This is a genomic window from Stenotrophomonas sp. 05N37, assembly GCF_056397365.1.
Genome location: NZ_JBFTNG010000002.1, coordinates 392,372 through 448,816 on the forward strand (window position 1 = coordinate 392,372; position 56,445 = coordinate 448,816).

General features: G+C 65.4%; 50 protein-coding genes (2 of these 50 only partly in view). 21 read left to right on the plus strand and 29 right to left on the minus strand.

The genetic code is table 11. The features are described from left to right. On the plus strand, positions 1 to 803 hold the 3' portion of the coding sequence (locus tag AC1DGC_RS08385) for an AbiTii domain-containing protein (protein ID WP_478047645.1). Its footprint begins 85 nt before the window's first position; the window shows 803 of its 888 coding nt (coding positions 86-888); the start codon falls outside the window, past its left edge; it ends in the stop codon at positions 801 to 803. 106 nt (positions 804 to 909) lie between these two features. On the opposite strand, the gene AC1DGC_RS08390 is transcribed toward AC1DGC_RS08385, so the two are convergent. Then, complete coding sequence (locus AC1DGC_RS08390) at positions 910 to 1,947, minus strand: hypothetical protein (RefSeq protein ID WP_478047646.1); 1,038 nt, start codon at positions 1,945 to 1,947, stop codon at positions 910 to 912. 901 nt (positions 1,948 to 2,848) lie between these two features. Here AC1DGC_RS08390 and AC1DGC_RS08395 point away from each other — a divergent pair. Then, on the plus strand, positions 2,849 to 3,463 hold the full coding sequence (locus AC1DGC_RS08395) for a hypothetical protein (RefSeq protein WP_478047647.1): 615 nt from the start codon (positions 2,849 to 2,851) through the stop codon (positions 3,461 to 3,463). Between the two features lie 129 nt (positions 3,464 to 3,592). Here AC1DGC_RS08395 and AC1DGC_RS08400 read toward each other — a convergent pair whose 3' ends face one another. The 5 genes from AC1DGC_RS08400 to AC1DGC_RS08420 all read right to left on the minus strand — a co-directional run bounded on the left by AC1DGC_RS08400 (position 3,593) and on the right by AC1DGC_RS08420 (position 8,140). Then, on the minus strand, positions 3,593 to 4,366 hold the full coding sequence (locus tag AC1DGC_RS08400; RefSeq protein WP_478047648.1) for a hypothetical protein: 774 nt from the start codon (positions 4,364 to 4,366) through the stop codon (positions 3,593 to 3,595). Positions 4,367 to 4,451: 85 nt separating this feature from the next. After that, positions 4,452 to 5,417 (minus strand): hypothetical protein, encoded by a 966-nt coding sequence (locus AC1DGC_RS08405; RefSeq protein ID WP_478047649.1) that lies wholly within the window; start codon positions 5,415 to 5,417, stop codon positions 4,452 to 4,454. Between the two features lie 158 nt (positions 5,418 to 5,575). Continuing rightward, complete coding sequence (locus tag AC1DGC_RS08410) at positions 5,576 to 5,944, minus strand: H-NS histone family protein (RefSeq protein ID WP_478047650.1); 369 nt, start codon at positions 5,942 to 5,944, stop codon at positions 5,576 to 5,578. A gap of 121 nt (positions 5,945 to 6,065) precedes the next feature. Beyond that, positions 6,066 to 7,466 (minus strand): site-specific integrase, encoded by a 1,401-nt coding sequence (locus AC1DGC_RS08415; protein ID WP_478047651.1) that lies wholly within the window; start codon positions 7,464 to 7,466, stop codon positions 6,066 to 6,068. A 395-nt stretch (positions 7,467 to 7,861) separates the two neighbouring features. Beyond that, positions 7,862 to 8,140, minus strand: coding sequence for a hypothetical protein (locus AC1DGC_RS08420; protein ID WP_180873864.1), 279 nt, complete (start codon positions 8,138 to 8,140; stop codon positions 7,862 to 7,864). Between the two features lie 193 nt (positions 8,141 to 8,333). Here AC1DGC_RS08420 and AC1DGC_RS08425 point away from each other — a divergent pair, with 193 nt between their 5' ends. Next, a complete protein-coding gene (locus AC1DGC_RS08425) occupies positions 8,334 to 9,077 on the plus strand; it encodes an AbiU2 domain-containing protein (RefSeq protein ID WP_317215001.1) in 744 nt (247 codons plus the stop codon). A 151-nt stretch (positions 9,078 to 9,228) separates the two neighbouring features. Continuing rightward, positions 9,229 to 10,635 (plus strand): hypothetical protein, encoded by a 1,407-nt coding sequence (locus AC1DGC_RS08430; RefSeq protein WP_478047652.1) that lies wholly within the window; start codon positions 9,229 to 9,231, stop codon positions 10,633 to 10,635. Between the two features lie 64 nt (positions 10,636 to 10,699). Here AC1DGC_RS08430 and AC1DGC_RS08435 read toward each other — a convergent pair whose 3' ends face one another. Then, positions 10,700 to 11,023 (minus strand): hypothetical protein, encoded by a 324-nt coding sequence (locus AC1DGC_RS08435; protein ID WP_478047653.1) that lies wholly within the window; start codon positions 11,021 to 11,023, stop codon positions 10,700 to 10,702. Positions 11,024 to 11,285: 262 nt separating this feature from the next. On the opposite strand from AC1DGC_RS08435, the gene AC1DGC_RS08440 reads away from it, so the two are divergent. Beyond that, positions 11,286 to 12,866, plus strand: coding sequence for a MobA/MobL family protein (locus AC1DGC_RS08440; RefSeq protein ID WP_478047654.1), 1,581 nt, complete (start codon positions 11,286 to 11,288; stop codon positions 12,864 to 12,866). Between the two features lie 731 nt (positions 12,867 to 13,597). On the opposite strand, the gene AC1DGC_RS08445 is transcribed toward AC1DGC_RS08440, so the two are convergent. The 4 genes from AC1DGC_RS08445 to AC1DGC_RS08460 form a co-directional block, all read right to left on the minus strand. Beyond that, positions 13,598 to 14,083 carry an RIP homotypic interaction motif-containing protein gene (locus AC1DGC_RS08445; RefSeq protein ID WP_099562670.1) on the minus strand — a complete coding sequence of 162 codons (486 nt, stop codon included), beginning with the start codon at positions 14,081 to 14,083 and terminating at the stop codon, positions 13,598 to 13,600. A gap of 36 nt (positions 14,084 to 14,119) precedes the next feature. Then, entirely contained in the window at positions 14,120 to 15,349 is a 1,230-nt protein-coding gene (locus AC1DGC_RS08450; protein WP_478047655.1) for an argonaute/piwi family protein, read from the minus strand. 218 nt (positions 15,350 to 15,567) lie between these two features. Then, positions 15,568 to 17,433 carry an SIR2 family protein gene (locus AC1DGC_RS08455; protein WP_478047656.1) on the minus strand — a complete coding sequence of 622 codons (1,866 nt, stop codon included), beginning with the start codon at positions 17,431 to 17,433 and terminating at the stop codon, positions 15,568 to 15,570. A gap of 363 nt (positions 17,434 to 17,796) precedes the next feature. Next, a complete protein-coding gene (locus AC1DGC_RS08460) occupies positions 17,797 to 18,222 on the minus strand; it encodes a barstar family protein (RefSeq protein WP_394161424.1) in 426 nt (141 codons plus the stop codon). A 128-nt stretch (positions 18,223 to 18,350) separates the two neighbouring features. On the opposite strand from AC1DGC_RS08460, the gene AC1DGC_RS08465 reads away from it, so the two are divergent. The 4 genes from AC1DGC_RS08465 (at position 18,351) to AC1DGC_RS08480 (ending at position 20,979) form a co-directional block, all read left to right on the plus strand. Beyond that, positions 18,351 to 18,593: an alpha/beta fold hydrolase gene (locus AC1DGC_RS08465; protein ID WP_478047657.1), complete on the plus strand. Its 243-nt coding sequence runs from the start codon at positions 18,351 to 18,353 to the stop codon at positions 18,591 to 18,593. 160 nt (positions 18,594 to 18,753) lie between these two features. Continuing rightward, positions 18,754 to 19,017 carry a hypothetical protein gene (locus AC1DGC_RS08470; protein WP_478047658.1) on the plus strand — a complete coding sequence of 88 codons (264 nt, stop codon included), beginning with the start codon at positions 18,754 to 18,756 and terminating at the stop codon, positions 19,015 to 19,017. A gap of 118 nt (positions 19,018 to 19,135) precedes the next feature. Continuing rightward, a complete protein-coding gene (locus AC1DGC_RS08475) occupies positions 19,136 to 19,480 on the plus strand; it encodes a glycine zipper 2TM domain-containing protein (RefSeq protein WP_259204942.1) in 345 nt (114 codons plus the stop codon). Between the two features lie 122 nt (positions 19,481 to 19,602). After that, the gene (locus tag AC1DGC_RS08480; RefSeq protein ID WP_478047659.1) at positions 19,603 to 20,979 is read left to right on the plus strand and encodes a hypothetical protein; all 1,377 of its coding nucleotides are present in this window, start codon (positions 19,603 to 19,605) and stop codon (positions 20,977 to 20,979) included. A 6-nt stretch (positions 20,980 to 20,985) separates the two neighbouring features. On the opposite strand, the gene AC1DGC_RS08485 is transcribed toward AC1DGC_RS08480, so the two are convergent. From AC1DGC_RS08485 to fabR, 5 genes are all read right to left on the minus strand, one after another. After that, complete coding sequence (locus tag AC1DGC_RS08485) at positions 20,986 to 22,095, minus strand: ABC transporter permease (RefSeq protein ID WP_478047660.1); 1,110 nt, start codon at positions 22,093 to 22,095, stop codon at positions 20,986 to 20,988. Further along, positions 22,092 to 23,267 (minus strand): ABC transporter permease, encoded by a 1,176-nt coding sequence (locus AC1DGC_RS08490; protein WP_478047661.1) that lies wholly within the window; start codon positions 23,265 to 23,267, stop codon positions 22,092 to 22,094. The genes AC1DGC_RS08485 and AC1DGC_RS08490 overlap by 4 nt, the downstream gene beginning before the upstream one ends. Further along, positions 23,264 to 24,280 carry an HlyD family secretion protein gene (locus AC1DGC_RS08495; RefSeq protein WP_259203944.1) on the minus strand — a complete coding sequence of 339 codons (1,017 nt, stop codon included), beginning with the start codon at positions 24,278 to 24,280 and terminating at the stop codon, positions 23,264 to 23,266. Before AC1DGC_RS08495 ends, AC1DGC_RS08490 begins: the two co-directional genes overlap by 4 nt. Then, a complete protein-coding gene (locus tag AC1DGC_RS08500; RefSeq protein ID WP_394161411.1) occupies positions 24,273 to 25,601 on the minus strand; it encodes a TolC family protein in 1,329 nt (442 codons plus the stop codon). Before AC1DGC_RS08500 ends, AC1DGC_RS08495 begins: the two co-directional genes overlap by 8 nt. A 693-nt stretch (positions 25,602 to 26,294) precedes the next feature. Next, positions 26,295 to 26,960, minus strand: a complete 666-nt coding sequence (fabR, locus tag AC1DGC_RS08505; RefSeq protein WP_228886691.1) for an HTH-type transcriptional repressor FabR — start codon at positions 26,958 to 26,960, stop codon at positions 26,295 to 26,297. Between the two features lie 92 nt (positions 26,961 to 27,052). Between fabR and AC1DGC_RS08510 the strand changes: the two genes are divergently transcribed. Together AC1DGC_RS08510 and AC1DGC_RS08515 are read left to right on the plus strand one after the other, a co-directional pair. Next, positions 27,053 to 28,129, plus strand: coding sequence for a ferredoxin reductase (locus AC1DGC_RS08510; protein ID WP_449336015.1), 1,077 nt, complete (start codon positions 27,053 to 27,055; stop codon positions 28,127 to 28,129). A 2-nt stretch (positions 28,130 to 28,131) separates the two neighbouring features. Next, on the plus strand, positions 28,132 to 29,268 hold the full coding sequence (locus AC1DGC_RS08515) for a fatty acid desaturase family protein (RefSeq protein ID WP_259203950.1): 1,137 nt from the start codon (positions 28,132 to 28,134) through the stop codon (positions 29,266 to 29,268). Between the two features lie 17 nt (positions 29,269 to 29,285). On the opposite strand, the gene AC1DGC_RS08520 is transcribed toward AC1DGC_RS08515, so the two are convergent. Continuing rightward, positions 29,286 to 30,413 (minus strand): metallophosphoesterase, encoded by a 1,128-nt coding sequence (locus AC1DGC_RS08520; RefSeq protein ID WP_478047662.1) that lies wholly within the window; start codon positions 30,411 to 30,413, stop codon positions 29,286 to 29,288. Between the two features lie 251 nt (positions 30,414 to 30,664). Between AC1DGC_RS08520 and AC1DGC_RS08525 the strand changes: the two genes are divergently transcribed. From AC1DGC_RS08525 to AC1DGC_RS08535, 3 genes are all read left to right on the plus strand, one after another. After that, entirely contained in the window at positions 30,665 to 31,696 is a 1,032-nt protein-coding gene (locus AC1DGC_RS08525) for a cation diffusion facilitator family transporter (protein WP_478047663.1), read from the plus strand. A 76-nt stretch (positions 31,697 to 31,772) separates the two neighbouring features. Next, positions 31,773 to 32,522, plus strand: coding sequence for a 2,3-diphosphoglycerate-dependent phosphoglycerate mutase (gene gpmA, locus AC1DGC_RS08530; protein WP_259203954.1), 750 nt, complete (start codon positions 31,773 to 31,775; stop codon positions 32,520 to 32,522). Positions 32,523 to 32,903: 381 nt separating this feature from the next. Next, complete coding sequence (locus AC1DGC_RS08535) at positions 32,904 to 35,000, plus strand: M13 family metallopeptidase (RefSeq protein ID WP_394161401.1); 2,097 nt, start codon at positions 32,904 to 32,906, stop codon at positions 34,998 to 35,000. A 177-nt stretch (positions 35,001 to 35,177) separates the two neighbouring features. On the opposite strand, the gene AC1DGC_RS08540 is transcribed toward AC1DGC_RS08535, so the two are convergent. The 6 genes from AC1DGC_RS08540 to AC1DGC_RS08565 all read right to left on the minus strand — a co-directional run bounded on the left by AC1DGC_RS08540 (position 35,178) and on the right by AC1DGC_RS08565 (position 42,217). Next, positions 35,178 to 35,378 (minus strand): hypothetical protein, encoded by a 201-nt coding sequence (locus AC1DGC_RS08540; protein ID WP_259203956.1) that lies wholly within the window; start codon positions 35,376 to 35,378, stop codon positions 35,178 to 35,180. Between the two features lie 363 nt (positions 35,379 to 35,741). Continuing rightward, on the minus strand, positions 35,742 to 36,347 hold the full coding sequence (locus AC1DGC_RS08545) for an HD-GYP domain-containing protein (protein ID WP_394161399.1): 606 nt from the start codon (positions 36,345 to 36,347) through the stop codon (positions 35,742 to 35,744). 50 nt (positions 36,348 to 36,397) lie between these two features. Further along, complete coding sequence (locus tag AC1DGC_RS08550; RefSeq protein ID WP_259203958.1) at positions 36,398 to 36,919, minus strand: hypothetical protein; 522 nt, start codon at positions 36,917 to 36,919, stop codon at positions 36,398 to 36,400. Positions 36,920 to 37,008: 89 nt separating this feature from the next. Further along, positions 37,009 to 40,476, minus strand: a complete 3,468-nt coding sequence (gene mfd, locus AC1DGC_RS08555; RefSeq protein ID WP_394161396.1) for a transcription-repair coupling factor — start codon at positions 40,474 to 40,476, stop codon at positions 37,009 to 37,011. A gap of 242 nt (positions 40,477 to 40,718) precedes the next feature. Further along, the gene (locus AC1DGC_RS08560; protein WP_038689569.1) at positions 40,719 to 41,264 is read right to left on the minus strand and encodes a GNAT family N-acetyltransferase; all 546 of its coding nucleotides are present in this window, start codon (positions 41,262 to 41,264) and stop codon (positions 40,719 to 40,721) included. A gap of 95 nt (positions 41,265 to 41,359) precedes the next feature. Further along, on the minus strand, positions 41,360 to 42,217 hold the full coding sequence (locus AC1DGC_RS08565) for a 23S rRNA (adenine(2030)-N(6))-methyltransferase RlmJ (protein WP_478047664.1): 858 nt from the start codon (positions 42,215 to 42,217) through the stop codon (positions 41,360 to 41,362). A gap of 45 nt (positions 42,218 to 42,262) precedes the next feature. Here AC1DGC_RS08565 and creB point away from each other — a divergent pair, with 45 nt between their 5' ends. The 5 genes from creB (at position 42,263) to AC1DGC_RS08590 (ending at position 47,958) form a co-directional block, all read left to right on the plus strand. Beyond that, positions 42,263 to 42,952, plus strand: coding sequence for a two-component system response regulator CreB (creB, locus tag AC1DGC_RS08570; protein ID WP_259203963.1), 690 nt, complete (start codon positions 42,263 to 42,265; stop codon positions 42,950 to 42,952). A 3-nt stretch (positions 42,953 to 42,955) separates the two neighbouring features. Further along, complete coding sequence (gene creC / locus AC1DGC_RS08575; RefSeq protein WP_394161391.1) at positions 42,956 to 44,416, plus strand: two-component system sensor histidine kinase CreC; 1,461 nt, start codon at positions 42,956 to 42,958, stop codon at positions 44,414 to 44,416. Between the two features lie 99 nt (positions 44,417 to 44,515). Continuing rightward, positions 44,516 to 45,835 (plus strand): cell envelope integrity protein CreD, encoded by a 1,320-nt coding sequence (gene creD / locus AC1DGC_RS08580; RefSeq protein ID WP_259203965.1) that lies wholly within the window; start codon positions 44,516 to 44,518, stop codon positions 45,833 to 45,835. 10 nt (positions 45,836 to 45,845) lie between these two features. Further along, positions 45,846 to 46,256, plus strand: a complete 411-nt coding sequence (locus AC1DGC_RS08585; RefSeq protein ID WP_394161387.1) for a hypothetical protein — start codon at positions 45,846 to 45,848, stop codon at positions 46,254 to 46,256. 100 nt (positions 46,257 to 46,356) lie between these two features. Next, positions 46,357 to 47,958, plus strand: a complete 1,602-nt coding sequence (locus AC1DGC_RS08590; protein WP_478047665.1) for a M20/M25/M40 family metallo-hydrolase — start codon at positions 46,357 to 46,359, stop codon at positions 47,956 to 47,958. 6 nt (positions 47,959 to 47,964) lie between these two features. Here the strand turns inward: AC1DGC_RS08590 and AC1DGC_RS08595 are convergent, their stop codons facing one another. Beyond that, entirely contained in the window at positions 47,965 to 48,612 is a 648-nt protein-coding gene (locus tag AC1DGC_RS08595; RefSeq protein WP_394161383.1) for a hypothetical protein, read from the minus strand. Positions 48,613 to 48,946: 334 nt separating this feature from the next. Here AC1DGC_RS08595 and gltX point away from each other — a divergent pair, with 334 nt between their 5' ends. Then, positions 48,947 to 50,350: a glutamate--tRNA ligase gene (gene gltX / locus AC1DGC_RS08600; protein WP_478047666.1), complete on the plus strand. Its 1,404-nt coding sequence runs from the start codon at positions 48,947 to 48,949 to the stop codon at positions 50,348 to 50,350. Positions 50,351 to 50,366: 16 nt separating this feature from the next. After that, positions 50,367 to 50,852: a Fur family transcriptional regulator gene (locus AC1DGC_RS08605; RefSeq protein ID WP_259203970.1), complete on the plus strand. Its 486-nt coding sequence runs from the start codon at positions 50,367 to 50,369 to the stop codon at positions 50,850 to 50,852. Between the two features lie 160 nt (positions 50,853 to 51,012). Here the strand turns inward: AC1DGC_RS08605 and AC1DGC_RS08610 are convergent, their stop codons facing one another. From AC1DGC_RS08610 to AC1DGC_RS08630, 5 genes are all read right to left on the minus strand, one after another. Then, entirely contained in the window at positions 51,013 to 51,744 is a 732-nt protein-coding gene (locus AC1DGC_RS08610) for a hypothetical protein (RefSeq protein WP_478047667.1), read from the minus strand. Beyond that, positions 51,741 to 52,922, minus strand: coding sequence for an HlyD family secretion protein (locus AC1DGC_RS08615; protein ID WP_478047668.1), 1,182 nt, complete (start codon positions 52,920 to 52,922; stop codon positions 51,741 to 51,743). The genes AC1DGC_RS08610 and AC1DGC_RS08615 overlap by 4 nt, the downstream gene beginning before the upstream one ends. A gap of 8 nt (positions 52,923 to 52,930) precedes the next feature. Next, positions 52,931 to 54,616: an MFS transporter gene (locus tag AC1DGC_RS08620; RefSeq protein ID WP_478047804.1), complete on the minus strand. Its 1,686-nt coding sequence runs from the start codon at positions 54,614 to 54,616 to the stop codon at positions 52,931 to 52,933. Then, the gene (locus AC1DGC_RS08625) at positions 54,613 to 55,179 is read right to left on the minus strand and encodes a TetR/AcrR family transcriptional regulator (RefSeq protein ID WP_259203977.1); all 567 of its coding nucleotides are present in this window, start codon (positions 55,177 to 55,179) and stop codon (positions 54,613 to 54,615) included. The genes AC1DGC_RS08620 and AC1DGC_RS08625 overlap by 4 nt, the downstream gene beginning before the upstream one ends. Positions 55,180 to 55,278: 99 nt before the next feature. After that, on the minus strand, positions 55,279 to 56,445 hold the 3' portion of the coding sequence (locus AC1DGC_RS08630) for an MFS transporter (protein ID WP_449334828.1). 72 nt of this gene lie beyond the right edge of the window; only the last 1,167 of its 1,239 coding nucleotides appear in the window; the start codon falls outside the window, past its right edge; the stop codon is at positions 55,279 to 55,281.

Sequence of the window (56,445 nt, forward strand, 5' to 3'; positions counted from 1 at the left end):
TCTCAACCAAGCTGAACGTCTTTGAGGATGTCGCGTGGATCAAAGCCGAGTTGTCCGGTTACGGCGACGGCATTGGAGTAGAGATACCCGTATACCGACACCTGCGTGGCACACCGCAAGTTCGCAATCCGTACCATGGCTACATTCCGCTGCAGATGCCTCCAGAGACGCAGGAAGTTCTCTGCAAGGTTCCTTTGAATTTCAGCGTTGCTGAGATCGAGGCTGTGCTGAACCAAAACGACGGCAATGTACGCCTAACGTTCAGCGCGAAGGTTACAGATTATCTGCTGCGTAGCATGGACGTACCCATGCAGCCAGTGCTGTCGTTTTCGGCGAGCGCATTTGTAAAGGTGTTGGACTGCGTACGAAACAGGGTTTTGCAGTGGTCGCTCGACCTTGAAAGCGCTGGGGTATTGGGCGATGGGCTGAGCTTCACGCCCGTCGAGGTGCAGGCGGCACAACAGGTGACTCATAACACCATCACCATTGGTACGATGAACAATTCCCAGCTCCAGCAACTTTCATCGGGTAGTCAATCATTGCGCATTGAGGAGCATCGGCAGCAGCTGTCGTCGTTTCTTGCAGACATCAAGGAGGCCGCCGCGGTATTGGGCCATGCTTCCCAAGCGAGTGTCGATGCAGACACTGTTCTGGTTCAATTGCAGTCCGCGAAACCAAACCGTTCCATCATTGAGGCTTCCTTGAAGTCACTTCGGTCGGTACTGGAAGGTGCGGCAGGAGGGGCGTTGGCAGAGTACATCCCAAGGCTGGTCGCGCTCATGGCAGCAATTGGCGTGAGTTGAATGTCCGGCAAAGGCCGCAGTTCCGGATAGGGGGTGCCGGCAAGACTCGTTCGTCCGCATGCTATTTGCCGCAAATTTCGGGTGTGGATTGGAGCTGAAGGGGTGGCTATAAGGTCATGCCAGTGCGTGCTGATTCTATTTTTGTTATTCCTTCTTTGACGGTATTCGCATATCCCTTCGTTGCCGTATTAACGCTGTCGACCACTGTGGTGACAGATGGTTCGATGTTCATTCCACTTTCTGGGGGCGAGCCCGAATGGACTGAGAGTATTGGCATCACGTCCGACGTCGTTTTCGTAAACTCTCCAACTTGTCCGCCTTCCAAGGTGAGCCAGCCGGGCGCTTTAAAGCCTGGTTGTACTGCGGCGCCAAGGGAAAGTAATTGCGCCAAGTCAATTGTATCTTTCTCGCGCACCAAGTCCTGTGATTTCTTTCCTGTCCACTTTTTATCCGCGAGTGACAATATTGTTGCGCGTGTGGCTTCGGATTCCGCGTCGATTTCCGCCCTTAGTTCGGCCGAAATGCTCTTATCATGTTCAGAAACGCTCTCAATTATCAAGGGGATGTTGCTTAGGGGGATGCAAAATGATGAGGTTTCGCTGTAGCCGCAGTAGTGGACCCAATCCAGGCAGTTCTCCTTTGTCAATTTGGAACTTATGTTGTTGCCATACTCCGCAAGCCTAAGTAGCTGGGGTTGTGGCGTCTTTCCGTCGCGAGCGGGGGCCATCTGATGAATAGATATGCTCCCATTCTTGTTGCATATCTTTGCTTGGAACACGGCGACGCGAGCTTGACCGTTTGGCAGGTGGATGAGAATCGCGAAGTCAGCCCCGGTGGCACTTTCGCTCTTTGAATCGCGCGAGCTCTTTGAGTACGTCGCGTGATCGAATCCCGGCATGTGGATTGCCGGGAAGAGCAGGCTGAGCCAAGGGATGTTGCCCATAAATATTCCAGCAAGTGCGGAGGTAAATTCTTCCTCCTTTAATTGCGTCTCGCTGTGCTTGGCCTGCAGGCGAATCGCTGCGATCAGAAGCGCTGCAGACAAGGGTGTGGGGTCAACAATATGAGATACTTCGCCTACGCAAGCCGTAATAACTTCCTTGACTTTAAGGGTGCACTCCTCGTCTGGCCATGCGAAGCTCATCGTCGGCTGCTGCGGTCGTCGTGAAACATGGAGACTCCGTCCTCATCTGGCAATGACTCCTTAGTATCATAAGCAGGGTGAGGCCCGCAATGGAACCGTGCTCGGCAGTCAGGTGTCTCGCTTCAGATCTCCATGTAAGGGGTAGCTGAATGTCGTAGTTTCTTTGATACAATTGGCGCGAGGGGAGAAACCTCTTTCCTTCTGCCCAGCGCTGGAATACTCGCCTGTCTCTGGCGTTAAGCGTTTTCGCCGCCTCACAGATTCCCCTCGCAAGGAGCAATTTGTAGACGGCCTTCTTTGCCACCGCATCCCAGTGATCTTCTGCTTCGCCCAGCGTGGCAAAGGAGAGTGACTCCGGCTGAGGATGCGCGTGAGTGGTCTGCCAGGGCAATTGTTCTCCCTCGAGGTAATTGACGGTAACCCCGAAATTGGCGAGTTCAGTTATGCGGGCCTGTAATTCCATGATTCGTGGCTGCCAGAAAAGGTTTTAATAGCTGGATTGGATGATTTGTCAATCCTGTGTGGCCTGAGGCCTTTGATTTTTGGATGTGTTTTGTCTGTCGACAAAGTCTCGCCTTTGGCGAGTTAGGATTGCCCGCCAACTCGGAGCATCCCCTGCTATTGCGCTGTGTCCTCGCTATTTCTCCTGCGCGCATGGACCATCCGCCAGTCGCACGTTGAACTCCATCCATCGTTGATCATTAACTTCGGCGTGTGGGTGGGGGCGGCATTGATGGTCCGCAACCCGGATTTCTGAATACTATCTTGCCCCATTGGGCTTCCTACTCGACCTCGCATGCCTCAAGGCGCGCGCCAACTGTTCTAGGGAGAGTTCGATAGGAGGGCTCGACAGGTGTGGGGGGAGATTGGATAGTGGGGGACAGGCCGCCAGACTTTGCCCATGAGCATCCTCAACGTTTTGCTGAGCGCTGACCAGTTGGTTGTGACGGTGGATACCTGGGCGGAGGACGCCCTAAGCGGCCAAGCGTCGGCAGGGGCGAAGGTGCTGCTCATTCCTCAGCACCAGATCTTGCTGGCGACCCGAGGGTCGGCCCAGTTCTTCCTGCGCATCTACCAGCTCTCGTTGGAAGCCAGTTTTCGAGCGGACTTCACCTTGGAGCAGCTGACGGCGGAGTTGGGGCGGGTCATTGACCAGCTTTGGCCGAACTACGCCAAAGCCGTGGCTGAAGCGGGCTTGCCGGCAGAATACTGCACCACGGAGCTGGTGCTGGGCGGATGGTCCCCCAAAAGCGGACGCATGATGGCCACCGCCTATGCCAAACACGACGCGGAGGTGCCTGCGGTGGTCCAGCCGATCACGGGGCAGCTCTCGTCGCCTGGTGAGCCCTTGCAGGATTGGCCGCCCTCAATGGCAACGCCGGCCCTGTTCGAGGCGGGCCGGCGGCAGGCGCAGTGGCTAAACGAAAGGGCGGGCAGGCGAGTGGCCGGAGGACGGTTGTTACTGGGGTTCCTTCAGCCGGGCCAGGCCGTCGTGAAAGACCTCGGCGCTCTTTAAAAACGGGACCATCGCTTGCCTGGCTAGAAAAGCCAAGGATCCGTGGCTCGGACGGACCAGGCCGCTGGAGGACACGGCGGGACCTGATGGGCAGGGACTTCGTGTCCGGGCAGGTTTGAGGGGGCGTGCTCAGCTCTGATCGATTTCTGAGTACAGTCGATCGATCTCTGCGCGTTCTTCGTCGGTGTAAGGGCGGCCTAGATAGAGTCCTGAATAGTCCATCGCAAGCGCGATAAATCGGTGTGCAACTTGCGCGGCGGCCGGATTAGACAAGTCAAGGAAGGCACAAAACGCATGCCCCGTTTGGGCCGCCAGCTTGCCTAATTCTTCCAAAAGTGCGCGCAGCGCCGTTAAATCGAGAAACGGTCCGTTGTGCGCGTCCATACCCATGGGCCGAAGCATCGCAAACCCTTCGACCGAGGGGTGTCCAGCCAGGCTGGAAAACGTGGCATAGATCTGTTCGCGCCGACTGCGTGCGACTCCCATGTCCGCGTCCAAGCGCTTCCTAACCGCTGCAGGAGAGAAGAGTGCCTTCTTCGTCTTGCGGTCAGCCGTACGCCACATGGCAATGTGGGCAGGGTCAAGGTAGAAGGCGTTGATCAAGTAGGTGGTTTCAACAACGTCTCGGAGAAGGAGCGCAGCCGCTTGGTAGTAGCCCGAGGCCGTCAACTTCCATGACCCAGCAAAGTGATTGAAACAGCGTATTGCGAGGTGGCTCACGGTACGCTCGTCATCATTGGCTTGGTGGTGCTGGCGGAGCACGTCCAGAACGTCCATGGCCCGCTCTACCAACGCCAAGTGATCTGAAAGATCTCGATGGGATGCGATCAGAGCAATGGAGCGCTCATGAAGTTCCTCTTCGCCTTGATGAAGCAGTTTCATGTTGCGCGGGATGTCGAACATCCTGGTTCCTTCAGCAAGCAGGGAGTGATTCGTTTCGCCGAGCCATTCTTTTCATTTCCGAGCACAACAAGCCGGTTCTAGATTGCTAGAGTCGACACAACTCTATGGAAGAGGCCGTCGTCCTTCCGATCCATTCTTCCTGAGCAGGCAGCAAGTGGGGCGGCACTCTGGAGGTGGCCCTTTCGTTGTGGATCACTGCGGACAAATGAGCAGCGGGAAAGTGCGGCGCGCTGCTGGAGAGCAGTGCTGCCTCTTGAAGGTCAAGCGCCCAAACTGCTGAAACGGGATCATATGCAGGATTGAGAAAACTGTCCGCAGGCACGCCCACCCTTCCGCCGGCTTGGCCGGCTTGGCCGGCTTTGCTCAGCGAAGGTCGGTGGGCATGGTCTGAATGGAGCGCCTGCCCGGTGGAGCGGCTTAGATGCAACTGCTGCGGTCCAATCGCATAGACCACTTCACCAGCCACAGGTGCTTGGCTGATGCCGTTTAGCGAACGAAAGGCGCCCTGCAGGAGATGCTGGTTAATTGCGACAACGTAGCTCTCGCCTGGCAACACGATGCCTTTGGCCAAATAGCCGGCGCTCTTCCCTGGACCTCCCACAAGTTTCTGGTGCTTTTCCTTCAGCGCGCTGGTGTAGCGCAATGCGATCGCTTCGTGGGGATAGGTCCACACGCCTTCTTGGTGGGACACGTTCAGCCAGTGAGGGTCGATCCCCTTGGGCTCGGGAGTAACCAGCTCGATCCACACCGAATGACCGTTCTTCGCTGCGTTGAAGTCCGGTCCAGCAGGGGCGCTGGTCAACGAGAAGCCATCATCCCAAAGGTACTTTGCCAAGAGCATCTCCGCGAGCCTTTGGTGGTGTTCCGCGTGAGAACCCCGAGCCAGAAGTCTGGAGAAATGAGGGTCGGCCAACCCCATCTGGTGAAACTGGTCAAACAGTGTTGACAGCGTCTGAAGCACCTCCAAGCGTCGCCGCAGCGGAGGCTTGGTCCACCGTTGGCCCACCCTGTCGAGGAACTCTACCTTGAGCACGCCTGCGAGTGGGCGCATGTCCTGTCCTGAAAAGTTGGGTGGAACCGATCGGTGCATTCGCTCGAGCGTATCCGCCGTTCATGGCAACCGGTCTCAGACCTTCCCATGCGCCCGCGTGCGTGCCGACAAAGGTCCTGGCCGTTGATTCGCCTTCGATCTTCGACCTGCACTTTGGACTACTTGATCAAGAACTCGCTGGGCTCTTTCCCCTTCTGGACCAGCGCAGCAAGCCACCTCGGTTGGCGGCCTCGGCCGGACCACGTTTCGCTAAGGTTGGCTGGATTGCGGTACTTGGGAGCGACCTTGCTTCCGGCCGACTTCGTGGGCTTGCGGCCGGTGCGCTTCTTGGAGGTCTCGGAAGAGGCCGTTGAAACCGCTCCGTAAAGCTCCTCAATCGTGTAACCGTGGTCTTTGACGTATTGGTTGATCTTGGCTCGCATGGCGGCAGCCTTGGGCCGAGTCAGCACCTTGGTTTGCTGCTTCTCTGCCTGAGTAATGAGGGCTTTGAGTTCTTTTGCCGACAGGCCGCTGACATCAATGGTCATCTGTGTGGTCCAAGCGTAGAGGGCTTTAGCGTAATTCCAAATGGAATTCGATGCGAACGTGCCCTGATCAGCCTAGGCCCCCTCCAGAACTTGGCTGGGGCCTGGGCAACAGCTGCTGGTATCACGGATGGAACTTGCTCGGGTCCTTCAACTGCTCGGCAAATTGTCCGCGCTCGTAGCGCGGCAGTTCCACGTTGGGCTGATACAACTCCAGGGCGCTGATCTGCTTGCTCCGGGTCACCTGCGGTTTCTTGTGGAGGTAGTGCTTGCGCAACACCTGGACCCGGTCCCGGGGATCGGTGCTGTGGCCGGTGACCAGTGCAATCTCTCTCTCCGGAACATCGTTCACATCAAGCTCGGTCGCCAGGGTGTGGCGGAAGGCATGGAACCCGATCCCTTTGGCGAACCCAAGGCTCTTCAAGTAGCGGCCGAAATCCACCACGAATTGCTGGCTGTAGCGGGCGTTGGTCTCTCCGGTCTTCCGGTTCACGCCGGCAGAGAGGAGGGGGAACAGCCGCGGGTGGCCAGTCGCCCTCATGTCTTCGACGAACTCGAGAAAGCCCGCGTCCAATAGAGGCTTGGGGATGGGGACGATGCGCATGCAGCCGGCTCCCTTCATGCTTTGCCGGCTCCGCCGTTGGCGCTTCGGATCCGAGGCGAGGTCTTCATCGATGGTCTTTTGGAAGGCGATACACCAGATGCCGCGCTCCTGGAGGATGTCGGTCAGCTTCAGCTGGCACACCTCATTGACGCGAGCGCCCGTGTAGAGGCCAATCATCGGTGCCCACCAGTGCTGCGGCTTTCTCGCCCAAGGGATGAATGCGGCCGGGTCGAAGATGGCCTGCAGGTCTCCGTCCTCGAACAGGCGGATGGCCTTGTCGGGATCGATGGCGTGATCTTCTTTTGGTTTGCGGAAGGCCTTCATGGTCGAGGACGCGATGGCTTGCCCGTTGACCAGGTGGTTGAAGAAAGCAACCAAGAAGCGGCGGTGGCGCTCTTCGGTGGCCGGAGCCAAGGCCGGTACGTCCTGCTCCTTCCCCAAAGTGATCGCGTCATCGAAGCTGAGGCGTTTCAGCAAGGGATCCGACAACAGGTTTTTCGGAGCCCAGCGCAGCAGCTGCCACAATGCTTGGATATGCTTGTAATCCACGCGGCAGGCCGAAATGTTGCCGCAGGTCAGCAGGAGGAGCTTGAGGGTGCGCTCCGTGGCCAGCACTGTCTTGGGGTCCAGCTGCCGGCGGCGCATGTCCGCGAGGTGATCATCGATCTCTTTGGCCAAGGGACGCGCCGGTGTACCCATGGGCAGCTGCTGGGGATACCGGGTTCCGTTCTTCAGCGCGCTCTTGCGGCCGATTTCGTCCAGCGCTGTCAGGATGCATTCCTGAAGATTGATTGCAGCTTCGCGACCTTGAATCGTAGCTCGTTCAATCCGGAAACGACCAATGTGGATGCCCTCCAGATGAAGGGTGCCAAAGGGTGCGGCAATGTAATCGGTGAGTGCTGCGGAGGGTAGAGCGGTCATTGGTTCACTTCCATCTGGGGGATGGAAGTACGGATAAAACAGGCCGCAAATTCGTCAACCGGGTTGATACAAAAATTTTCGCCCTACTGAACGCCCCTAGACGTTGCTCCGGCTGCGAGGGTGCCCTCACCAACCCCCTAAATAAGTTATCTCCGTGAAGCCCTATAAAAAAAGGGATTTCGAGCGATTTTCAAGCAATCAATAGCAGTCAATTGCGTACTGTTTGCACTGAATAAGCTAACAAAGTCCTTCAAAAACGAAGATATGAAAATGAATGAATGATAAATGGATGTTGCTGTTATTGGTTTTATTGAGTAAATGATTTAGGGGCGGGCGTTGTCAGCTGCACCTGCGCGCTAACTCAGTCCGGAGCGTATAGCGCGCCGTTTACATGGTCAGCACGGGGGCGGCGGCCCGGCTCGTCCACGCCTGCGCCAAGCCAAGACTTGGCCGGTCACGGCGGTGAGCAATAGCAATGCGTTGGTCACGACAAAGACGGTTGAACCTAGGAGAGCGCTGTAGATCGTGAACAGCGTGGATGCGGTCATTTGACCGACGAACAGCCACTTCGAAACGGCTTCGGGGTGGGGCGATCGCCACTGTTTGACCATTTGGCGGACTAAGGTGGCGATCAACACTACGGTCGCGGCCCAGCCGAGGATGTCCGGGTGCATCGATTTCCTTTGACCTGCATTGGCACGGTTCACGACACCATGCCCGGGCCGCCCCGGAGTTCGTGTGAGTGACCTCTAGAGATGGCGTGAGCGGCCCCCTTGGTCCGGGCGAGTGCATTTCGCCCATTGCGCCGTTGATGGCCCAAAACCTGCCCGGTAATCTCTCTTTCTTAGAGACTGGAAGAGAAGGGCTGTGAGCGACGAAGATCTGGATCAGAGGATTCGCCAAATCGATGGTTGGATCCGGGCCTTGACGAGCGAAGTGCACTTCCTGGACGAACGGGTCCATTTGCTGAAGCCTTTGGTAAAGGACAGTGATGTGCAGGCTGCCATGAAGGCTAAGCTTGACCATTCGCAAGGAGTGGGGCTCTGGAACCACTTGGTGCCACTCTTGGGTCAGGACTACATCCGCGAGCTTGCCAGGCTGTTTCTCGACAAGGGAGAGAAGACCGGTAGCCTCACGAACATCTGGCGCAAGCTTCAGGTGCCGGGGGTTCGCGAGCGCTATCGGGACAGCTATGGCGGTATGTTCGATGATCTAGAAGAAGAACCGATTGAGGGCATCAGTGAAGCGACGAGAGAAGAATGGCGGCAGCGACGACGCGACCGAAACAAGGACGTTTTTGACAAAGAGTGGGCCGCCCTCTCAGTAGCCATGGACCAAATTTCCCATGATCCTGTGGGCAAAAGCGTCAAGACGTTCCGTGACAAAAGGCATTCCCACTGGGAGATGCAGTTGATTGGTCAGGAGCCTGCGCCCTTTGACATCGGCGCACTGGACCTCACCTACGACGGCGTGTTTGAGTTTGGCAGGCGGTGCGAAAAGGTCTTGGCAGATCTTGGTAAGTTGCTCACCCATACGCACTGGGAACCTTCCGAGTTCAGTGAGATGAGCGCCGAGCAGGGAAGGGCACTTTGGTTGACCTTGGCTAATTGAGACAAGGTGGGCCGAGATCATTAGGGAATTTTCAAGACGATTGGGCCGACCGAAACCGGGTCGTCGTTGAAAGGTCGTGCTTCCAGTAGATTGCCTGCAATGGCAGGCTGTGCCCGGACGCGTGATCCCATCTTTGACCGTTGGAGCAGTCATGGAGCCTATGCCCTTAGCGCTTTTCGCCGTGTTCGCCCTCTCCTTGCCCAGGGGGTTGGGGTTCGGTGATGACCTTCCCGAAAGCGCGTGGAAGAGCTCGGATGGGATCACGGTGTGTGCGCTGACGAAAAATGTGATCACGGGTAACTTCGGAGTGCTTGTGATGCGGCGCCAAGTGGACGATGTCTGGGTTGTCCTTCGCAGAGAGGCAGACGCCTTTGATCTGTCGCGCGCCATGGAGATCATCAGGGATGCTTGCGGAGAGGCCGCAGGCAAGCTGCCGGTCCCTCCTGGGGTGAAGCGCCGTCCTCCACTTGTGGGCAAGGGTGCTAGGGAGTTCAGCGAAATTTTCAAACTTCTCGCGCACCCCTGCAGACGGCGCGGGGCATCGATGCTCAATGAGCTCTACTTGGCGATGCCAAACCCAGATGCCAATTGGGCCAGCGACTGTCGCACAGGAAATTTCCACACCCGACTCTGGGAAGCGCTTCTGTTTGCCAGCCTGAAGGAACAGGGCCTGTGGGTCGATCAGAATCATCCGTCACCAGATTTCTATGTGCGGAATCGGACGGGAGACGACGCATGGATTGAGGCCGTCACGACTAATCCCGTAGTGCCTTACGATCACGCCCATTCTCAAGAGGCCGAGCCACCTTTGAACCGGCGAGAAAGAATGCTGGGAGGGGCTGCCGAGCGTTATGCAAAGACCTTGAAGAACAAGTTAGACAAAGCGTATGTGCGCATGGATCACGTCGTTGGGAAGCCCTTCGCCATCGCCATTGCGGATTTCCATGCGCCCGGTTCGATGGTTTGGAGCCGTGTAGCGCTGATGGCGTACCTCTATGGGTTCTATGCGAAAGAGATAGAGGTGCGGGGCAAGCGGGTGGCGGTCTCTCAAGATGTGCATGTCCTGCCCGGCGCTCCCAAGATCCCGGCGGGCTTGTTCTTCACTCCGGAGGGTGAACAGTTGTCGGCTGTGATCTTCAGCCAAGGCGCGACCCTTGCAAAGCTCAGTCGCGTCCCTTACTCGTTCGATCTTCCCGCAGACGACTACCGTTACGTTCGCTTTGGAGAACTCAGCGATTTTACGCCCGGTGCCTTGCGCGGGGTGCCGTTCTGCATGGACGTAAACACAGACGAATACCGCGCGCTTTGGGCACCCTATGATCACGAGCCTTGGACGGCAGAGATGGAGGTGTTCCACAACCCGAACGCCAAGTATCCGTTGAGTCCCGCGCTTCTTCCAGAGGCCACGCACTGGCTTTCGGTTGATGGCGTGCTGGACTGCAAAGCCTTCTTTCAGAACATTGTTCTGAAGTCAAAAACCTTGATTCAAGGCGTAGATAGGCCTGTTCCGACTGTGGACGACCTGATCTTTAGGGAGACAACCGAAGGCGAAGAATGAGCGCTGCCAGTGGCCGGCAACGTCTCCCAGAGCGTGTGTAAGCCGCATCGGCGGTTTTGTTGCCTCAGTGCAGCCCTCGTGAACCTTTCGCTGCGTCGTCGAGGAGCTGGTTTCCCCGCATCACAGCAGCCTCGCGCACATACGGTTCCGCGCGCGCGTGCATGTGATTTGAAAGGGTGCCTAACAGTTCATCGTCATCGATCTTGTCCGCTCCAGCTAGAATCGCGAGGTCCGCGATTCGTTTGCGACGCTTGGCTTGCACGCGCCTTTCAAGGTCCTTTGCTTTGCTGTCTCGCCTTTGCTGTGCCAGCAAGTCTCTCGCTTGCAGCTGGGCGAGCCGTTTGGTCGCGCGGGCAATGCGTTCTTGGTAGTGATCAGTTGCGCTCATGTAGTTCTCCAGCGAATGCACGCCCAGTCAAGCAGAGAAATGCACGCCGTCAAGGATGCCTTTGAGTTCGATTCTAAAAGTGGCTGCGTGGGCGCTGGCGGCTGAATTCAACGCATCGTAGCGAAACGCAAGAGCGCACCTAGGCGTTCCTGCGGAACGCGTGCGCAAAGGGCTTCGCCCCTTGAACCCCAATCGCTTCCAGCGCTTGCGAAAATCCAAAGCCACGGCATAAACAAAGCCACATCCACTGCTTTGGAGCCGCATGGCCATCTACCACGCCAACGTCAAAACCTTCAGCCGAGCCAAGGGGCACTCGTCCGTCGCGGCAGCCGCCTACCGTGCCGGACTTCTTCTCGAAGATACGCGCACCGGGCAGCGCCACGACTACCGTCGGCGAGACGGCGTGGTTGAATCACGCTGCATCATTCCCGACGACGCACCAGGTTGGGCCCTGGTGCCTGCCTCGCTTTGGACGGAGGCCGAGGCCGCGGAACGCCGCAAGGATTCCACCATCGCGCGGGAGTTCGAGTTTGCGCTGCCCCACGAGCTTGACGATGACCAGCGATCGTCTCTTGCCCTCGCCGTGGCGCGGGCGTTGGTAGATCGTTACGGTTTTGCCGCACAAGCCAGCATCCACAGTCCCGGTAGCAAAGGAGGCATGAATTGGCATGTCCACATCCTGGCAACCACACGCCGGCTTGGCCCTGACGGCTTCCTGGACAAAACCCGAGAGCTCGACGGAGGCCCTGCGGGCCGGGCCGAGGTCGAGTGGATCCGGGAGTTGGTGGCCGCGACGACGAATGCGCATCTTGAAGCTGCGAATCTGGACGTTCGCGTGGATCACCGCAGTCTTAAGGCCCAGGCCGACGAGGCGCTCGCGCGCGGGGATCTCGTGGCTGCCGCAGTCCTGTCACGCGCCCCCACGCGTCACCTGGGAAAAGACGCGTCAGCCATCGAGCGCCGAGGGGAGTACTCAGAGCTAGGGGAGATGAACAGGTCCATTCAGGAGGCGAACCAACACGCCTTCGATGAAGTGCTAGCCCGGTTTGAACAGGAAAGCCGGGCTGCGGCGCCTGAGGGGCACAGTGAAGCGCAGGCCCACCGCGAGGCAAAGCGCTCGACAATCGATCAGACGCTTGCCTTCTCCGATGGTCAGATCGTTGTATCGCACGGGTTGGGCAAAGCCATCGGCGAGAGGCGCTCCGATGGCAGCACCGAGGGTGTTCCCAGGGAGGCCCCCTCGGTGGAGGCCATCCGGATTGAGGTGGTTCGCCAAGGCAACACGCTCAAGGATGAATTGGCTGGCCATGCGCTCCATTCCACGCTGAAAGCGGTCAGTGCACTGGCGAGCGGAGAAGTCGTTCCCGAAGAGTGCAAGGAGCATCGTTCGGCGCTCAACGGGCTGCTGCTGGGCTTGAAGCGATTTGCAGCAGCATTGGTCCGTTTCCCCAAGCGTCTTAAAGCTGTGCGCCGTGCGATCCGATTGCGGCACATGGCTGAACAGGCGTGGGACGACTTCGTGGCGAACCACCCGGAACCCGGGGTGTCTTGGACGGCTCGTGAGTGGGCCAGGCGTCGCGGCCGCCGGTTGGCGGCTCTGGAGCAGCGGTCTGCTGAGTTGGCTGCAGCCCAAGCTGCCGCAACCCCGGAGCAAGAGGCGATCTTGGCCGAAGACCTACGCTTGCGCGAGGAGTGCTTGGAGGCCGCGAGCGTGGCTGTCTTGGAACGTTGCTCTGTTCGAGCCGAGCCGACCCGGGAGGCGCAGTCGGACTTCCAGAAGCGGCCCGTCACGTCGGACGCGTCCCAGCCATCCGCCATTCCACGGCGCCCCCGGTTGCACTAAAGCAACGAGCCCCGCCTGGCGGGGCTCCTCTCGTTTCAGGTGGCATCCTTCAATGAACAGAAGGCCCCGAGTTCCGCGAGACTGAAGGTGGCGCACTCTTCTTGGCGCGGCTCCGCCGCCATTCGTCTGTCGGGATGAAAGTGCGGTCTACCACGGCTTCACGTGTGCGGGTTTGGGGGGCTGGATTGGGCGGAGTGAACTTGGCACCCCGTGGTTGGTCCTCCTCCCACTGTCGAATCAGTTCGGCGGACACGTCCAAGGCGTGCCTCACGTCTTCGACGCGATCGCTCAATTGGCGAGAGGAGCCTTGGGACATGAGCCCGATAAGCAGTTGGCTGGCGATTTGGAACTGTGGGTGAGAGAACATGGTTGAGCTCCTTTGAGCCGAGGTGGTGTGCTCATCAAAGCACCATCGCCCCTCTTGGCAACCCAGGATTTTGCGTCTTCTTTCACAGAAGCCGAAGTTGGTCGCGCTTAAAAACCATCAGCTTTAGTCGAGCTGAAGACGCGTATAGGCATGCCGATTGCACTTTGGCAGGGCTGGTCTTTGACTGGCTCGCGCAAGGCCAGGCATTGCTCTGAATACTAGATAGGGAAGCTCGATAGGCTCCCCCGCCTTGAGCAGCTCGATGTCCGCAATGCACTGAAGCTGCTTGCGCTGATGCTGCTGAAGATGGTCTGGCGACTCGCCGGACCTCCGACGAGCCAGAGCCGTGTCTCCTGGCTTGTGTTCAGCCAGCGAGGCCGCCCGCAACACCGCCAGCGATCGCGACAAAAATGGGATGTTCAAGGAGCTTGGCCAAGCGTGACTTGGCTTCTACCTTTTGTCCCTCTGTCGCACTCGATGCATCGATAGCTTGATGCAATGCCTGGATCGCTCCAACGACATTCTGGGTGTTGTGGTCGCCAATCTGGATGGAGTGCGAGCCTTGAATGTTGATGGTATTCGCTCGCTGCTGGTTTGTAGGGGGAGTTCCAATCTTCAGTTGGAAGTGAGGGCCAAAGCCACCGATGCCGACATCATAGAAAGGGGCGCTCTGGATGTAGGAGCGCTCAGTTTTCCCGCCTGGGAGCGTTCGGGTCACGTAGTCGCCAGAGTCCACGTCTGCGGTTGGGTCATTCAAGATGACGGTGGTTCCCGCAAAGGTGGCTTGGTAAGGGCCTTTAACTTCCCCAGACGGCTTTTCGATGAAGGCTTCCTGCTTCTTGCTGATCATGACGTTGAGCTCCTTTTCTATCGTTGCGAGTTGGGATTACATGAACAGTCGGTAGGGGTAGCTGTTTCCAGGAAGATCCTGAACGTTGGAGATGGTCCTGGCGAGCTTCTGGGAGTAGCGGATGCTGACGGGCACTGGGTCGTAGAGTGCGTCGTTGTTCCAGTCCATCTTGGTCAGCGCCAACGTTTCTTGGGCGATCGTTTCCAGTGGTCCGCTGCCCGCGTGACGGGTCAGTAGAAGTGGGCGGGGGATGCTCTTCCCGCCTTGGTAGTAGTCTGATTTGCTTGAAACGTCTGAAACATTGCCCGCAGCCCAAAGAAGAGCGGACTTGCCCGACCGGGGGAGAAAGGTGCCGCGGGGGACCGGATATCTCGCTGGTTGGGTGCGCGCATTCCCGCCAGAGGATTTGACCAGCCATACTCCCCGCCAAGTCGGTCTGGAGCTGATCTCGACGCATTCCACCTCGGGGACGGCGGTCAAGGCGTCGCGAGCGCCAAGAACCTCGTCTTCCTTGAACGCATTGCTCTTGTGAATGACCATTCGCCGAGGAAGAATGCCGCCATTGCGCTGTTGGTAGATCGATAGACTGCGGGCAATGACCGCTCGCATGTCTTCTCGTGACAAGAACGGATTTCTTCGTGCTTCGCGCACGTCCTTGACGGGATCTTTGGCCTCGAATGCCACGAACTGCATGCCGCCCCCGTCCATGTCGAACACTTGCGAGCAGCAGGTGACAAAGTGGGTTTCGTCGTTGACCTTCTTCAGCGCGTATGCCAAACCAATGTAGGCAGTATCCGCGGGCACTCCCGCCAGAGGGGCGAGCTTCCAGGGAATGCCGCCGGCTTTGACATAGAGTGCGATCGACAGTCTCCAAGCCAGCTGAGCCTTGTTGGAGAAGCTGAAGGTCCGGTCGTTGACCACTTGGGTTGGGATGCCGTGCTTTGCTCCCAATGCCTTGAGGACATCGTGCGCGTCGAACCCGGCCCCGGACGTGTGAGGAAGCCACGCCTCTGGGAGATGGACTAGAACCACGTCAAACTGTTCGTGTCTTGTGCTTAGTTGCGAGAGAGCTGCGTCGAAGGCGGCTACCAGGCGATGCTGAAGCGGGCCAGATCCTGGAAGTTCGTTGATGGAGTCGGGCCAGCGGATGTGGTTGACCTTGTCCGAGGAAGCCAAGTCCACGCCGAAGACGCTGGCGAAACCGGGAAAATCTGGGGCGTAGCCGCTTCTATCGCTAGCCCCATGTCGCTCTTTCAGCGACGCCATAAGTGCGCCCCGAGTCCAGAACGCACTTGCTGGGCCCACTGTGGCGATACGAACGGTGGGCGTGAACTGGCTGAATGTCTGGGACGAGAAGGGGCCGTAGTGCGCCAGCCCGCGAAGGGGGTGGACGTCTCGCCCCCCGGAGTGCTCAGGAGAAAAGGCCAGCTCCGGTTCCGAAAGCAAGGACAGCGGCGGTAGCTGCGAGCGAGAAACATCTACCATCACTGCCTCCGGTCAAAGTATTTGTCGTGATGTCCAGGACGACTGAAGCCGGTGAGCGGTGAAATGCGAAAAGCTGCATCTACTCCCTCTTGATCTTCTATTCCGAACGCGTGAAAGGTGACGCCGTGTGGGGACGTGAGCAAGCTCGCCCACGCGTCGATGATGTTGGCCCAAGCACCGTTGTACTTGGTCGCCCAGCGCTCTCGTCTCCAGTCAGCGGTCGGATCTGGCTTGCGCTGCGTCGACCAGCCCAGCGGGTCACCTTGGGCCGTGTCAGAAGGAGGCAGCCGCTCATCTTGCGGCGCTTCTACGGCAGTGTAGGGGTCAAACCCGCACCACCAGCGTCCCTCAATCTCTTCCAGCCGAACGGAGATACCCTCATTGTAGTTGCGGCCGTAAATCTGTCCGGTGAGCTTGCCGCCATAGGCTTCCTTGAGCTTTGCAAGCTGACTTTCACGACGCTGCCGCTGTTCTTCCGTTTCTCCGTCTCTCGCACTGGCAACCAGCAGAGAGTGACCGGAGCGCTTGAGTCTGGGAATCAACGGACGCCGCCGAGCCAATGCTCGCAGGAGGGCATCGTAGATGAGACCTAGCGCCCAGCTGTCTTGGGCAGGGTTCAGTGCCCAATGCCCGTTTAGCACTGGCTTCAGACTCTGCAATGACGTGAGGATTTCTGCATCTTTGCCGAAGGCTGCGAGCTCGTTACCAACCATTGCCACCGCCGACCGGCACTTGATGGCCTTGAGCATTTCCCGCACCTCAACGATGGAAGCTGGGTGGCCCAACGCTACTCTTCTTGCGGTTGTGGGGAGACTTTCCACGGGCAATGCGGAGAGGCGCAGCACGGGGAACTTCCGTGCTTCCGCCGTGCGCACCGGGACAGGAGCTGCGAACTGAGCGGGCTGGAACGACAGGACATGGTCCAGCAGTGGGGCTGGAAGGTTGATTTGATTGAGCAGATCGCCGGCCAACTCGTCGAACGTCGCGGACTCGATGATGAAGACATTGACGCCCTTAGAGGCGGCTTTTTCCAAGAGCACATTCACAGCCGGCAGGAGCTTGGCGCGGGAAGACGCGCACCAATAGAGGCCGCTCGGGAAGGGGTTCTCGTAGGTCAGGGTGGACTCAAGCGCCTCCATCACGGAGGAATCGCGGCCGCTGTAGCCGACAACGACCAGGCCGAACCGCTTGCAGGCTTCAACCATGGACCGGCGCAGGTCATGGTCTTGGGAAGCCAGCTCGCTCGTGGTGTTCTTCAGGGCTGTGGAACGGTAGTCGCCATGAAGCTTGGCGATGAGGGGCCAGTCCGACTCATCCAGGCAGCGCGTAGCCAGATTGGCAGAGTCTAGAGTCGCCACCGTAGGCTTGCCTGCGGCCCCTGGGGGCATTAGGGATGCCGCCAGCAGGGTGGATTCTTCAATCAGAGGGTCAAAGTTGGTGGTAAAGACGCAGGGGGCCTTTGATGCGCTTATCAGGCCGGCCAGCATGCGGTGCCCAAAACAGGGGGTGCCCTTGCTGATGGCGTCAGCGATGTATTGCCGACGATGGGTCTCTTGCGGATAAATCGCCTCGAACGCGGCCGCATACTCGGTCGGATCGTTAGGGGGCGGAAGGAGAGGGGTGCGAGAGAAGAACTCGTCAATGCGCTGAACCCACAGTGGATCACTCGGATCAACGTTTCTGCGAGGGAACCGGGTTTCTTGGCAATAGAGCCTGGCTTTGAAGTCCAGGATCATGTCGTAGCCGGTCGGGATGCCGGAGGCCGCAGAAGCGCCGGCACCGAGAAGCCACGCGTGAAGTTCGGGTCGGAGGGCAAAGGTTGTAGCGAACTTAGATGCAGAAATAACCTGGATGGATTTCGTCATCAGGCGGCTGTTGAGTAACCAAGTGAATGGGACAACTCAATCCTACTACCCCTCGTGTCTCATCTCCTCAGAGTCCGAGATTGGAATCGATTCCAATCAACAAAATGGGTCGCGCTTGCTGCAGGGGGCTTGTTGCGACGGTGTTGCGTTTTAAGTGCTGTTCGGCCGCCAATGGGCCGAAGTCATTGCTGCAGAAGGGTTTGCTTGCATATGATTCCGATGAATCCATCGTGCTTCATGAGGGGGGTGTGTTCGGGCTGCTTTTCGGTCACGCGGGGTCCATCAACGTCGGGGGCGGGCCGGGGGGCCGCCGGATGGACCATTGTAGGGGAGGGGGCGGAAGGGGCGAAGGCCGGGGTGGGGTCAGGCGTCGACCACGCGCACCTTCGGATGCGCGGCGAAGATCGCCATCACGATGTCGAAGTAGGTCTGGCCTTCGCCGCGGTCCAGGGCCTGCAGCTGTGCGCTCACGTGGGCGGTGTTGAACGTGCCGGGCGCGTCCAGCTTGGCCTGCAGCCAGGCGCGCGTGGCGGCGGTGCCGAGCGCTTCGCGGCTGTGTGCGATGTCTTTCCAATGCAGTTCCACCTGCGTCTGGCCGGCCAGCGCCCCGTAGCCGCCATGGAGCATGTCGTCCAGCGCGTCCAGGCTCGGACCGAGCTGCCAGTCCTCGCCGGCCATGAAGACGCGATTGATGGCGGCGTAGAAGCTGGCGATGTCGTCGATTGCGCTGCCGTCCAGCACCAGGCGGGCGCCGTGCGCAGGGTCGGCAGGGTGGAGGGAGCTGGGCATGCTGGGGTGCTCGGTCGGGTCCGTGTCGACCCTAGCAGCGCGACCGTTGCGTTCGCGGTAATGTCCGGCTGCAAGCCGCTCGTGCGTTGTCAGCGTGACTACCCGGGCCGCAGGGCAAGGGGCCGGCGGTGGTGCTGCTGCATGGGGTTGGCGATACCGGGGACACGTGGGCGCCGCGGGCCACCGCGTTGGCGGCCCGGCACACGGTGGTGGTGCTCGACCTGCGCCGCACGCGGCGGTCCTCGCACCCGGCCGACGGCTACGACAAACATGTCCAGGGCGGCGACGTGCGCGCGTTGCTGGCCTCGCTCGGCAGCCGGCAGGCGACGGTCATGGGCCACGACATCGGCTCGATGGTGGCCTTCGCCTAGGCAGCGCGTTATCACACGCTGACCCGACGCCTGGTGGTGATGGATGCGCCGGTGCCGGGCATTCCGCCGTGGGACGCCATCTGCGCGCACTGCGCGACGTTGTCCGCGCGGCCGGATGCGATGACGTCGGCGTTCGCCCAGTTTCTCGCCTTCCGATGGGATGGAGGCCAGCAAGGCCATGGTGGGAAACACATTGACGAAGCCGGTGTTGCCGGTGCTGGCGGTGGGCGGTGAGACGTCTTTTGCTGCCAACGAAGCGGTGGTGATGCGTAGTGCGGCGGTGGATGTCACCGAGGGGGTCATCGCGGGTGCGCGTCACTGGCTGATGGAAGAAGCACCGGAGGCGACCGTCGCGGCAGGGGGCCGCTTCATCGACGCACCGTCGCCACGCCAGCGCGGCGCGCGCGCGCCGGCTGGCACCTGAACGTCGTGCGCGCCGTTGACGCTGCGTGGACAAGATTTCACCGGTCATTGCAGGCCAGAGGGGGAGACTTCCCCCATGTCCTGCGAGTAAGGAGAAGACCGTGAAGAATATCCAACGCATGTTGTGCATGGGCGCGCTGGTCGCCGCATCGTTCGGCGCCGCCGCCCAGACCTACGGTCCGAAGGACGAAGGCCGCCGTTTCAATGACGGCAGCAAGGTGGTGTGCAAAAACGTGGAAGTGCAGCGCAACAGCAGGGATCCCAACCGTATCGCCGGTACCGCCACTGGTGCGGTCGTCGGTGGCCTGCTTGGTAACCAGGTGGGCGGCGGCAACGGCAAGAAGCTGGCCACGGTGGCTGGTGCGGTGGCCGGCGGTGCGGCCGGCCGCAATATCCAGGGCCGCAGCCAGCAGAACAACGGCGACCGCGTGGTCGAGCGCCGTTGCGAGCGCCAGTACCGCTGATCCTGGCGGACATCGCCGAGTTTGCCTCGACGCCGGCCCCAGGGCCGGCGTCGTCGTAAGTGGGGGCTGGGAAGTCGCGAGGACGGCCGTATACTCCGCCGACACCCAAGGACGACCTGCCCGTGAGCGAAGCGCTTGAGCCTGGCAGCACCCCCGGCCTTCCGCCACCGGAGCCGGACCATGCGGGACGCTTCGCGCGGTTGCGCGAACGCACCGATGAACTGGAGTTGTTCATCTCCGGCCTGCTCGCTTTTGCGCTGCTGGCCGTGCCCGGGCGCATCTTCGAGGCCTGGGCGACCAGTACCGTGCACACCGAAGGCGTCTACGCGTATGCGCTCTGGTTTGGCTTCAGCACCAGCGTTGGCCTCTGTTACGTCGTCGCCGTCGCGCTGATCGCCCACCTCGCCATCCGCGGCTACTGGGTGGGGCTGGTCGGCCTGAAGATCCACTTCCCCGAAGGCATCCGCTGGGATCGCATCCCGCTGTTGGGCCCGGTGTCGCGTGGCTTCTACCAGTCGCGGGTGGGCACGCTCGAACAGTCGATCGCCAATGCCGACAAGGCCGCCTCCACCCTGTTTGCCGCAACGCTGCTGTTTGCCTTGACCATGGTGCTGATCGGCGCCGGCTCGGTGGTGCTGCTGGCCGTTGCCGGTGCGGTGGGCGCGCTGTTCGGCAATACCGATCGCATCGCCCTGCTGATCGTCGGGTCGTTCTTCGGTCTGTTCATCCTGCTCAATCTGGTGCCGTTGTCGCTCGAGAAGTGGATCGCGTCGCGCAAGGCGCGGGGCGCCGCGAGCGCGCGCATCGAGCGGACGATGCGGGGCGTGCTGGCGATCAACCAGTGGCTGGTTCCGATGCGCCTGCTGCTGCCGGTGCAGTTGACCCTGCAGAGCAATCGCTACGCGCGCAATTTCATGGTGGCGTACTTCGTGGCGGTGATGGTGGCGATGACCATCGGCGGCGTGCAGGCGATCAGTTCGATGGAGTTCTCACTGTTCAACCGCTACGCCGTGGTCACCGAGGATGCCGTCGAAGAGGGCATGCTCAGTGCGCACTACGAGTCGCTGCGGGTCGAGCACGACCGCCTGCTGCGCTACCCGATGATCCCCAGCGACGTGGTGGAGGGCACCCTGCTGCGGGTGTTCATCCCGCACCAGCCGCAACGCGACAACGCGCTGGCACGGCAGCACTGCGCCGCGTTGCCGGAGGGCCGCAACCGTTTGCGGGGTCCGGCTGCCGAGGCCGCGGCGGTGCAGTGCCTGGCGCGCTTCTGGACCGTCACCCTGGACGGCAACCCGGTGGCGCTGGATGGCTTCGTCGCGATGGAGCGCCGCGACCTGGAAATGCGCGGGCTGGTCGGCTACCTGCCGCTGTCGGCGCTGGCGCCGGGGCGGCACGACCTTCGCCTGGTGTGGAACGCGTCCGGGCCCGAGCGCGGGACCGATCGCCAGCGCCGTTACCGCATTCCGTTCTGGTACGCACCGGATGCCGCGCGCTGAGCAGGTTCAGCGCGTGCGCGTGCCCAGCCGCCAGATCGCCAGCGCGCCGTACAGCACCAGCAGCCCGGCCAGCGTCCACAGGTCGTGGCGGACCTCCCAGAGACTGGCGTCCATCTGGTTCAGCCGCACCATCAGGTTGATGCCCGCCGTAGTGGGCAGCAGGTGCGCCAGTGCGACCAGCGCCGGCGGCGAGGTGACCGCCGGCCAGGACAGGTTGGCCAGGAAGAACAGCGGGATCGAGCAGGCGATGACCACCTGGAAGGCGCGTTCGCGGGTGGCGAAGTAGCTGCCGATGAACATGCCGAAGGCGACCGTGGCGGTGATGAACAAGGTGCCGCCAAGCACCTGGCCCAGCGGGTTTCCACCGCGCGGATAGTCCTGCACCCAGGCGGTGAACCCGGCGTAGTAGAGCAGGCCAAGCAGGCCGACGAGGCTGAAGCCCACGGCCATCCCGGCGAGCGTGGGCAGGTCGAATTGCAGCCGTCGGCCCAGTGCCAGCCGGCGCGCGCCGAGCAGCACGCCGATGCCCATCAGCAGCGTCTGGTGCACGATCAGTTCGGCCACGCCGGGCACGATGGCACTGCCGTAGCCTTCCTGGGTGTTGAACAGTGGCCGTTGCACCAGGGTGATCGGCGCGGGTTGCGGCGCCCCCATGAAGGCGGCCTGGCCCACGGCGGCCTCGCGGGCGAACGCGGTCAAAGCCTCGGCGACGCCTCCCAGCACCCAGCTGGCGCGGCCCAGGTAGGCGCCGTTGCCCATCAACACCAGGTGGCCGGCGCTGCCGCGCAGGATGTCGCGCTCGAGGTTGGGGGGTATCAGCAGGATGCCCTCGGCGTCGCCCCGTTCGAGCGCGTGCCGGGCCTGGTCGATGCTGCGTGGCTGGCCGACGATGCGTACCGTGCGCAGCGCATCCACGCGGCGCAGCAGTTCGCGGCTGGTGCTGCTCTGGTCGTGGTCCACCACCAGGATGGGCAGGTTGCTCGCGACCTGGTGACGGTAGGCGGCGGGATAGAAGAACGAGTACAGCACCACCGCGCCGATCATCAGCACCCGCGCGTAGCGGTCCGTGAGCACCGCGCGCAGGGTCTGGCGCAGGCTGCTGACGAAGCGGTTCATGCGCTGGCTCCGTCGTACGTGGCCGGCACGGTGCGCGAGGCGGCGATCAGCCGCCAGCCACCGATGCCTCCGGCCACCGCCACCATCAGCAGCAGGGTGGCCAGCGGCCATAGCGACACGCTCCACGGCGCGCCGATGAACTGCTGCTGGGTCTGCAGTTTGACGTAGGCGGTGAGCGGCAGCAGCAGATTCCAGACCCGGGTGAACAGCGGGGCATCGACTACCGGGAAGGTGGCGCCGGAGAAGGCCAGCGCGGTGCCGATGCTCAGGCCGATCGCCGACAGCGCGGTGCCCATGTCGCGGGTGAGCCCGACAAACAGCAGCGCCACCGCCGCGCAGGCGAGATAGAACAGCGGCTGGCCGAGCATCAGCAGCGCCAGGCTGCCGGCCACGCCATCGCCACGCAGCAGCGCCAGGTACAGCACGCCGAGCGCGCCATACAGTGAGAACAGGCCGACATACGGGGTGAGCTTGCCGGCGATCGCCGCCCACGGCGACTGGCCCAGCCAGTCGCGCAGGCGCCCGTCGCGGACTTCACGGCCGAGGCTGGCGGCCACCGCCAGCGCAAGGCCGAGCGACAGCACGGCGGGGAACACCAGCGGCAGCAGGAACAGTTCGTAGCTGCGTGCCGGGTTGTGCAGGATGTCCGACTGCACCGCGATCGGGGGCGCGCGCAATTTGGCCGGGCCCACCTGCTTGCCGATCTGCCCGGCGAGCAGGCGCGCGTTCCAGGCCCCTGCCGCCTCGACGATATCGCGGACCGCCGATTGCCCGGTGGTGAGGTAGGTGGCGTTGTAGTACGCGAACACCGTGCCCTGGCTGCCGCGCAGCGCCTGGCGGGTGGCATCGCGCGGTATCAGCACCACGGCGAACACCTCCAGTTGGCGCAGCTGCGATTGCGCCTGGTCCAGGCTGGCCGGCTGGCTGGCCACGCGCAGCCCCGGGCTGGCATCGAGCATGCGTGCCAGCAGGCGGCTCTGTGCGCTGCGGTCGAGGTCGACGATGGCGATGGGGATGTCGCGCATCACCGAGGCGGCGAACAGCCACGCCATCACCGCCAGCATCAGCAGCGGCAACAGCGTCACCAGCAGGCCATCGGCACGATCGTGGCGCAGGTGCTGCAGCTCGCGCCGGAACGAGGCGGCGAAGCCGGCCCGTGCCGCTGCGTTCATCCCTGCGGCCACGCGAACAGCACGCTCATCCCCGGACGGAAGCCGTCCACGCGCGCAGTGGGGCGCAGGCGGATCTCGAAGCTGCGCACGTCGTAGCCGGAGGACTGACGGGTGCTTCGCCAGGTGGCGTAGTCGCCGGCGGGGTTGATGAAGTACACCTCGAACTCGGCGTCGCGGCCCAGCGCGGGAACGCTGCCGCGCAGGCGGCTGCCGACCTTCAGCCCGCGCATCTGCGATTCGCGCAGGTTCACCGAGACCCACATGCGGTTGATGTCCACCAGGGTGAACACCGGGTAGCCGGCCGGGACCAGTTCGCCGATATCGGCCATGCGTTTGTTGATCTCGCCCGCGAGCGGGGCGCGCCCGTGGACTTCGTCGCGCGCGGCATCCACTTCGGCCACCGCGCCCTGGGCCTGCCGGACCTGGCCTTGCGCGGCGCGCTTGTCCTGGTCGCGGGCGCCGGCCAGTGCCTGGTCGTACTGTGCGCGGGCGGCATTGGACAGCTCGCGCGAACTGCGCGCCTGGGCCAGGGCCTCGTCGCGCTTCTGCCGGCTCATCACGCCTTCGTTGAACAGGTTCTGCACGCGCTGGTAGGTGGCATCGGCCAGCGTCGCCCCGGCCTCGGCGCGCTTCCAGTTGGCCTGCGCGGCGCGGATGTCTTCACTGCGGGCCCCTTCGTCGGCCTTGTCGGCCACCGCACGCGCGGCCTCCAGCGCCCCGTGGGCCTGCTCTTCCTTGGCGGCGACTTCGGGGCTGTCCAGTACGAACAGCACCTGCCCGGCGGCGACCCGGTCGCCCTCATGCACCTTCAGCTCGGCCAGGCGTGCGGTGATCTTGGCGGCCACGTTGATCGTGTCGGCGTCGGCCATGCCCTGCAACTGCTCGGCGGGCGTGCGCCAGGCCAGCCACAGCCCCACCACCACCACGATCGCCAGGACCAGCGCGATGACGATACCGAGCTTGCGCTTGTTCGGCGGCGGCGCGTCGGCCGGCCCCTGCAATGTGTCATTCATGGGCGATCACCTCGTCGGCGCGACGGCGGAATTCTTCATAACGGTCCATCTGTCCACTGATCTCCAGCAGGTGTGCCAGGGCCACGTCGTACTGGTAGGCGGCCTGCGCGCGTTCCACCTGCGCACCGCCCAGCCCCAGCCGCGCATCGATGACATCCAGCGAGGTGGCCTGGCCCTCGCGGAACGCCAGTTCCTGCAGGCGCAGGTTCTCGCGGTTCTGCGCCAGGCTGCTGTCCAGCAGCAGGAACTGCTGGCGGGCGGTATCCAGCTCGTACCAGGCCTTGCGCACGCCCAGCGTCACCTGGTTCTCCGCTTCGCGCAGGCCGGCTTCGGCCTGGTCCTGCTGCGCGCGCGCCGCACTGATCTGCGCCGGGCGCGAGGTCGGCGACAGGAAGGTGTACTTCAGGCCGATGCCGAAGGCCCAGTCCGGGTCGGTCAGCATCTCGTCGCGCCGGCGGAAATCGTACTGGCCGAACAGGTACACGGTGGGCTTGAGCTTGGCCTGCTGCACGCGCACGCCCTGCTCGGCCTGCGCGACCAGCGCCCGCAGGCGCGCGATCTGTGGCTGGCGGGCCTGCGCATCGCGTTCGAAGCTGGCCAGTTGGCCGATGGGCATGCGGTGCACGAACAGCGGCGAGAGCGGCCGCACCTCGCCACCACTGCGCAGCAGCGTGGCCAACGCGGCCTTGAGGGTCTGCAGGTCGTTGAGCGACTTCTGGTAATCGCGCTCGGCCTTGTCGCGGGCCACGTTGGCCTGCAGGCGCTGGGCGCGGGTGGCGAAGCCTTCGCGCTCCAGCTTCAGTGCGTCGTCGAGATGGCGCTGCAGACCGTCGCGCACATCGCGGCGCACGTCTACCGCCTGTTCGGCCAGGCGCTGCCCGAAGTAAGCCTGGGCCAATTGCACGCTCAGCGACTGCCGCTGCGATTCGCGCTCGGCGGTGGCCTGGTCGGTGGCACCGGCGGCGGCCTGCTGTGCGGCCGGGATCAGCCCGCCGGTATACAGCGGGAGTACCGCGGTCACCACCGGGCGGGTGCGCCAGTCGCGCTCGGTGAACTGCAACGGCGAGTCGATGCCGAAGGCCTCGGCGACCGGGGTGAGCGAGCCCAGCGGCAGGGTCAGGGTCTTCTGGAACTGCAGGCGGCGCACTTCACCGGTGATCTCCGGCAGGCGCAGCAGCCGGGTCGCATCCTGCAGGTCCTGCTTGTTGCGCACCGAGGCATCGGCGGCAGCCAGCGCATCGGACACCTGCTCGAGTCGTTGTTGGGACTGTTGCCAGTCCAGTGCGGGGACCGCGGCATCGCCGAGGGGGGACTGAGCCATCACCGCGCCACTGCATAACAGCAGGGCAGTGCAGTGGAATCCTTTCGTTGCGCGCGCAAGCGCCATGGGCCTGATCACGATTGGGCGTTCGGTATGTAAAACATTCGGCAAAGTATGGTGGGCGCTGCGTGAAGCCCGGGTCTTCACGTGCGCTGGCGAAGGTGTTGCGCGGCCGTCGCGCGAATCGCGTCGGTGATGTGCTGGAACGTTGACGAGCAAACGGCCGCGTGGTGCCAGTACAGGGGCACATCCAGCCAACGATTCGGTTCGGGCAGCACGATGCGCCCCGCCTGCCGTGCCCGTTTCAGCAAGCCCTCCGGGGCCAGGCACCCGCCCATCCCGCGTGCGGCCGCATCGAGGGACCAAGCGCGCCTGCAGGTCATCCTTGCGGTTGAACACGATCATCGGTGCCGTCGCGAGCGCTGCAGCGTCCATGCCCTGGGCAACGTGGTGCGCGGCGAACGAAGGGGACGCAATGGCGTGATGGCGCATGGCACGCCTGCACGGCGCTTGATACCGATCAGGGCGCCTTCCGTGGCGCAGCGCAGCCTTGGGCATCGGCTGCGGAGGCTGCTGTCGAGGCAGTGCAACGGCGCCACTGTCTGGACAGGCGCCAACGCGCGCGACGCTCCGCGCTGGTGGGCGCCACGCGCGGGCCGGGCGGCGGCCAGGGGGCGGCAGGCGTGGCGCGGGTCAGCGCGTCGGCGGGTTGCCGGCGATGGTGCGCGCGCCGGTGATGATCATGCGCAGCATCTGCGACAACTGCTCGATCAGCTCGGCGTCCTTCTCCTGCGGCTGGTCCACGGCGGTGGCGCCCATCGCGAACACCAACCGGGTGATCGCCTTGGACGCCAGCGCCGGTTCGTGCAGTACCGCGCCACCGTCGGCGGCGGCCAGGCGGATCAGGTCCAGGCGCAGTTCGTCTTCGAAGTAGTTCAGTTCGCGGTCCACGGCCTGCTTGAACGCGTCCGAGCCGGCGCTGCCTTCGCGCAGCAGCACGTGCAGCAGCTTGTGGTCGGCGCGTAGCTGCTCGAAGAAGGTTTCCACCGACAACCGGATCACGCTGCGCTCGGAGGAGGCCGCGCGCTGGCGCGCCTCGCCGATGATCGTGCGCAGGGAGCGCCCGGCCAGGTCGATCAGGGCCACGGTCAGCTCGTCCATGTCGCGGAACTGGCGGTAGAACGAATTGGGTGCGATGCCGGCCTCGCGCGCGACCTCGCGCAGGCTGAGCGTGGAGACGCTGCGGTGCGGGCCGATCAGGGCCAGCGCGGCGGCCAGCAGGTCGTCGCGCGAGATCGAGGCTTTGCGCGCCGGATGGGCATCGTCGGCGGCGGACAGGGGCAGGTCTGGGGAGGTCATCGGGCGCAGGGCGGTCAAGTCCCTGAATCATAGCCCGTCCATTCAATATACAACTGTATACACGCCTGTATGTGCGTGCGTATAGTGGTTCCATGAGCGCCAAACCCCGTCCGCCGTCCTCCCGCCGCAACCCCGTCTCGCCCCGCCACTGGGTGTCCGAAGAACTCTTCGACTTCTGGGCCGGGCGGCTGCATCCGTTGTGGACCCTGCGCCGGGCGCGGGCGCGGCTGGTCGCCCGCGAGCCGGCCAGCGCCGACGCCGTCACCCTGGTGCTGCGGCCGAACCGGCATTTCCGTGGCCTGCAGCCGGGCCAGCACATCACCCTAGGGGTGGACGTGGATGGCCGCCGCCTGTCGCGCAGCTACAGCCCGACCCCGCTGGCCGATGGCACGCTGGCGATCACGGTCAAGGCGATCGAAGGCGGCAAGGTCAGCCAGCAGCTGGCGCAGCGCGCCGTCGTCGGCGACACCTACGAACTGGGGCAGGCGTTCGGCGAGATGACCCTCGCTCCACGCGCCGGGCAGCGCTTGCTGCTGCTGGCCGCTGGCAGCGGGATCACCCCGATGCGTGCGCTGCTGCGCCAGCTCGATGCTGCCGGCATGCCGGCGCAGGTGGACCTGGTGTACTGGGCGCGGCGCCGCGAAGAGCTGTGTTTTGCCGAGGAACTGGCCGCGCTGTCCGCGCGCCACCCGAACCTGCGCGTGCAGCTGGCGTTGACCCGCGACCCATCGGCGCCGTCGCCGCGCGTGGATGCCTTCGCCTTCGACGCGCTGGGTGACCTGGCCAACGCGCAGGTGCTGGTCTGCGGCCCCGGTGGCTTCGTCGATGCGGCCCGTGCGCGCCTGCACGGACAGGTGGCCGCGCTGCAGTCCGAAGCCTTCACCCCGCCGGTGCTGCCCGATGCGGAGACCGGCACCGTGCAGGTGGAGCTGCGCCGCAGCGGCCGCACCCTGGCCCTGCCGCGCGGTACCTCGCTGCTGCAGGCGCTGGAGGCTGAAGGCCTGCGCCCGGCCAGCGGCTGCCGCATGGGCATCTGCAATACCTGCGTGTGCGGCAAGGCGTCGGGCGTCACCCGCCACACCCTGACCGGCGAGTACGCCGATGAACCAGCCACGCAAGTGAAGCTGTGCGTCAACAGCGCCAGCACCGACCTGATCCTGGAGCTGTGACGATGTCTTCCGTGCAAAACCGTGCGCTTTCCGCCGCCGACCTGCAGTCCTTCGGCGATGAACTCGACGCGCTGCGTGCGCGCCAGCTGGCCACGCTGGGCGAAGCCGACGCGCGCTACATCCGCCGCGTGGTGGCCGGCGTGCGCTGGACCGGCGTGGCCGGCCGCGCGCTGCTGTTCCTCGGCGCCTTCGTGCACAGCGTGCTGATTCCGGCGTGGATCGCCGGCGTGCTGCTGCTGGCAGTGTCCAAGATCCTGGAAAACATGGAGCTGGCGCACAACGTCATCCACGGCCAGTACGACTGGATGGGCGACCCGCAGCTGCAGGGCAGCACCTACGAGTGGGACATCGTCGGCACCGCCGACAACTGGCGCAAGACCCACAACTTCCGCCACCACACCTACACCAACGTGCGTGGCCTGGACGACGATATCGGCTATGGGCTGTTGCGGATCTTCCCCGAACAGCGCTGGCGCCCGTTCTACCTGACCCAGCCGGTGGTGGCGGTGGTGTTCGCGCTGCTGTTCGAATGGGGCATCGCCATCCAGGACCTGCGTTTGGGCCGCTGGTTCGCCGGCAAGATCACCTTCCGCCAGCTGCTGGCGCAGGCGCGCCCGGTCGGGCGCAAGATGGGCAGCCAGATGTTCAAGGACTACCTGCTGTTCCCCGCGCTGGCCGGCCCGTTCTTCCTGCCAGTGCTGCTGGGCAACGTGGTGGCCAACCTGATCCGCAACGTGTGGACCTACGTCATCATCTTCTGCGGCCACTTCACCGCCGATGCCGAGACCTTCCCCAAGGAATGCGTGCGCGATGAAAGCCGGGGCCACTGGTACCTGCGCCAGCTGCGTGGCTCGTCCAACCTGACCGGCGGCAAGCTGATGAACCTGATGTCGGGCAACCTCAGCCACCAGATCGAGCACCATTTCTACCCGGACGTGCCGGCCAACCGCTATGCGGCGATCGCGGTGGAAGTGAAGGCGATCTGCGCGCGCTACGGCCAGCACTACAACACCGGCTCGCTGCCCAAGCAGTTTGGCCAGGTGATGTGGCGGATCCTGCGCCACGCGTTTCCGAGCAAGCCCGGCCGCGCGGCCGCGCGCGCGGCAGCCACCGCCCAGCCGCAGGTGCAACAGGGCTGAGCGGCGGACGGTGGGCCTCAGTCTTCCAGGCCCATCGTTCCTTCAACCAGCGGCACCCGGCTGCCGTCGAGCAGGCCGCGGCTGAGCTTGCCGTCCTCGATGAACAGCAACTCGCCGTTTTCGCCGTTCTTGATGCTGCTGTCGATGGCGATGATGCGGTCGCCGTGGAAGCTGCTGACGTGTGGCATCGAGGTGTGGCCGACCACGATCCGCTTCAGCGCAAGCTGGCCGAGCAGCGCATCGACCTGGGCGGTATCCATCTGCCCGTCGAAATAGCCGCGGTACCAGATCGGGCTCGTCTTGCCGTCGAACAGGCGTGCGCTGTCCGGCGCGGCCTTGACCTGGTCGCGCGGCAGCCCGACCGAGGCCTGGTAGGTGGCATTGGTGCTATCCATGTCGCGCACCAGGTCCAGGTTGTCCGGCGCGATGCCGCCGTGCAGGAACAGGGTGTCGCCGATCTTCAGCAGCACCGGGCGGGTGCGCAGCCACTGGCCGATCACCGAATCGGCGCCGTACAGCGCCGGGTAGCTGCGGCCCAGCAGCTGCGCGCTCTTGAGGTACTTCGGGTTGACGTAGCGCAGGTCGTCGTAGAGCACCATCGTCTCGTGGTTGCCGAGCACGAAGTGCACCGCGCCGCCGGCCGCGTGGGCCTGCTGCTGCAGGCTGTACAGCAGCCAGAACGCTTCGGTGACCTGCGGGCCGCGGTCGAAGACATCGCCGGCCACCACCAGGGTGGCGTCGCCCAGCGACCACTGGTCCTGCGCATCGATCACATGGTGGGCGCGCAGCAGCGTGACCAGCAGGCCGTACTGGCCGTGGATGTCCGACACGGCGACGATGCGCGGCGTGGCCGGGTACTGCGCCACCTCGGCCGTGCGCGGCGCCAGCACGTGCAGCGGGTGCGGGTAGCCGCACTCGGGTAGCACCACGCTGGCGTCGTCGCGCGCCGGCAGCGTGCGGCGCACCACGTGGTCGTTGCAGACCCACTCGGCCTCGCGGCCCTTGGCGGTGAGGAACACATAGGGGCCATCGGCATCCACATGCTCGGCGGGTTGCGGTACCTCGCGGGCGGTGACGGAGGTGCACAGCAGCAGGGCGGACGGGAACAGCGCGCACGACAGGCGCAATGAACGGCGGAGCGGCATCGATGGAGTCCTTGGACAGCGGAGAACGGTGCAGGCCAACGCCCACGCGGTGATCCTACGCCGCCCATGCCGTGCCCGGGATGCGCCGTTGGTACTGCCGGATGTGCCGCAACAGGCGGCTCGCGCCCGAGACCGTCATGCCCACGCACGGGTGTCATGTCATGTCATTACAAAATGAACGCCGGCTCAAGTGTAATAGTCTCCGCGCGAGCGGCTGCTTACCCTGCGCGCATTGCCCTGGAGACACCGTTATGGGTCACGACCACGATCACCTGCCCAGCGAAATCCGCCACGAGAAGCCCCTGTGGTGGGCCCTCGGCCTGACCACCACGTTCCTGGTGGTGGAGGTGGTCGGTGCGTTCTGGACCAACAGCCTGGCGTTGCTGTCCGATGCGGCGCACATGGCCACCGACACCCTGGCGCTGATGATCGCGCTGGTAGCGGTGCGGCTGAGCCGACGCCCGCCCGATGCCAAGCGCACCTACGGTTACGCGCGGCTGGAAGCGCTCGGCGCGATGATCAATGGCGGCATGCTGTTCGTGGTGGCGGCCTACATCCTGTGGGAGGCGATCGCCCGCTTCCGCCAACCGCAGGAGATCGCGTCCACTGGCATGCTGGTGATCGCCGCGATCGGCCTGGGCATCAACCTCGTCTCCATGCGCCTGCTGCGCGCCGGCAGCGGTGAGAGCCTCAACGTGAAGGGCGCCTACCTGGAAGTGTGGGCCGACATGCTCGGCTCGGTCGCGGTGATCATCGGCGCGCTGCTGATCCGCTGGACCGGCTGGAAGCCGATCGATCCTATCCTGGCCGTGCTGATCGGCCTGTGGGTGCTGCCGCGCACCTGGGTGCTGATGCGCGAGGCGATCAACGTGCTGCTGGAAGGCGTGCCCAAGGGCATGGACGTGCATGCCGTGCGCCAGACCCTGTGCGCACAGCCGGGCGTGGTGGATGTGCATGACCTGCACGTCTGGGCGCTGGCGTCCAGCACGCCCGCACTGACCGCGCACGTGGTGATGGCCGACGGCATCGACGCCGATGCGCTGCGGCGCGTGCTGGGCACGGCGCTGCATGAGGCGTTCGATATCGACCACGTGACCCTGCAGATCGAGGCGGACCACTGCGGCGACAGCTGCAGCGTGGGCAGCCCGAAGGCGGGCGATGCGCATGCCGGTCATGACCACGGCGACCACGCCCACGGCCACGCCGACCACGCGCATGCCGCAACAGACGGCCGCCGCACCGGGCCCGACGCGCAGGGCCACCACGGCCATCCGCATCCCTGAACCGGGCCGGGCGCGGGTCAGGGCAGGCTTGCCGCTACAATGCGGGTCTGCCTTGCCATCTGTCGGAGATACTGCAGTGACCCGGAAACTCGTACTGTTGCGCCACGGCCAGAGCCAGTGGAACCTGGACAACCGCTTCACCGGTTGGGTGGACGTGGAACTGACCGAACAGGGACGCCGCGAGGCCGCCGCCGCCGGCCGCCTGATGCGCGAGGAAGGGCTGCAGTTCGATGTGGCGCATACCTCGGTGCTCAAGCGCGCCATCCATACCCTGCAGGGTGCATTGGCCGAGCTGGACCAGGACTGGCTGCCGGTGAGCAAGAGCTGGCGCTTGAACGAGCGCCACTACGGCGGCCTGCAGGGCCTGGACAAGGCCGAGACCGCCGCCAAGCACGGCGAGGACCAGGTCAAGATCTGGCGCCGTTCCTACGACATCCCGCCGCCGGCGATGGACATCGAAGACCCGGGCCATCCGATCCACGACCGCCGCTACGCCGGCCTGGACCGCAATGCGCTGCCGGGCACCGAGTCGCTGGCCACCACGCTGGACCGCGTGCTGCCGTACTGGTTCGACGCGATCGCCCCGCAGCTGAAGGACGGCAAGACGGTGCTGGTGACCGCGCACGGCAATTCGCTGCGCGCGCTGTACAAGTACCTCAACAACGTCTCGCAGGACGCCATCCTGGAGCTCAACATCCCGACCGGCATTCCGTTGCTGTTCGAATTGAACGATGACCTGAGCGTGCAGTCGTTCCGTTACCTCGGCGACCCGGAAGCCGCCCGCAAGGCCGCCGAGGCCGTGGCGAACCAGGGAAAGGCCAAGTAATCCGAACGTTCGGGTAGAGCCACCCCATGGGTGGCTGCCCGCAATGCCGGATACCGCAGCCACGCATGGCGTGGCTCTACCGTCAGGCCGGATACCGCGCAGCCACGTATGGCGTGGGCCCACGAGGGTGCGCCACGTAGAGCCACCCCATGGGTGGCTGTCGCGATGCCGGATACCGCAGCCACGCATGGCGTGGCTCTACACGTTAGGCCGGATACCGCGCAGCCACGTATGGCGTGGCTCTACCGTTAGGCCGGATACCGTCAGGCACGCATGGCGTGGCGGGGTGACCTTTGGCCGGTCCCCCGCCGCCGCGCGCGCGCTACGCTGCCTGATTGCCCGTGATCCGGGCGATGCATCCATCTGTAGCCGGAGAGTCGAATGAAGTTTTCCAAGCTGGTCCCGCTGGGCCTGACCGTCGCCATCGCCGCCTCGCTGGCGTCCTGCGGCAAGACCGATCCCGCGCCCGCCGCGACCGCCGACACGGCCAAGCCGGCCTTCGACATGTCGCAGATCAAGACCCCGCCGATCTCGCTCAACAGCGCCGACCTGGATCCGTCGATCGCCGCGTGCACGGACCTCAACGGTTTCGTCAACAGCAAGTGGCTCACCGCCAACCCGGTGCCCAACGACCAGACTACCTGGGGCAGCTTCGAGATCCTGCGCGAGCGCTCGCTCGAAGTGCAGCACGCGCTGGTGCAGCAGGCCGCCGCCAGCCAGGCCAAGGCCGGCTCGGTGGAAGCCAAGATCGGCGACATCTGGAAGACCGGTTCGGACGAAGCCAAAATCGAAGCTGCCGGCATCACCCCGCTGCAGCCGCAGCTGGACACGATCGCCGCCCTCAACGACACCGCCGCCATCACCCGGTACCTGCGCGACAGCCAGGCGCAGGGCCAGGGCGTGCTGTTCTCGCTGTTCGCCAATGCCGATTACAAGGACTCGGCCAACGTCATCGCCTATGTCGGCCAGGGCGGCCTGGGCCTGCCGGAGAAGGGCTATTACGTCGACGATGCGCAGGCCAAGATCCGCGATGCCTACGTCGCGTACATCGCCCAGGTGCTGACCCTGTCCGGCGTCGACGCCGCGCAGGCCAAGACCCAGGCCAAGGCCGTGATGGACTTCGAAACGCGCCTGGCCAAGGCCTCGATGTCGCGCATCGAGATGCGTGACCCGGCCAAGCGCTACAACCCGGTCAGCGCCGTTGAAGCCGACACGCTCACCCCGAACTTCAGCTGGACCGCGCTGTTCGACACCCTCAAGGTGCCGGCCGCGCAGAAGTTCTCGCTGGCCCAGCCGGCGTTCTTCACCGAAGTGGACAAGATGCTCGCCGATGTACCGGCCAGCACCTGGCAGGCCTACCTGCGCTTCCACACCATCGATGACGCCGCGCCATACCTGAGCAGCGCGTTCGAGAAGGCCAACTTCGACTTCTACAGCACCACCCTGCGTGGCCAGAAGGAAATGCAGCCGCGCTGGAAGCGCGTGCTGGAGTCGGTCAATGGCGCGATCGGCGAAGGCCTGGGCCAGATGTACGTCAACGCGGTGTTCCCGGCCGAGTCCAAGGTGCAGATGCAGCACCTGGTGGAGAACCTCTCGGCGGCGCTGAAGGCACGCCTGGAGAAGCTCGAATGGATGGGCGAGGACACGCGCAAGAAGGCGCTGGAGAAGTGGGCCAGCTTCACCCCGAAGATCGGCTACCCGGACAAGTGGCGCGACTGGTCGGGCTTTGAAACCAACGCCGACAGCTACCTGGGCAACATGCAGGCCGCGCGCGCGTTCAACTACCGCTACATGTTGAACAAGATCGGCAAGCCGGTGGACAAGACCGAGTGGGGCATGACCCCCCAGACGGTCAACGCCTACTACAACGCCACCAAGAACGAGATCGTGTTCCCGGCGGCGATCCTGCAGGCGCCGTTCTTCGACGCCAAGGCCGATCCGGCGCTGAACTACGGCGGCATCGGCGCGGTGATCGGTCATGAAATGATGCACGGCTACGATGACTCGGGCAGCCAGTTCGCGGCCAACGGCAACTTCGACAACTGGTGGACCGACAGCGACCGCAAGGCCTTCACCGGCCGCACCGACCAGCTGGTGGCGCAGTTCGACGGCTACGAGTCGCTGCCGGGCGTGAACGTGAAGGGCAAGCTGACCCTGGGCGAGAATATCGGCGACCTGGGGGGCCTGACCGTGGCGTACGACGCGCTGCAGATGGCGCTGAAGGAAGACCCGAAGGCCAACGTGGCCGTCGATGGCCACAGCCAGGACCAGCGCTTCTTCATGAACTGGGCCACCGTGTGGCGCCGCAACTTCAACGAAGGCGAGCTGCGCGTGCGCCTGAACACCGACCCGCACGCCCCGGCCAACTTCCGTGCCAACGGCGCGCCGTCGAACATGCCGGCGTATGCCAAGGCATTCGAGTGCAAGGCCGGCGATGCGATGGTGCGTGCCGACGACAAGCGTGTCGTGATCTGGTGATCGCAGCGCGTTGAGTGGAACGAAACGCCACCCAACGCCGTACTGCACGTTCAGCCAAGCGCCGCGATCCCCATCGGGATCGCGGCGTTTTTTGTCTGGGTCTGGCGATTTCCAAATGCGGACGGGCGTGTCAGATCTACGGCCCGCCAGATCTGCAAGGAAGGAGCGTACCCGCCACTATGCGCGGTTCAAATTCACCTCGAACACTTCGCCATCTTCAATGTAGAGCTGAACGGCAGCGTCCGACGCCAGACGAATGTCCAGCACCCAGACTTGCGGAGCGCCGGCCAGCGCCTCGCAGAGGTCTGCCGTGACCATCTCTGCCGGTCCACCCGTCAACGTCTCTCGAAGTTCATCCAGCGCGTTCGTTGACGCCATTCCCGATGGCACATCCATATGCAATACGTGCCAACGTTCATCGGATCGAACGTTGCACGTTAGTGCATCACTTACGTCGTTCCCCGTGATTGGGAACCCCCATATTCTCTGTGTCATTCCTTTCAACCTCCGTTGAGCGGTCGTACCGATCCACGTGAAGGCGTACGTCCTGTAGCCCTCGGTTGATGGGGAGTATTACATAGCCGCGAAAGGGCTTCAGGGGCGGCCAACAATGGCTGGCCGCGCATCCGCGGCCATTGACGCCCTCCTGTTCGCGAGCGCGTCGATCGCCTGTTGCTATGCACGGCGACCGGGCGCAGGCCACGGGAAATCCGTCGCGTGCGTGCGGCCGGACCGTGGGCGTCAGGCCAACGCCGGTTCGCGTCGCTGCAGGTCCTGGAAGGCGCCCAGCAGGTAGGGATCGACCAGGCCGCCGGCGGCGTCATCGAGGATGCGCATGGCACGCGCGGGGTCCATCGCATCGCGGTAGGGGCGGTCGCTGGTCATGGCATCCCATGCGTCGACGATGGTCAGGATGCGTGCGCCGAGTGGAATCGCGTCGCCACGCAGGCCATCGGGATAACCGCTGCCGTCGAAGGCTTCATGATGCGCGCGGATCAGGCGGGCCACGTCGACGGCATCGCCGCGTCCGGTGGCCAGGAAGATGCGTTCGCCGTGTTCGGGGTGCTGGCGCATGATCGCCTGCGCGGCGTCGTCGTGGCCGCCGCTGCTGAGCAGCACCTCGTCGGGGATGCCGATCTTGCCGATGTCGTGGAAGCAGGCCGCCAGTCCGATGCGGGTGCACTGCGCTGGATCGAGGCCGCAGTAGCGGGCCAGCGCGGTGGCCAGCAGGCCCACGCGGTCGCAGTGGAGGCGGGTATAGGCATCGCGCAACTGCAGCGAAAGCGACAGTGCGTCAATGGAGCAGGCCAGCGCGTGGCTGGCGCCGAATGGGGAAGAATCGGTCACGTGACGTTCTTGCAGCGCCCCCGGCTGCGGTGCGGCCGGGGGCGGTGGGATCAATGCCGTTGCAGCTGGATGCCGTGCTTCTTGGCGTAGGCGTCCTGCGCCGCGTCAAGGGCCTGCATTTCGCCATCGATGCGATTGCCCACGGCCTGCAGCTTCTCGGCCAGCGGCATGATCTGGGCCTTGTCGTAGCCGTCCGGCAGCGCGGCGATCTCCAGCAGGATGCCGAACATTTCATCCGCGCTCTGCACGTAGGTACGCAGCTTCTGGTGCACGTCCTTGGCGTCCTCGTCCGGTGGCATCTGGTCGATCATCGCCAGGTGCTGCCGGGTCTCTGCGCGCGCGCCTTCCAGCCCGGACTTGAACGTGGCGAGGCCCTTGCCTTCGCCCAGCGCCTTCTGCAGCTGCTCGCCGCGCGGACCGATGGTCCACTGCTGCACGGTCATGGTGGTGCCATTCCACAGCGCGACGTTTTCGGTCAGGTACTCGCTGGCGGTCATGCCGCTGCCGTTGCCACTACAGGCGCTGAGCAGGGCCAGGCCGGCGGCCAACAGCAGGGTTTGGAATCGTTTCAAAGCAACACTCCTTGTCGCGGGCTGTAAGTGCATACGCGGCCCCGGCCCGCAGCAGCGGAGGCGCGTCGAGGGATCAATGGGGGGGGCGATCAGCCTGGGGTGAGGGTCAGCAGCAGTGCCTTGGCCGCACTGAAGCGGTCTTCGGGCAGCGGCAGCGGGTGCTTGATGCGCAGCTTGTCCGGGCCGTCCATGCTGTACAGCTTGGGCTGCTTCTGGATCATCTGGATGACCGCCATCGGATCGATGGCCGGCTTGGCCTCGAACACGATGCGCCCACCGTTCTCGCCCAGCTCCAGCTTGCGCACGCCCAGCGTGTTGGCCTGCAGCTTGAGCTCGGCGATGGCGAACAGGTGCTTGGCCGGATCCGGCAGCAGGCCGAAACGGTCGATCATTTCCACCTGCAGCTCGCGCAGTTCATCGGTGTCGCGCGCGCTGCTGATGCGCTTGTACAGGGTCAGGCGGGTATGCACGTCGGGCAGGTAGTCGTCCGGGATCAAGGCCGGCACATGCAGTTCCACTTCGGCGCCGCGCGCTTCTTCGCCGGCATCCAGGTCGGGCAGCTTGCCCAGCCGGATGCTGCGTACCGCGCGTTCGAGCAGCTCGGTGTACAGGCTGAAGCCGACCTCGGCCATCTGCCCGCTCTGGTCTTCGCCGAGCAGTTCGCCGGCGCCGCGGATTTCCAGGTCGTGGGTGGCCAGGGTAAAGCCGGCACCCAGTTCGTCCATCGAGGCGATCGCATCCAGCCGCTTCTCCGCGTCCGGGGTCATCGCGCGCTTGTCCGGCACCACCAGGTAGGCATAGGCACGGTGGTGCGAACGACCCACGCGGCCACGCAGCTGGTGCAGCTGGGCCAGGCCGAAGCGGTCGGCGCGGTTGATGATGATGGTGTTGGCGTTGGGGATGTCGATGCCCGATTCGATGATCGTGGTGGACAGCAGCACGTTGTAGCGCTGCTTCTGGAAGTCCAGCATCACCCGCTCCAGCTCGCGCTCGGGCATCTGCCCGTGGGCGATGCCGATGCGCGCCTCGGGTACCAGCTCGGCCAGGTCGCGCTGCATGCGCCCGATACTTTCCACGTCGTTGTGCAGGAAGTACAGCTGGCCACCACGCGCCAGTTCGCGCTGGAATGCTTCGCGCAGCAGCGCGTTGTCCCAGGCGGTGATGAAGGTCTGCACGGCCAGCCGGTTCGGCGGCGGGGTGGCGATGATCGACAGGTCGCGCAGGCCGGCCATGGCCATGTTCAACGTGCGCGGGATCGGGGTGGCGGTCAGGGTCAGCAGGTGCACGTTGGCGCGCATCGCCTTCAGCGCTTCCTTCTGGCGCACGCCGAAGCGCTGTTCCTCGTCCACCACCACCAGGCCGAGGTCCTTGAACTTCACGTCCGGCTGCAGCAGGCGATGGGTGCCGATGATCACGTCGATGGTGCCCTCGGCGACCTTCTCCAGCTCGGCCTTGATCTCCTTGGTGCTCTTGAAGCGCGACAGCACCTCCACCCGCAACGGCCAATCGGCGAAGCGGTCGCGGAAGTTGCGGTAGTGCTGTTCGGCCAGCAGCGTGGTCGGCACCAGCACGGCGACCTGCTTGCCGGCGCTGGCGGCAGCGAACGCGGCACGTACCGCCACCTCGGTCTTGCCGAAGCCGACGTCGCCGCAGACCACGCGGTCCATCGGCTGGCTGCTGGCAAGGTCGCGCAGGGTGGCATCGATCGCGGCGAGCTGGTCCGGGGTTTCCTCGAACGGGAAGCCGGCCGCGAACGGTTCGTACATCGAGCGGTCCACGTGCAGTGCCAGTCCGGCACGCGCGCGGCGGCGGGCCTGGATTTCCAGCAGTTCGGCGGCCACGTCGCGGACCTTCTCGGCCGCCTTGCGCTTGGCCTTGGTCCACTGCTCGCCGCCGAGCGAGTGCAGCGGCGCGGTCTCGGCCGAGGCGCCGGAGTAACGGCTGATCAGGTGCAGCTGCGCGACCGGCACGTACAGGCGGTCGCCCTTGGCGTATTCGATCTCCAGGAATTCGCCCGGCATGCCGCCGGCATCGAGCACGATCAGCCCGCGGTAGCGGCCCACGCCGTGGTCTTCATGGACGATCGGCGCGCCTTCGGTCAGCTCGCCCAGGTCACGGATAATCGCTTCGGGCTCGCGCCCGACCCGGCGGCTGCGGCGGGTAGTGCCGGCGCGCTCGGGGAACAACTGGCGCTCGGTGAGCACCGCGATCTGCGGTGCATCCAGCGCGAAGCCGTCTTCCAACGGCGCCACGGTGATCGCAAACCGGGTGCCGGCGTCGGCCAGGAACGCCGGCAGGTCGCCCAGCACCGGCGGTTTCAGTTCGGCGGCCTGCAGCACCTCCAGCAGCGCCTCGCGGCGCCCCGGCGAATCGGCGGCGATCAGCACCCGGCCCGGGTAATGGCCGAGGAAGGATTTCAGCGCTTCGCCGGCGGGGGCATCGCGCGCGGCCACCGGCAGCGGCGGCAACGGCTGGTCGCCCAGCGGCTGCGCGTCCTCGATGCGCGGATGGTCGGCGGCCCAGATGTCGATGCGCGGCAGTGCATTGAGCTTGGCGTTCAAGCCCTCCGGGCTGAGGTACAGCTCCGACGGTGCCAGCAGCGGACGCTCCACGTCGTGGCGGCGCTGCTCGTAACGGTTGCCGGTCTGTGCCCAGAACGCAGCGGCCGCCTCGCCCACACCGACCCCGATCAGCGGCAGCACGTTCGGCTGCAGGTAGTCGAACAGCGTGGCGGTCTGGTCGAAGAACAACGGCAGGTAGTACTCCACGCCCGCCGGTGCCAGCCCGGCCTTGAGGTCCTGGTACAGCGCGCTGCGCCGGGTATCCACGTCGAAACGCTCGCGCAGGGTGGCCAGCACCCGCGACACGGCCAGGTCGTCCAGCGGCACTTCGCGGCCCGGCAGCATCCGCACCGCGTCGACCTTGTCGAGCGAGCGCTGGCTTTCCGGGTCGAACGCACGGATCGAATCGATGTCCTCGTCGAGCAGCTCGATCCGCAGCGGCGCCTCGGCGCCCATCGGGAACACGTCGAGCAGGCCGCCACGCACCGCGAAATCGCCCGGGTCCATCACCTGCGGCACGTTGCGGTAGGCGGCCGCTTCCAGCCGGCGCTTCTCCGCGTCCAGGTCCAGGCGCTGGCCGACCTTCAGGTCGAAGCTGCCGCCGATGATGTATTTGAGCGGGGCCAGCTGCTGCAGCAACGTCTGCACCGGCACCACCACGATGCCGCGGGTGAGCGAGGGCAGCTGGTGCAACGCGGCCAGGCGCTGGGAAATGATGTCCGGGTGCGGGCTGAAGGCGTCGTAGGGCAGGGTTTCCCAATCCGGGAACACCACCACCGGCAGGTCCGAGTCGCCGCCCAGCAGGGTGCGCAGATCCGCCTCGATCTGGTTGGCCCCGTGGTTGTCGCGTGCAATGAAAAGCAGCGGCCCGTCATGGACCTCGGCGGCACGGGCGACATACCACGCCAGCGCAGTGGCCGAAGCGGGAGTGCGCCACCAGGCGCGGAGCTGACCGGGACGTGGCAGCGGCGGTGCGGGATAGGAGGTGCGTGACATGAACCGCCGATTTTAGCAGACGGCGCGGTCACGACCGTGTCAGCCCGGCGGGGTGCCGGTCGGCCCGCGCACCACGCCGCTGATCGTGGCCTGTCTGGTGGCACAGCCCCCTTGAGCCAAGGAGGCTGGCCGACAGGCGCGGGGATGTGGGTGCCGGTGAGCCGCGGCCCGCAGTCTGCGCAGCAGACCGTGGGGCTGTGCGCGACTACGCGCTGCATCGCCGGCCAACGGCCGGCGCGACCTCAACTGTCGAGTTCGAGCACCATGCGCACCAACCCGGGCGTGCCCTGCGGATGCGGTACCGGCTTGAAGCCCAGCGAGGCAGCCAGCTGCTTCATCGGCTCGTTCTCTTCGGCGACATCGCCGTACAGGCGGTCCAGGTACTTGCCGCGCGCCCATTTGACCAGCTTGCGCATCAACTGGCGGCCCAGGCCCTGGCCGACCAGGAAGCGGCTGACCAGGATGGCGTACTCCGCTTCGCGGGTGCCCTGGATGATCGACGCGCGTGCGACCGCCCCGACCACGGCTTCACCGGCGGGCAGGGACTCGGCCGCGACCAGGGTGATCTCGCTCTTGGGATTGGGATGGGTCAGGCGCTGGGTGGTTTCCGGCGACAGTTCGGTTACCGACTGCAGGAAACGGTCGCGGATCTCCTCCGGCCCGAACAGGCTGAAGGCCGCGTGCAGCGGTGCCCCGTCTTCGGGGCGGATCGGGCGGATCAGCAGCTCGTGGCCACTGGGTGCCTTGAAAATCTCGTGCCAGGGCGGCATGCGGTTACGGGTAGCCATACCGGTGATTCCTAGGTGGTCTTCGGATTCTCGCATCCCCGGGGGGCGGTTCCGTGAACGGAACGCTCACGCCGTTCAGGGGCGCGAAAGGGCGCTCATTCGGCCTGCTTGAGCCACTGCAGGCGGGTGCTGGCACCGGCTTCGCCCAGGAACTGCTTCAGCGCCGGCATCGCCGGTGCCAGGACCTGGTCGAACTGCCACGGCGGATTGAGCAGCAGCATGCCGCTGCCATTGAGCCGCAGCGGTGAATCGTCCGGACGGATCAGCAGCTCGGCGGTCATTACCGACTTCACCGGCAGGGCACAGGCCTTGCGCAGGAAGTGCAGGATGGTGCGGCGTTGCTTGATCGGGAACCAGATCGCGAAGCTGGCCTGCGGCCAGCGCCCCAGGATCTCGGTCACCGAGGCCAGGATGGCCTGGTACTCGGCGTCCTGGCCTTCGTAGGGCGGGTCGATCAGGACCAGCCCGCGGCCGATCTTCACGCCGTTGGCCTTGGGCGGCAGCAGGGCCCTGTTCTGGGCATAGCAGTCGGCGTGGTAGACCGCCACGCGGCTGTCATGGGCAAACAGGGCCTTCAGCGAGGCCGCCTCGTCGTCCTGGACCTCGCAGACCGCCATGCGGTCCTGCTCGCGCAGGGTCTGGGCGGTCAGCAGCGGCGAGCCGGGGTAGCTGATCATCGCCCCGACCGGGTTGTCGGCCTGGACCGCCTTGAGATAGCGCTCGATCACCGCCGGCAGCGCCGGCTGGGCCATCAGCCGCATTACCCCGTCCTCGGCCTCCAGGGTCTTGCGGCTTTCCTCGCTGGCCAGCAGGTAGCGGCCCGCGCCGCCGTGGGTGTCCAGCACGAAGAACGGGCTGTCCTTGCGCTTGAAGGTGTCGAGCAGGGCAAGCTGCACGATGTGCTTGAGCACATCGGCATGGTTGCCGGCATGGAAGGCGTGGCGGTAATTCATCGGCGCAGTGTACGGGGCGGCGGGCCCAGCGGCTATGCTGCGCGCATGAACCGCCCCCTGCACAACGTCCTGGTCGTCGAGGACGAAACCGCCATCGCCGACACCGTGCTGTACGCCCTGCGCAGCGAGGGCTATGGCGCCCAGCACTGCCTGCTCGGTGGCGGTGCGCTGGATGCCCTGCGCCAGCAGGCCTTCGACGTAGTGGTGCTGGACGTGGGCCTGCCGGACATGAGCGGGTTCGAGGTGTGTCGCAGCCTGCGCACCTTCAGCGAGGTGCCGGTGATCTTCCTGACCGCGCGCAACGACGAGTTCGACCGCGTGTTGGGCCTGGAGCTGGGCGCGGACGATTACATGGCCAAGCCGTTCTCGCCACGCGAGCTGGTGGCCCGGGTGCGCGCGCGCCTGCGTCGCAGCAGTGCCCCGGCCGATCAGGGCGGCTGGCAGCAGCACGGGCGCTTTGCGATCGATCGCGAAGGGCGCCGCATCCGCTTTGCCGAGCAACCGCTCGAGCTGACCCGTTACGAATATGCGCTGATGGCCGCCCTGCTGCAGCGGCCCGGGGCGATCCTCAGCCGTGCCCAGTTGATGGACCGCGGCTGGGACACCGACGCCGACAGCGCCGACCGCACTGTCGATACCCACGTCAAGACGCTGCGCGCCAAGCTGCGTGCCGCCGGGGCCGACCCCGACCCGATCCGCACCCATCGCGGCCTCGGTTACGCGCTGGAGGGCTGAGCGATGCGGCTCGGCCTCAAGCTGTTCCTCGGCTTCTTCCTGATCGTGGGCATCGCCGCGTTCTTCGTGATGCGTATCTTCGTCAACGAAGTGAAGCCCGGCGTGCGCCAGGCAATGGAGTCGACCCTGGTCGATGCGGCCAACGTACTGGCCGAGATGGCCGCCGCCGACGTCAAGGCCGGCACGATCCGCAACGGTACCTTCGTGGCCAATCTGGCCCGTGCGCAGCGCCGCGACCCCAAGGCGATGGTGTGGCGTTTCCCCAAACGCACGCTCGACTACCAGGTGACCATCACCGATGCCAAGGGCATCGTGATCTACGACTCCACCGGGAAGGGCATCGGCCGCGACAACTCGCGCTGGAACGATGTCTACCGCACCCTGCGTGGCGAGTATGGCGCCCGTTCCAGCCCGGAAGTCCCCGGTGACGACACCCATTCGGTAATGCACGTGGCCGCGCCGATCCACGACCCGGCCGATGCCAGGCGCCTGATCGGCGTGCTCAGCCTGGCCCAGCCCAACCGCAGCATCGATCCGTTCATTGCCGCCAGCCAGCGCGCCATCATGAAGCGCGGGGCGTGGTTGATCGGCCTGTCGGCGCTGATCGGGCTGCTGATGACCGGTTGGCTGATGCACGGGGTCAACCGGCTCAACCGCTATGCCAAGGCCGTCAGCGCCGGCGAGCCGGTGCCGCCGCCGAAACCGCGCCGCGACGAGATCGGCGACCTCGGCCAGGCGCTGGAGACGATGCGGCGCAAGCTGGAAGGCAAGGCCTACGTCGAGCAGTACGTGCAGTCGCTGACCCACGAGATGAAAAGCCCGCTGGCCGCCATCCGCGGCGCTGCCGAGCTGCTGCAGGAACCGCTGCCCGATGCTGATCGCGTGCACTTCGCACGCAGCATCCAGGGCCAGGAGCAGCGCCTCACCGAAACCATCGACAAGCTGCTGGCGCTGGCCGAGGTGGAGCAGCACGGCTGGCTGCAGAAGCGCGAGCCGATCGACCTGGGGGTGCTGTTGCGCAGCGCCGCCGATGCGGTGGCGCTGCGCGCGCAGGGCGCCGAGGTGCAACTGCAGGTGGAGGTGCCCGACGGCCTGGTGATCCAGGGCGATGGCTACCTGCTGCGCCAGGCAGTGAACAACCTGCTGGAGAACGCACTGGCGTTCTCAGGGGCCGCCTCCAGCGTGCAGCTCAGCGCCGCGCGCGATGGCGACGGCGTGGTGCTGCGCGTGGCCGACCGTGGCAGCGGCGTGCCCGACTACGCGCTGGAGCGGGTGTTCGAACGTTTCTATTCGCTGGCGCGCCCGGCCACCGGCCTGCGCAGTTCCGGGCTGGGGCTGTCGTTCGTGCAGGAAGTGGCGCGGTTGCATGGTGGGCGCACGCAGTTGCGCAACCGCGAAGGCGGCGGCGCCATCGCTTCGCTGTGGCTGCCGTGGCGCGGCCCGGCTGCGCCGATCCGGCGCTGAGCCTTGGCGGGGCGCGCACTTCACACAGACTTCAAACTCAGCACAAACCCCGCACACCGCCACCGCCGAAGCTGGCCCCCTCCCAACCGAGGACGGGCCATGAAATCCCTGAAGATGCTGTTGCGGTTCGCCATTGTCGGCGGGCTGATCCTGTTGCTGCTGATTCCCCTGATGATGATCAAGGGCGTGATCAGCGAGCGCCAGTCCTACCGTGACGAGGCGTACCTGCGCGTGTCGCAGAGCCGCGCGGGCGCGCAGACGCTGACCGGCCCGGTGCGCGTGGTGCCGTGGACCGAGACGCGCGAGGTGGAAGTGGTGGACGCGGCCGGCAACACGACCAAGGGCGTGCAGACCGAGCAGGGCCACTGGCTGCAGATGCCGTCCAGGCTGCAGGTGGACGGGCGCATGCAGCCGGACGAGCGCCGCATCGGCCTGTTCCGGGTGCCGGTGTACAGCTGGACCGCGAAGATCAGCGCCGAGTTTGCTGACGACGATTACCCGATCAAGCAAGGCCGCGTGTACGGCACGCCGTACCTGGCCGTGGGCATCGCCGACGTGCGCGGCCTGGTCGGTTCGCCCCGGCTGCAGGTCGATGGCACGGCACTGACCCTGCAGCCGGGCATCGGCGACGTTACCGGGATGGGCAAGGGCCTGCATGTGCCGTTGCGCGGCTTCGACGACAGTGCCGGCGGCGTGCTCAAGGGCAGCAAGGTGGAGCTGGGCCTGGTGCTGGATGGCACCCGTTCGCTGGCCGTGGTGCCGGTGGGCGACGACAGCCGCATCGCCATCCAGTCGCCGTGGCCGCATCCGTCGTTTGGTGGCAGCTTCCTGCCCAACCAGCGCACGGTCGGCGAGCAGGGCTTCGAGGCGCAGTGGGCGGTGTCGTCGCTGGCATCGCAGGCGCAGCGCCAGCTGCGCGAGAACACCGACGTCGATCCGGAAACGGTCAGCGTCGAGCTGGTCAACCCGGTGGACATCTACACCCAGGCCGATCGCGCCAGCAAGTACGGCATCCTGTTCATCCTGCTTACGTTCGTGGGTTTCATCCTGTTCGAGCTGATCAAGCGCCTGCGCATCCATCCGCTGCAGTACCTGATGGTGGGCCTGGCGCTGGCGATCTTCTTCCTGCTGCTGCTCAGCCTGTCCGAGCACATTCCGTTCTGGCTGGCCTACGTGGCCTCGGCCGTGGCGTGCATCGGGGTGCAGGCGGTGTACCTGTCCGGGGTATTGAAGAGCTGGGCACGCGGGCTGGGGTTTGCCGGCATGCTCACCGTGCTGTACGGCGCGCTGTACGGCCTGCTGATTTCGGAGAACAACGCGCTGCTGATGGGCTCGTTGCTGCTGTTCGGCGTGCTGGCCACGGCGATGTGGATCACCCGCAGGATCGACTGGTACGAAGTCGGCGCCAGCCTCAAGTAAGGAGCACGACATGAGCTGGCGCCAGGGGTTGCGGCAACGGGCGGGGCAGGGCATTCCCGCGCTGCTGGAAGTGGATGCGCTGCTGCAGGCCAGTGGCGTGCTGGCGGCCTTGCCGGGGGCGCGTATCGCCCCCGGCCTGGTCCGCTTCAAGCTCGCCGAGCGCACCTGCGACGGCGTGCAGCGGCAGGGGTTGGCCTGGTTGAGCGGTGCGCGGCAGGGACGCGGCGCGGTGGCTGGCCGGGTGCCGCGTTACCGTGCATGGCAGGCCGGCAGCGCGGCGTTGCGTGAGATCGGCATCGCCGGCTTGCCTGCCGATTGGCCGGCGCATGCGGCGGTGTTCGGTTGCACCAGCGTGGACCGCCGGCACTGGCTGCTGCTGTTGCCCGCACAGGCACAGCTGTGGCTGGGCTGGAACGGTTGAGCGGCGTCGCACGCCCATGACCGATGGGACGGGGGCGCGGCGCGCCGGCTGGCTAGACTCGAGGGCTTGAACAAGCCAAGCCGAAGGGCCGGGGTGGAATGTGCTGAAGTGGGGCGTGCTGGCGGTAGCGCTGGCGATGGGTGGCAATGCAATGGCGCAGCAGCGCGAGACGGTGGACCTGGACATGGTCGGCCGCATTCGGCAGGAAGCGTTCCACCGCTCGCAGGTGATGGCCACCTTCAGCCACCTCACCGAACGGATCGGGCCACGCCTGACCAACTCCCCGGCCATGGCCGAGGCCAATCGCTGGAGTCGCGGCAAGTTCACCGAGTGGGGCCTGGTCAACGTGCACGACGAGGCGTTCGACGCATTCGGTCGCGGCTGGGAGTTCAGCAACGCCGGCGTGGAGATGCTCGGCCCGCGCGTGGCACCGCTGTACGCGCTGCCCAAGGCGTGGACGCCGGGCACCAACGGCACCGTCGAAGGCGAAGTGGTCAAGGTCGACATCAAGAAGATCGCCGACCTGGCGCAGTACAAGGGCACGCTGACCGGCAAGATCCTGTTGCTCAACGATGCACGCGATTACGCGCGTGCCAGCCAGTCCGATTCGCATCGCCATGATGATGCCGGCCTGGCCGAGCTGCAGGTGTTCGCGGTGCCCAAGGACGTGGCCGACGCCAAGGCGGACCGCGCGAAAAAGGCCAAGGAGTACCTGGAGAAGCAGGAACTGACGCGTGCCACCAACGCCTTCTTCGCCGAGCAGGGCGTGCTGGCCACGATCAGCATCAGTGGCTGGGACAACGGCATCATCCGCGTCGGCGGCGGCGGTTCGCGCAAGGCGGGCGAGCCGGTCGGCGTGCCCGAACTGGCGATGATGGCCGAGCATTACAACCCGCTGGTGCGTGCGGTCGAGCAGAAGCAGCCGGTCAAACTGCGGGTCAACGTGGAAGCCCGCTTCACCGATGCGCAGGACCAGCCCGGCTACAACACGCTGGCCGAGATCCGCGGCAGCAGCAAGGCCGACGAAATCGTCATGCTCGGCGCGCACATGGATTCCTGGCACACCGGCACCGGGGCGGCCGACAACGCCGCCGGCGTAGCGGTGATGATGGAGGCCATGCGTATTCTCAAGGCCGTGGGGGCCAAGCCGAAGCGCACCATCCGCGTGGCGCTGTGGAGTGGCGAAGAACAGGGTCTGGTGGGCTCGCAGGACCATGTGGCCAGGCACTTCGCGCGCTACCCCGAACCGACCGATCCCGCGCAGAAGCAGCTGCCGGCCTCGATGCGCGAGCCGACCGGCGCGCTGCAGCGCCAGCGCGATTACGACAAATTCTCGGTGTACTTCAACATGGACAACGGCTCGGGTCGTTTCCGGGGCATCTACGCCCAGGAGAACCTGGCCGCGGTGCCGATCTTCGAGGCGTGGCTGGCGCCGTTCCATGACGTGGGCGCGACCACCGTGGCCACCCGCAACACCGGCAGCACCGACCACATCGCCTTCGACCGGGTTGGCCTGCCGGGCTTCCAGTTCATCCAGGATCGGCTGGACTACTTCACCAACGTGCACCACAGCAACCTGGACACCTGGGACCACGCCGAGCCGGAGGACCTCAAGCAGGCCGCGGCGATCGTGGCCTCGTTCGTGTACAACGCGGCGATGCGCGATGAGAAGATGCCGCGCAAGGCGCTGCTGGCGCCCTGAGCGCCGTCAGCGCGTCTGCACCGAATAGCCGCGGAGGCTCGGGTCCACCGAGATGACCGCGCGGTACAGCGCCGCGCCGCCCGCGGTGCCGCCGCTGCGTTGCCGGCGCACGGCGGCGGTGTAGATGGGCGGCTGCCCGGCGACGGTATCGGTCAGCGCGCCGGTCATCGCCTCCGCTTCGTCGGGCATCAGGGTGATGCCCAGCAGGCACAGCTGCGGCGAACAGTCGAACGCCTGCAGCTGGGAGCTGGTGGTGGCCTGGCGCAGGCGCAGCTTCAGCGCGTCCAGGTGTTCCTGGCGGCGGTGCTGCGCCGTCGCGTCGGTCGCGTAGCGTCGTTGCCAGTCGGCCACCTGGGCGTCCCACAGGTCCGGATCGTCGAGCAGGGCATCCATCGCCTCGGACCTGACGTGGCCGTCCTGGACCAGCGCGGGGGCGGCCAGCGCGGTACGCGCGCCGGCCACCGGCGCGGTGGCAGCTGCGGTGGCCACGGGGGCCGCCCTGCCACCGGCCGCCGTGTCGCGATCAGCCTGCCATTCGCCCGGTGGCGCAACGGCCTTGTCGGTAGCGACCGCATTCTGCGGTGTCACATCGTGGCAGCCGGCCAGCAGCAGCGCGGTCATGACGAGGGAAAAACGGGTACGGGATAGCGGCAAGGGGCACTCCTTGTGCATAGGTAGGTCAACTCGTATCGGGCGGTCGTACTGGGCCCTCAGCGGACATCGCAGGATGCGGGGCGCCGTGCCGGCCTCGGCCCGGCCTTGCCTCCTGCTATCCGGCACGCGGCGGAGGGGGCAACCCGAAGGGCACCGTGGCCAGGCACGACAGGGACGCAGGGCGCATCAGGGGCATGGCCTGGCTCGGCGAGGAAGGTTCCGGCATGAAACCACCCGCACAGCCGCCGTAACAGTCGGATTTTTCTGATTTAGGCAGTGCAGGGCCCGGGCGGGTAAAATTGCCGGGATTCCCGCTTCGTCCTCCGAGCCTTCCATGACCTGCCGCACCCGCTTCGCCCCCAGTCCCACCGGCTACCTGCACATTGGCGGGGCCCGCACCGCGCTGTACTGCTGGCTGGAAGCCCGTCACCGTGGCGGCGAGTTCGTGCTGCGCATCGAGGATACCGACCGGGAGCGCAGCACCCAGGGCGCGATCGATGCCATCCTGGAGGCGATGGACTGGCTGGGCCTGGGCTATGACGAAGGCCCGATCTACCAGACCCAGCGCGTGTCCCGCTACCTGGAAGTGGCCGAGCAACTGGTCGCCGACGGCAAGGCCTACTACGCCTACGAAACCCGCGAGGAACTGGACGCGATGCGCGAGGCCGCCATGGCCAAGCAGGAAAAGCCGCGCTACAACGGTGCCGCGCGTGATCTGGGCCTGCCCTACCGGGACGACCCGAACCGCGTGATCCGCTTCAAGAACCCGCTCGAGGGCACGGTGGTGTTCGACGACCTGATCAAGGGCCGCATCGAGATCGCCAACAGCGAGCTGGACGACATGGTCATCTTCCGTCCGGACGGCTTCCCCACCTACAACTTCGCGGTGGTGGTGGACGACTGGGACATGCGCATCAGCGAGGTCATCCGCGGCGACGACCACATCAACAACACCCCGCGCCAGATCAACCTGTACGAAGGCATCGGCGCACCCGTGCCGAAGTTCGGCCACATGCCGATGATCCTGGACGAGCAGGGCGCCAAGCTGTCCAAGCGCACCGGCGCGGCCGATGTGATGCAGTACAAGGACGCCGGCTACCTGCCCGACGCGCTGCTCAGCTACCTGGCCCGGCTGGGCTGGTCGCATGGCGACCAGGAGCTGTTCAGCCGCCAGGAACTGATCGATCTGTTTGACGTAACCAACTGCAACTCCAAGGCCGCGCGCCTGGACATGGCCAAGCTGGGCTGGGTCAACCAGCACTTCCTGAAGACCGAGGCGCCGAGCAGCATCGCCCCGCACCTGGTCTACCAGCTGAACAAGCTGGGCCTGGATCTGGCCGCCGGCCCGGCGCCGGCCGACGTGGTGCTGGCGCTGCGCGACCGCGTGCAGACCCTGAAGGAAATGGCCGAGAAGGCGGTGGTCTGGTACCAGCCGCTGACCGAGTACGACGAGGCGGCGGTGGCCAAGCACTTCAAGCCGGGCGCGGAACTGGCGCTGGGCAAGGCCCGCGAGCTGTTGGGCGCCGCCGGGGAGTGGACGGTGGAGAGCGTCTCGGCCGCCCTGCACGACGTCGCCACGGCGCTGGAGATCGGCATGGGCAAGGTCGCCCAGCCGCTGCGCGTGGCCATCACCGGTACCCAGGTCAGCCCGGACATCTCCCAGACCGTGTTCCTGGCCGGGCGTGAAGAGGCCTTGAAACGCATCGACGTCGCACTCACTAAAGTACCGACGGCCTGACCACAGGAGACCGCGCATGCCTGCCAAAACCGCTTGTACCGCCCCGCACCACCACGTCCACGACGCATCCGACTTCGTGAAGGTGGTGGAGCGCGTGTGCTCGGAACGCGGGCTGCGCCTGACCCCGATCCGCGCCAACGTGCTGCGGCTGATCGCCGAGGCCGGCAAGCCGGTCAAGGCCTACGAGCTGCTTGAATGGGTGCGCAACGGCAAGGGGGTCGGTGCCGATGCACCGCCCACCGTCTACCGCGCGCTGGATTTCCTGATGGCCAACGGCTTCGTGCACAAGCTCGAATCGGTGAACGCATTCGTGGCCTGCCACCACCCCAGCAGCGCGCAGCATTCGGTGCCATTCCTGATCTGCAACAGCTGCCACAGCGCGGTGGAGCTGGAAGACCGCGAGATCGTCAGCCAGCTGGAAAAACGTGCCAAGGAACTGGGCTTCCAGCCGCAGGCGCAGACGCTGGAAGTGCACGGCCTGTGCGCGCGCTGCGCGGGGTAAGCCGCGCTGGCGACGACGGGACCGACCCCAGGTCGCCCCGGTCCTGACGGAATGAAGCCGCGCATTGCGCGGCTTTTTCATGGGGCGCGTTGCGTGCGATGACCGCCGCCTGGGCCGAACGTGCTCGTGGAGCCACGCCGTGCGTGGGCGACCCGTGCGATCAGGTGGCCCGACCGCGCGCCTTCGCCATCTCGCGCCTGTTGCGCGCACTCGGCGCTGCATAGCCTGGTGCCAGGCGGCGCTGGAGGCTTTTGAGGACGATCTTCCTGGCCGACACGAGCGTCGCATCGTCCACTGCCAGCGCGTCGGCCCATGCCAGCGACGCGGCAAGCGGGGCGCCGCGCAAGGCATACAGCGCCGTTGCCTTGAGGTGCGCAGGCGAGGTTGCGCTCCATGCCTTCCGCACCGTCTCGTATAGCGCGTGCTGCAGCCTCTCATCGACCGGCACGCTGTCGTCGAAGGAAAGCAGGATGTTCAAGGCAGTCAGCGCCTTCCACGGCGCGGCATCGGCATCGCTCGTTCGCCAGTCGGCACGCTCGCAGCAGGCAAGCAGCGCGGCGACGGCATCGCGGCTGCGCACCTGTTCAAGCACGCCGATGGCGAAGGTGGCCATCACCGTGTCCTCCAGCAGGGGGCGTAACCCGGCTACGCCCTCGCGCGCATAGGCCGCGCAGGCCCTGGCCCAGCGCGCGAACGGCACCACGCGCGTGCCGTCGGCCAGCAGACCGTCGTCCAGCCACCCGTGCAGGACGCACACGCGTTCGATCTCGGCCGCGCCAGCGCCACCATGCTCGATGGCGAAGGCGATCAGGTGCTCCACCTCCAGCGCCCCGCCATAGGCCGCGGGCGCGCTGCCCTTGGCCGCTTTCTGCGCCAGCGCGCTGAACTTCATCGGCGCTCGGCGGCGGTGTCGCTGCCGTCCGCCGCCGTATCCACCTTCACCACCACCGACATGCCCGGGCGCAGCCGCTTGGCCAGTGGCTGGTCCGGGTCGATGGAAATGCGGATCGGCAGCCGCTGCACCACCTTGGTGAAGTTGCCGCTGGCGTTGTCCGGGCGCAGCACGCTGAACTCCGAACCGGTCGCCGGGGCGATCTGTTCGATATGGCCGTGCAGTTTTTCGCCGTCGAAGGCGTCCACCTTGAACGAGGCCGGTTGCCCGATGCGCATCTTCCAGGTCTGGCCTTCCTTGAAGTTGGCCACCACCCACAGGGTGTCCGGGACCAGGAACAACAGCTGCGAGCCGGCGGTCACGTACTGGCCCAGGCGCACCGATGCCTCGCTGACCTGGCCGTCGCGCGGGGCGTGGATGACCGTGTTGGCCAGGTCGATCCGGGCCAGTTCCAGCTGCGCCTGCGCGGTTTCCACCTTGGCTTCCAGGCTCCTGCGCGCCACCTGGGTGGAGGTGAGCGTTTCTTCCGCGATGCGGATCTGCGCCTGTGACTGCAGCACGGCGGCCTGTGCGGACTGCGCGCCGGTGCGCAGCTTGTCGCGGTCGCTGAGCGCGACCAGTTGCTGCGCCGCCAGCTCCTCGTAGCGCTTGAGCTCGGTGCGCGACCGCGCCAATTCCGACTGGCCGGCGACCAGGTTGGCCTGCGCGGCGCCGATCTGTGCGCGGTTCTGCGCCTGCGCCTGGTCGGAGTTGGCCAGCGACGCCTGGGCGCTGTCCAGGTCGGCCTGGGCCTGGGCGACCTTTTCCTTGTAGATGCGGTCGTCGATGCGCACCAGCGGCTCGCCCCGGGTCACGTGCTGGAAGTCCTTGACCAGCACCTCGGTGACGTAGCCGTTGACCTGTGGCGCCAGCACGGTGATCTGCCCGCGCACATAGGCGTTGTCGGTGCTGACCCGGGTGCTGTCGAACGGCCACAGCGACCAGGCGCGCAGGATCAGCGCGATGCCGAGCAGGGCGACCACCACCATCAGCACCACGCTGCGCGTGCTGGGCTTGAGGTACTTGGGGACGCTGGCCGGCGCCGCTGCCGCACTGGTGGCGGCCGGGGCGGCATCGGTGGGTGGGGCCGGATTGACGTTCTCCGGCGCGCTGTCGTCGCGAGGTGGCGTGGTGGGCATGGCAGGGCTCATCGGGGCGGCGCGGTGGACGGCGCCGTGGCAGGAAGGGAGGACGTGGGCGGATGGCGCTTGCGCCACTGCTTGCGCACGGCGGTGCGCACCGAGAGCAGCAGCAGCCAGCCCAGGAAGGCCAGCGCGACGGTGCCGCTCAGGCTGAACACGTCATTGAAGGCGCGCACGTTGGCCTCGCGGCGGGTGGTGAGCGCCAGCTGCGCGGTGCCTTGTGCGCTGCGCTGGACCGGGTCGGTGAGCAGCCCGGCGTACAGTTGCTGCTGTTGCTTCAGGCGCTGTGCCACCACGCCGTCGGCGGGGTCGAGCTGGCTGACCAGGGCGCTGGAATAGACCTGCTCGCGATGCAGCTGGTAGGTGCCCAGCACGGCCGAACCGGCCAGCCCGCCCAGTGTCTGGGTGATCGACAGCGTGACCAGGAACGTGATCATGTGGTCCACGCCCTGCTTCAGGGCCTGGGTGATGCCGAGCATGATCAGCGGCCCCATGAACATGCCCGCGCCGACCGAGGCGAGGAACTGGCTGGCGTAGAAATCGTGCGGGCGGTCCAGGCTGGTGCGGTGCTGGTCAAGCAGCGCCGCGCTGCCCAGCAGCAGGATGGCCATCAGCAGCTGCGCGATGATCCGCTTCGGCCCGAAGGTGAGCGAGGCAGCGGCGATGCCGGTGACCACGCCGGCCAGCACCACGCCGAACAGCGGCCGCATCTGGTCCGGCCCCATGCCGAGCTGGCGCATCAGCCCGACCACGCCATAGGACTGTTCGGTGGTCAGGAAGCGGATCAGGAACGCACCCACGATGAAGTGCAGCACCGGCAGGCTCGCCAGCCAGCGCGTCTGCAACAGCGGGTTGCGCCGGTAGTGTTCGATCACGAAGGCGGTGGTGGCCAGCGCGATGGAGGCCACCAGCGCCCAGCCCAGCCAGGGCGTGTCCAGCCACCAGCGCACGTAGCCCTGTGCGAGCACGATCACCAGCAAGGCCACGGCCGGGGCGAGCAGCGCAAAGGTGAGGAAGTCCAGCGGCTCGAAGGCCTTGATCTGCACCCCTGGCGGCAGCTTCAGCAGCACCACCGCCGCGAAGGCGCACAGCGCCAGGCCGGCCTCGAACAGGTACAGGTTGTGCCATTGGCCGGTGTCCACCAGACCCGGGGACACCAGCCAGGCGAGCGGCACCGCCAGCTGCGAGATGCCCACGCCGATCACCAGCAGGTTGCCGGTGTAGCGGCGGGGCAACGACTGCAGCATGTACAGCGTGCCCAGCGTGCTGCAGGCCGCGCCGGCGAAACCACTGGCCGCGCGGGTCAGCAGCGTGGTTTCGTAGCTGCCGACGAACAGGTGCAGCACCGCCAGCGCGGCATACAGGCCCAGCCCGATCTCGGCGAACAGGCGGATGCCGTACTGCTGGCGGAACTTGAAGGCCAGCAGGTTGGCGGTGACGTTGACCATCGCATAGGCGGCCACCAGCCAGCTGCCCTGCGCCGGGGTGAGCCCGAGCTGGCCCTGCATGAAGGGCAGGTTGGCCGTGACCAGCGCGTTGCCGAGGCCGCCGGTGATGCCCACCAGCAACGCCACCAGCGCATACGCCACGCGCCGATGCGGCGGATGCCACGGCATCGACGCCGAACCGGGCAGGGTCGGTTTCTCGTGCTCTTCCCAGTCCGGGATGGGTTTGAGGTACTGCGGCATCAGTCCTCCGGGCGGATGGGTCCCTGCAATCCACTACGCAGCAACTGCAGGGCGCGTGCCACCAGCTTGGCGCGCTCTTCCCGGGACTTGCCACGCAACGCGGCTCCCAGCATGCCCGAGATCAGTGAAACATCCGTCGCCTGCAGGTCCGGACGGCACAGGCCGGCGCTGATCGCGCGCTGGATCGGGGCGTCCAGCAGGGCCCAGATGGTCTGCCGGGCGGCCTTGATGGCCGGGTCGTCCGGGTCCACCGCGCGCCAGTAGTCCGACAGCGCCGGCGACTGCACGATGCGGGCGGCCATGCCCTCCAGCACCTCGAACAGCGCGTCGTCGCGTTCGCCCAGGGCGGTCACCTGCCGCTGGATGCGGGCCACGGTGCGTTGCAACAGCGCTTCCACCAGTGCCGTGCGATCCGGGAAATTGCGGTACAGCGTGGCGCGGCCAACCTGTGCGCGTTCGACCACCAGGTCGAGCGGGGCGGTGACGCCATGTTGGCCAAACACCGCATCGGCGGCGTCCAGGATGAGAGCGCGGCGGGCTGCCGCATCGGCACGTTGGGAAGTCATAGGACATGATCGGACAATCATGTCCGTGAGGAAAGTGCCGTGCGCGTCCGCATGGGCCGTCGGTCGGCGGCGGCTGGGGAACATCAACGCGCGGTGAAATCAACCGCGGGCCGCGACCCCATGGCAGCTGTAACGCGCCTCGCGGATGGGCAGGTTGACCAGTGCGGCGATGGCGGCCAGCGCGATGTCGGCGTACCACATCCACAGGTAGTTGCCCGACTGCGCCAGCGCCACCCCGCCCAGCCAGGCGCCGAAGAAGCCACCAAGCTGGTGCGAGAGCAGGGTGAGGCCGAACAGCGTGCCGAGGTAGCGCGGGCCGAACAGCTTGCCGACCAGGCCGGCGGTGGGCGGCACGGTGGCCAGCCAGGTGAACCCGAGCGCGGCGGAGAACACGTAGAAGGTGAGCGGAGTGGGCGGTGCGACGAGGTAGACGCCGATCATGAGCGCGCGGCTGGCGTACATCCAGAACAGCAGGTACTTCATGCGGTAGCGCTGGCCAAGCGCGCCGACGATGAGGCTGCCGGCGATGTTGAACAGGCCGATCAGCGCGATCGAGGTGGAGGCGACGGTGGGGGAGAGGTTGCACAGCGCGATTTCGCCGGGCAGGTGGGTGACCAGGAAGGCGATATGCAGGCCGCAGGTGAAGAAGCCCAGGTGCAGGCACCAGTAGCTGCGATCGCGCAGGGCCGCGCGCAGCTGCGCCCGCAGCCCACCGTCATCGCCGGCCTGCGCGCCCGCGGCGTGATCGCCGGCCTGACGCCGCAGCGGCCAGGCCAGCGGCAACGAGAGCAGGGTGATGGCGGCCATGGTGGACATGGCGCGTGCCCAGCCGGCGCTGCTGATGATCCATTGCACCAGCGGGGCGAACACGAACTGGCCGAGCGAGCCACCGGCGTTGATCAGCCCAGCGGCGAAGGAACGCTTCTCGGCGGGCAGGCGGTGGGCGGTGGCGCCGATCAGCACCGAGAAACTGCCGGCACCGGCGCCTGCGGCCATCAGCAGGCCGAGACTGGCGCTGAGGCCGAGCGGGCTGGTGAGGTAAGGCGCGAGCAGCAGCCCGACGGCCAGCAGGACGCCGCCGAACAGCAGGACGGGAAGCGCGCCGCGCTGGTCGGCCACGGCACCGAACACCGGCTGCACCGCGCCCCAGACGAACTGACCGATGGCCAGGGCGAAGCTGATCTCGACGATGCTGACGCCGGTGCTGCGGTGGATGGGGTCCAGGTACAGGCCGGAGGTCTGGCGCACGCCCATGGTGACCATGAG

What these genes read in the sequence shown, in the direction of transcription:
- AC1DGC_RS08390 (WP_478047646.1), bottom strand. Translation starts at nt 1,947, where the DNA reads ATGAGCTTCGCATGGCCAGACGAGGAGTGCACCCTTAAAGTCAAGGAA.
- AC1DGC_RS08395 (WP_478047647.1), top strand. Translation starts at nt 2,849, where the DNA reads ATGAGCATCCTCAACGTTTTGCTGAGCGCTGACCAGTTGGTTGTGACG.
- AC1DGC_RS08400 (WP_478047648.1), bottom strand. Translation starts at nt 4,366, where the DNA reads ATGTTCGACATCCCGCGCAACATGAAACTGCTTCATCAAGGCGAAGAG.
- AC1DGC_RS08405 (WP_478047649.1), bottom strand. Translation starts at nt 5,417, where the DNA reads ATGCGCCCACTCGCAGGCGTGCTCAAGGTAGAGTTCCTCGACAGGGTG.
- AC1DGC_RS08410 (WP_478047650.1), bottom strand. Translation starts at nt 5,944, where the DNA reads ATGACCATTGATGTCAGCGGCCTGTCGGCAAAAGAACTCAAAGCCCTC.
- AC1DGC_RS08415 (WP_478047651.1), bottom strand. Translation starts at nt 7,466, where the DNA reads ATGACCGCTCTACCCTCCGCAGCACTCACCGATTACATTGCCGCACCC.
- AC1DGC_RS08420 (WP_180873864.1), bottom strand. Translation starts at nt 8,140, where the DNA reads ATGCACCCGGACATCCTCGGCTGGGCCGCGACCGTAGTGTTGATCGCC.
- AC1DGC_RS08430 (WP_478047652.1), top strand. Translation starts at nt 9,229, where the DNA reads ATGGAGCCTATGCCCTTAGCGCTTTTCGCCGTGTTCGCCCTCTCCTTG.
- AC1DGC_RS08435 (WP_478047653.1), bottom strand. Translation starts at nt 11,023, where the DNA reads ATGAGCGCAACTGATCACTACCAAGAACGCATTGCCCGCGCGACCAAA.
- AC1DGC_RS08440 (WP_478047654.1), top strand. Translation starts at nt 11,286, where the DNA reads ATGGCCATCTACCACGCCAACGTCAAAACCTTCAGCCGAGCCAAGGGG.
- AC1DGC_RS08445 (WP_099562670.1), bottom strand. Translation starts at nt 14,083, where the DNA reads ATGATCAGCAAGAAGCAGGAAGCCTTCATCGAAAAGCCGTCTGGGGAA.
- AC1DGC_RS08450 (WP_478047655.1), bottom strand. Translation starts at nt 15,349, where the DNA reads ATGGCGTCGCTGAAAGAGCGACATGGGGCTAGCGATAGAAGCGGCTAC.
- AC1DGC_RS08455 (WP_478047656.1), bottom strand. Translation starts at nt 17,433, where the DNA reads ATGACGAAATCCATCCAGGTTATTTCTGCATCTAAGTTCGCTACAACC.
- AC1DGC_RS08460 (WP_394161424.1), bottom strand. Translation starts at nt 18,222, where the DNA reads ATGCCCAGCTCCCTCCACCCTGCCGACCCTGCGCACGGCGCCCGCCTG.
- AC1DGC_RS08470 (WP_478047658.1), top strand. Translation starts at nt 18,754, where the DNA reads ATGGAGGCCAGCAAGGCCATGGTGGGAAACACATTGACGAAGCCGGTG.
- AC1DGC_RS08475 (WP_259204942.1), top strand. Translation starts at nt 19,136, where the DNA reads ATGTTGTGCATGGGCGCGCTGGTCGCCGCATCGTTCGGCGCCGCCGCC.
- AC1DGC_RS08485 (WP_478047660.1), bottom strand. Translation starts at nt 22,095, where the DNA reads ATGAACCGCTTCGTCAGCAGCCTGCGCCAGACCCTGCGCGCGGTGCTC.
- AC1DGC_RS08490 (WP_478047661.1), bottom strand. Translation starts at nt 23,267, where the DNA reads ATGAACGCAGCGGCACGGGCCGGCTTCGCCGCCTCGTTCCGGCGCGAG.
- AC1DGC_RS08495 (WP_259203944.1), bottom strand. Translation starts at nt 24,280, where the DNA reads ATGAATGACACATTGCAGGGGCCGGCCGACGCGCCGCCGCCGAACAAG.
- AC1DGC_RS08500 (WP_394161411.1), bottom strand. Translation starts at nt 25,601, where the DNA reads ATGGCTCAGTCCCCCCTCGGCGATGCCGCGGTCCCCGCACTGGACTGG.
- fabR (WP_228886691.1), bottom strand. Translation starts at nt 26,960, where the DNA reads ATGACCTCCCCAGACCTGCCCCTGTCCGCCGCCGACGATGCCCATCCG.
- AC1DGC_RS08510 (WP_449336015.1), top strand. Translation starts at nt 27,053, where the DNA reads ATGAGCGCCAAACCCCGTCCGCCGTCCTCCCGCCGCAACCCCGTCTCG.
- AC1DGC_RS08515 (WP_259203950.1), top strand. Translation starts at nt 28,132, where the DNA reads ATGTCTTCCGTGCAAAACCGTGCGCTTTCCGCCGCCGACCTGCAGTCC.
- AC1DGC_RS08520 (WP_478047662.1), bottom strand. Translation starts at nt 30,413, where the DNA reads ATGCCGCTCCGCCGTTCATTGCGCCTGTCGTGCGCGCTGTTCCCGTCC.
- AC1DGC_RS08525 (WP_478047663.1), top strand. Translation starts at nt 30,665, where the DNA reads ATGGGTCACGACCACGATCACCTGCCCAGCGAAATCCGCCACGAGAAG.
- AC1DGC_RS08535 (WP_394161401.1), top strand. Translation starts at nt 32,904, where the DNA reads ATGAAGTTTTCCAAGCTGGTCCCGCTGGGCCTGACCGTCGCCATCGCC.
- AC1DGC_RS08540 (WP_259203956.1), bottom strand. Translation starts at nt 35,378, where the DNA reads ATGGCGTCAACGAACGCGCTGGATGAACTTCGAGAGACGTTGACGGGT.
- mfd (WP_394161396.1), bottom strand. Translation starts at nt 40,476, where the DNA reads ATGTCACGCACCTCCTATCCCGCACCGCCGCTGCCACGTCCCGGTCAG.
- AC1DGC_RS08560 (WP_038689569.1), bottom strand. Translation starts at nt 41,264, where the DNA reads ATGGCTACCCGTAACCGCATGCCGCCCTGGCACGAGATTTTCAAGGCA.
- AC1DGC_RS08565 (WP_478047664.1), bottom strand. Translation starts at nt 42,217, where the DNA reads ATGAATTACCGCCACGCCTTCCATGCCGGCAACCATGCCGATGTGCTC.
- creB (WP_259203963.1), top strand. Translation starts at nt 42,263, where the DNA reads ATGAACCGCCCCCTGCACAACGTCCTGGTCGTCGAGGACGAAACCGCC.
- creC (WP_394161391.1), top strand. Translation starts at nt 42,956, where the DNA reads ATGCGGCTCGGCCTCAAGCTGTTCCTCGGCTTCTTCCTGATCGTGGGC.
- creD (WP_259203965.1), top strand. Translation starts at nt 44,516, where the DNA reads ATGAAATCCCTGAAGATGCTGTTGCGGTTCGCCATTGTCGGCGGGCTG.
- AC1DGC_RS08585 (WP_394161387.1), top strand. Translation starts at nt 45,846, where the DNA reads ATGAGCTGGCGCCAGGGGTTGCGGCAACGGGCGGGGCAGGGCATTCCC.
- gltX (WP_478047666.1), top strand. Translation starts at nt 48,947, where the DNA reads ATGACCTGCCGCACCCGCTTCGCCCCCAGTCCCACCGGCTACCTGCAC.
- AC1DGC_RS08605 (WP_259203970.1), top strand. Translation starts at nt 50,367, where the DNA reads ATGCCTGCCAAAACCGCTTGTACCGCCCCGCACCACCACGTCCACGAC.
- AC1DGC_RS08610 (WP_478047667.1), bottom strand. Translation starts at nt 51,744, where the DNA reads ATGAAGTTCAGCGCGCTGGCGCAGAAAGCGGCCAAGGGCAGCGCGCCC.
- AC1DGC_RS08615 (WP_478047668.1), bottom strand. Translation starts at nt 52,922, where the DNA reads ATGCCCACCACGCCACCTCGCGACGACAGCGCGCCGGAGAACGTCAAT.
- AC1DGC_RS08625 (WP_259203977.1), bottom strand. Translation starts at nt 55,179, where the DNA reads ATGACTTCCCAACGTGCCGATGCGGCAGCCCGCCGCGCTCTCATCCTG.